The sequence below is a fragment of the Actinophytocola sp. genome (assembly GCF_036378875.1).
In the GTDB taxonomy this organism is placed as follows: Bacteria; Actinomycetota; Actinomycetes; order Mycobacteriales; family Pseudonocardiaceae; genus Actinophytocola.
Genome location: NZ_DASUVO010000093.1, coordinates 1 through 55,761, shown reverse-complemented (window position 1 = coordinate 55,761; position 55,761 = coordinate 1). Strand labels below are relative to the sequence as shown.

Here is a 55,761-nt window from a genome sequence, read left to right as displayed (position 1 = left end):
ACCGCGGCCTGTCCCGCAAGCACGTCATGGAGAGCTGCGCCGCGTCGCTGCGCCGATTGCGCACCGACCACCTGGACCTGTACCAGGCCCACCGGTTCGACGACGAGACGCCGCTCGAGGAGACGATGCTCGTCTTCGCGGACCTCGTGCGTGCCGGAAAGGTGTTGTACGTCGGGGTTTCCGAGTGGACCGCGGCGCAGATCCATGCCGCGGCGGCCATCGCGAAGGACCTGCACGTGCCCCTGATCTCGAACCAGTCGCAGTATTCGTTGCTGTGGCGGGTGATCGAGGCGGAGGTCGTGCCGGCGTGCGTGTCGCTCGGGATGGGGCAGCTCGTGTGGTCGCCGTTGGCGCAGGGCGTGCTGGCCGGCAAGTACCTACCCGGTGCGCCACTGCCGCCGGGCAGTCGCGCGGTGCGGGAACGCGGTGCGCGGTTTGTCAGCCGGTACATGGGAAAGCCCGTGCTCGAGGCGGTACAACGATTGGTGCCCATCGCGGCCGACCTCGGCACCACGCTGCCGCGCCTGGCGTTGGCGTGGGTACTGCACAATCCGGCGGTATCGAGTGCGATCATCGGCATATCGCGCCCGGAGCAGTTGGCGGACAACATTTCCGACACGCCCGTCGGCCTCGACGACGACGTGCTGAAGGCCATCGACGAGGCCCTGACCGACCCGGTCTACGGCGACATGGTGGAACGATCCCCGGCCAAGACGGCGAAACCGTTCGACGTCATGGAAGCGTGGCGCCTCTGACCACGTCCGCGGGGAGCGGTGGGGGGACGACGCTTCGGTCGGCTGACAGGATGCGGGCCATCGTCAGCCACTGTCCGATGTGGATCTCCGGTGCGGGTTTCTCTCCCAGCAGGCGGTGGGTGAGTCGTCGCGGGGCCAGGCCGTTCAGTGCCGTGCGGGCGCGGTCCCGCGGCCGGTCGTAGGCCGCCGACAGCAGTGCCCACAGCACCGCGGCGGTCCGACGGTCCACATCGGACCGAGGGCGGACGGCGAGGTGTGCCGCGTCCACGCGAGGTGCGGGTGAGAAACAGCGGGCCGGCACGCGGCGCCGGACGGTCAGCGTGAACCGGGACGACCACCACGCCGACTCGAGATCGCGGGCGTACGCGGCCGTGAGCCGTTTCGCCAGGCCCCACTCCACCACCAGCTCCGCGCGTGAGAAGCCACCGCCGACCGGGGTCAGCAGCCGGCGTAGCAACGGCGTGGAAACCGCGAACGGAATGCTTGCCACGACGGAAAAAGACCGTCTCGGCAGGCGGACGGTGCGCAGGTCCTCGTGCACGACGCGGACCGAGGGGCGGGTCGCGAACCGGCGGCGCAGTGCGTCGACGAACCGCGCGTCGCGTTCGACCGCCAGCACTCGGGCGCCCGTGTGGGCCAGCGGGGCGGTGATCGTGCCGGGACCCGCGCCGAAGTCGATCACGAGGTCGTCGTCGCCGAGATCGGCCGCGCGGACCAGGCCGTCGATCACGCGGTGGTCGGAAAGCAGGTGCACACCGGAAGAGGTCGCGGCGGGACGCCGCGAGTGAGAACGCATGGGAGGACTGACTCCAAGCCAGGAAGAACCGAGCAGAGGCTGCTTGGAGACAGCGGCGGAAACGCCGGAAGAAGGATCAGACCGCCGCTGTCAGCGACGGCGCAGCCTTAAGAACGCGCTCATACCGGACACGGTAATCACACCGGCAAACGAATTAAGCTCGTGAGCATGATCGTGGTCATCGGTGGCGGGATCGCCGGCGTCTCCATCGCGTACGAGCTGGCCGAGCACGTCAAGGTCGTCCTCTTCGAGGCCGAACCCGAGCTGGCACGGCACACCACCGGCCGCTCGGCCGCCATCTACGCACCCAGCTACGGCGACGGCGCCGTCCGCGAACACACGGTGGCCAGTGGACCACTGTTCGGCGACGGCATCCTCACCCCGCACCCCAGCCTGTGGATCGCGGTCGACGACGAGGGTGTCGACCACCTCCGTGCGCTCGACGCCGAACCCCTCACCCCGGCACAGGCCGTCGAGCTGTGCCCGATCCTGCGCACGCCACTGGCCGCCGCCATCGACCGGACGGCCATGGACATCGACGTCATGGCCCTGCATGCCCGGTACGTCCGCGGCGTGAAGCAGCGCGGCGGCGAGATCCGCACCGGCGAACCGGTGACCGAGGTGCGCAGGGCCGGCGACGGCTGGGTGGTGAACGGGCTCAGGGTCGACGCGGTGGTCGACGCGGCCGGCGCCTGGGCCGACCGGATCGCCGAACTGGCTGGCGTGCCGACCATCGGGCTCCAGCCCCTGCGTCGTACGATCGCCCTCGCCCGCGCGGACGTCGACCCCGGCTGGCCGCTGGTCGCCGACGCCGCCGACCGGTTCTACTTCCGCCCGGAGAGCGGCCACCTGCTCATCTCCCCGGCGGACGAGACCCCCACCGAGCCGGGCGACGCCAGGCCCGACGACCTCGACGTGGCCATCGCCATCGAACGGGTCAACGCCGCCACCACGCTCGGGCTGCGGTCCGTGCACACCGCGTGGGCCGGGCTGCGCTCGTTCGTGGCCGACCGGCAGCCTGTCGTCGGTGCGTGGCCCGACCATCCCGGGTTCGTGTTCTTCGCCGGACAGGGCGGTTACGGCATCCAGATGGCACCGTCGTTGGCCCGAACGGGTGCCGACGTCGTACTGGGCAGGACACCGGCGCCGCCACGGATGTCACCACGCTGATCAGCAGACTAATGTGGCCGTGACGTAGCTAGGAGGAGTCCAATGTCGGACATCGCGGCTCGGCTCGAGGAGATCGTCGGGCCTGCGCACGTGCTCACCGGTGAGGCGATCGGTGACGACTACACGCACGACGAGACGCTCGGCGCGACGCCGACGAAACCCGCGCACGTCGTGCGGCCCGGCAGCGCGGAGGAGGTGGCGGCGATCCTCGTGCTCGCCGCGGAGACCTCGACGCCGGTGACCGCCCGCGGCAGCGGCAGCGGTCTGTGCGGCTCCGCCATTCCGCGCTCGGACGGCATCCTCGTGTCCTTCGAACGGATGAACCAGATCCTGGAGATCGACACGGTCAACCACGTGGCCGTCGTCCAGCCGGGCGTCACGCTCACCGAGCTGGAGGAGGCGACCGCTGCGGTTGGCCTCGTCTACCCGGTCTACCCCGGTGAGCTGTCCGCGAGCCTCGGCGGCAACGTCAACACGAACGCCGGCGGCATGCGCGCGGTCAAGTACGGCGTCACCCGCAACCACGTGCTGGGCCTGCAGGCCGCGCTGCCCACCGGCGAGGTCATCCGCACCGGCGGCAAGTTCGTCAAGGCGTCCACCGGCTACGACCTCACCCAGCTCATCGTCGGCTCCGAGGGCACGCTCGCCCTGGTCACCGAGGCCGTGCTGAAGCTCCAGCCCCGGATGGCCGAGCAGGCCACGCTGCTCGCGCCGTTCCCCGACCTCGCCACCGTCATGGGCGCCGTGCCGAAGGTCGTGGGCTCCGGGCTCGGCCCGCTGATCCTCGAGTACATCGACGCGCTCACCATGGGCGCCATCACCTACACGCACGACCTGCAGCTCGGCATCCCGGACGAGATCAAGGAGAAGGCGCAGGCCTTCCTCGTGGTCATGCTGGAGAACAACTCCGCCGCGCGGCTGGCGGAGGACCTGGAGGCGGCCGGCGAGCTGGTCACCGAGCTGGGCGCGCTGGACATGTACGCGCTGCCGGGCGGCGCCGCCCGCAAGCTCATCGAGGCCCGCGAGAAGGCGTTCTTCACGGCCAAGGGCGCCGACGCCGACGACATCATCGACACCGTGCTGCCGAGGTCGTCCCTGCCGGAGTTCTTCACGAAGGTCCTCCAGGTCGCACAGAGCAACCAGACGCTGGTGGTCGGCTGCGGGCACGCCGGCGACGGCAACGTGCACCTCGCCGTGTTCCAGAAGGACCCCGAGGTGCGCCACCGCGTCCTGCACGAGCTGTTCGCCGCCGGCATGGCGCTGGGCGGCGCGATCTCCGGCGAGCACGGCATCGGCCGCGAGAAGAAGCGGCACTTCCTCGAGCTGGAGGACCCCGACAAGATCGAGCTGATGCGTCGGGTCAAGCACGCGTTCGACCCGCAGGGCATCCTCAATCCCGGCGTCCTCTTTGACTGAGCCCGCGAACGCCGAGCGGCAGCGAGGCAATTCAACAGAGGAGACAAACGACATGAACGGCGCCAAGGCGCTCCTGCGGACACTCGTCGACGGCGGCGTCGACGTCTGCTTCGCGAACCCCGGCACCTCCGAGATGCACTTCGTCGCCGCGCTCGACGCCGTGCCGGAGATGCGGGCCGTGCTGTCCCTGTTCGAGGGGGTGGTCACCGGCGCGGCCGACGGCTACGGCCGGATGGCCGACCGGCCCGCCGCCACGCTGCTGCACCTGGGCCCCGGGATGGCCAACGGCCTCGCGAACCTGCACAACGCACGCCGCGCGCACACCCCGATCGTCAACGTGATCGGCGACCACGCCCGCTACCACAAGGGTTTCGACGCGCCCCTCGAGTCCGACATCGACGCGCTCACCGGTTGGCTCGGCGGCTGGTCCAGGACCTCGCACCTGGCCAAGGAGGTGGGCGCGGACGCGGCCGCCGCGGTCGCCGCCGCCATGCAGCCGCCGGGCCAGATCGCCAACCTCGTGCTGCCCGCCGACGTGTCGTGGTCCGACGGCGGTGTGGTCGGTGACCAGGTCGAGCCGGTCGCCGCACAGCCCGTCGAGGACGACCGGGTGGCGGAGATCGCCAACGTGGTGCGGGGCGGTGAGCCGGTCGTGCTGCTGCTCGGCCACGGCACGACACGCGAACGTGGCCTGCGTGCCGCCAGCCGGATCGCCGCCGCGACCGGCGTGAAGCTGTTCGCCGAGACGTTCCCCGCCCGCATCGAGCGTGGCGCCGGCCTGCCGAACGTCGAGCGGCTCGGGTACCTGGCCGAGCAGGTGCAGTGGCAGCTCACCGACGTCAAGCACCTGGTCCTCGTGGGCGCCAAGTCGCCCGTGTCTTTCTTCGCCTACCCCGGCAAGGCCTCGGAGCTGGTGCCGGACGGCTGCACCGTGCACGTGCTCTCCGTCCTGGGCGAGGACGGCACCGGCGCGCTCGAGAACCTCGCGGACATGGTCGCCTCGGACACGGAGCCGGTGTTGCAGCCGGCCTCCCGCCCGGCGGTGCCGTCCGGTGCGCTGACGCCGCAGAACTGGACCGAGGTCATCGGCGCACTGCTGCCCGAGGGCGCGATCGTGTCCGACGAGGCCAACACGTCGGGGCTCATGATCCCCATGACGACGGCCGGCGCGCCCCGCCACGACGTGCTGACGCTGACCGGCGGCGCGATCGGGCAGGGCCTGCCCGTGGCGGTGGGTGCCGCGGTCGCGTGCCCCGACCGGCCCGTGGTCTGTCTGCAGGCGGACGGCAGCGCCATGTACACGGCGTCCGCGCTGTGGTCGATGGCCCGCGAAGGGCTCGACGTGACGACCGTGCTGCTGAACAACCGCGCGTACGCGATCCTGAGGATGGAGCTGTCGCGGGTCGGCGCGTCGGAGGCAGGCCCGAAGGCGCAGCAGTTGCTCGACCTGGCCGGGCCGGACCTGGACTTCGTGTCGATGTCACGGGGCATGGGCGTGCCGGCGTCGCGGGCCACCACGGCCGAGGAGCTGGCCGACCAGTTCGCGAAGGCCCTCGCCGAACCGGGGCCGCACCTGATCGAGGCCATGGTGCCGCCGCTGCTCTGATCTTTCTGAGCGGAGCTCGCGGAGCGATCAATCTCGTTGTCCTACAAGGGGGTAGGAATGCTGGTGCAGAACCTGGCGATCCTGGTGCTTGCCGGTTTCGTCGGCTTCGCCGTGATCTCCAAGGTGCCGAACACCCTGCACACGCCGTTGATGTCCGGCACCAACGCGATCCACGGGATCGTCGTGCTGGGCGGGTTCATCGTGCTGGGGCTCGGCGCCGAGGGCGTGCTGAACAAGATCCTGCTGGTGGTGGCCATCGCGTTCGGCACCATCAACGTGGTCGGCGGGTTCCTGGTGACCGACCGGATGCTCGGCATGTTCAAGGACAAGGACCGCAAGTGAACACGACGGTCATCCAGAGCCTGTACATCGTCGCGTTCGCTTTGTTCATCTACGGCTTGATGGGCCTGACCGGGCCGAGGACTGCGGTGCGCGGCAATATGATCGCGGCCGCCGGCATGGGGGTCGCGGTGATCGCGACCCTGATGACGCCCGGTCTCGGCAACTGGTGGCTGATCCTGCTGGGTGTCGCCATCGGCACGGCCGTGGGCGTCCCGGCGGCGCGGCGGGTGAAGATGACCGCGATGCCGCAGATGGTCGCGCTGTTCAACGGCGTCGGCGGCGGGGCGATCGCGTTGATCGCGTGGGTGGAGTTCCGCAGCAGTGCGGGGTTCGCCCACGAGGCCGCCTATGTCGCGGTGGCGTCGCTGTTCGCGGCGATCGTGGGGAGCGCGTCGTTCTGGGGCTCCAACATCGCGTTCGGGAAGCTCCAGGAGATTCTGCCCGGCCGGCCCATCTCCGTCGGCAGGTTGCAGCAGCCGCTGAACCTGTTGGTGCTACTGGCCGCCGTGGCGTGCGGTGTGTCCATTGTGGTCGGTGGCACGTCGGAGTGGCTGATGGTCGGCCTGCTGGTGACGTCGTCGGTCCTGGGGCTGCTGGTGGTGCTGCCCATCGGCGGCGCCGACATGCCGGTGGTGATCTCCCTGCTGAACGCGGCGACGGGGTTGTCGGCTGCGGCCATGGGGCTGGCGCTGGCCAACACCGCGCTGATCGTGGCCGGCATGATCGTCGGCGCGTCCGGCTCGATCCTCACCCGGTTGATGGCCAAGGCCATGAACCGTTCCATCCCGGCGATCGTGGCCGGTGGTTTCGGCGGCGGTGCGGTCGCCGGTGCGGTCGAGGCGGGTGACCGTGCGGTCCGGCAGACCTCGGCGGGGGACGCGGCGATCCAGATGGCGTTCGCCCGTCAGGTGATCATCGTGCCGGGCTACGGGCTCGCGGTCGCCCAGGCGCAGCACGCCGTTCGGCAGCTGTCGAGCCTGTTGGAGGAGAAGGGCGTGTCGGTGTACTACGCCATCCACCCAGTGGCCGGCCGCATGCCAGGGCACATGAACGTGCTGCTGGCGGAGGCGGACGTGCCGTACGACCGGCTTCGCGAGATGGACCAGATCAACGGCGAGTTCACCCGCACCGACGTGGCACTGGTGATCGGCGCCAACGACGTGACGAACCCGGCCGCGCGTACCGACCAGGCGTCACCCATCTACGGCATGCCGATCCTCGACGTCGACGAGAGCAAGTCGATCATCGTGCTGAAGCGCTCGATGCGGCCGGGCTTCGCGGGCGTGGACAACGAGCTGTACTACAACCCGAAGACGGCCATGCTGTTCGGCGACGCGAAGTCGTCGGTCACGGAGATCGCCGAGGAGCTGAAGGCGCTCTAGCTCCACTTCTCCATGAGCCACGCGTACAGCTCCGGCTCGGTCATCTCGGGGAACTCCTCGGCGAAGCTCGCGATCGCCCGCAATGCCTCGTCTCGCGTGAAGCCACGCGCCAACGCGTCTGCGAGGAACTCCTGCCGTGCCGCGGTGGGCCGCCCGCCACCCGCGCCGCGACCGGGCAGGCCGTCGCGCCACCGCGTCACCTCGTCGATCCGGGTAGGGCGCCAGCCGGGGTTCCCGTCGATCTCGACATCGGGGTGAGGGAAGGGATGGCTCGAGTTCGCGGGATAGCGCGAACGCCACTTGTGCACGGCGTGGCGGCTGACCCCCAAAGCGTCCGCAATACCGACAGCGCCGATGTACTTGACGGTCACACCGCTCTCCTCAACATTGTCCACGTTGCGGACGACGTTATCAGAGCTGTGTGAGCAGTTGTTCTGTGGTGACCACCCGGCCGAGCTTCGGGAAGACGTACGCGACCGTGAACTCGTGCGCGTGCTGTTCGAGCCCGGTCATGGCGTCGGTGACGAAGACCGTGTCGTAGCCGTGGTCGTCGGCGCCCCGGCCGGTGGACTCGACGCCGAAGTTCGTGGCGATCCCGGCGAGCACGAGCGTGCTGATGTCGTGCTTGCGGAGTTCTTCGTCGATGGTGCTGGAGCCGAACGCGCCCCAGGTCTTCTTGACCACCACCACGTCCTGCCCGTGCGGCTCGACCGCCAGCTCGCTGCCTTCCGGCTGGGCACCGGGCCGCTCGACACGGACCCACACCACGAGCGCACCCCGCGCCCGGAACTCGTCGGCGAGGCGGACGCAGCGTTCGAAGACCTGCTCCCCGCTGTGCGGCGCGGTCGGCAGCGCGATGATCCGTGGCATGAGATCAACGAGAACCAGTGCCGTGCGCGGCAGTTCGAGGTTCAATGGGTCCATGGCGGACAAGCCTAACGACGTCGGGTTGTTCGGCCCGTCCTCGGTGAGCTGGCAGCTGCACGCCGAGCCGGCCATGTGGCTGGCGGGGATCAGGAGCCTGTACCTGCAGGCACTGCACCCCCGCGCGGTCGCGGGAATCGTGCAGAACTCCGACTTCCGCTCCGACCCGCTGGGCCGCCTGATCCGCACGGCGAACTTCGTCGGCGCGGCGACGTACTGCCCACGCGACGAGGTCGACCGGCAGGCCGCCAAGGTCCGCACGGTGCACCGCTCGCTGCGCGCCACCTACGAGGGCAGGACGTTCCGCATCGACGAGCCGGAACTGCTGCTGTGGGTGCACTGCGCCGAGGTGTCGTCGTTCCTGACAGTGGTGCGACGGGCCGGCTTCCCGCTGACCGCGGCACACGCCGACCAGTACCTGGACGAGCAACGCGCGTCCGCGGCACTGGTCGGCCTCGACCCGGCGGAGGTCCCGGGCTCGGTGGCGGAGATGCGGTCATACCTGTGCGCCATGCGGCCACGCCTGCGCCGAACCGACGACACGGACCTCATCTACGCCTTCCTGCACAGGCCTCCGGTCGGCGGCCGGCTGGCACTGGGCCTGAAACTGTACGAGCCGATGGTCGGACATCTGGCCTATTCGCTGCTGCCCGCGTGGGCGGTGGAGCTGTACGGCCGCCGCGCCTACCCACCCACGGTCAGCACGGCGGCGATGCGCACACTGGCGGAAACCTTGCGAGCGGTGCAGAAAACCGTGCGAACCGTGGTCCGCGAGCCACGCCTCGGACCGCTCGTGCCGCACCCGGTACTCGCGACCCACCGCCTGGGCAAATGGGCAATGCCCTCGGCCCGAAAGCTACCGGCAGCAGCCTGACTCGGCGCGGAATGACGTCCTGGCGATTTGGCCAGAGGCCAGACCTGCCCGCTGGGTTCGGTGTCCTGAGATAACGGCCGCCCGGATTCAGCGGCGGCCTCCGGCGCGCTTTTGGGCAGCTGGTCTTCGGTCAGCGACCGGTGGCCTTCGGCGCGCGACTCGGCAGCGGCCGGCACTCTGGGCCCGGACGGCCGTGGCCTCCGGCCCCCGATATCCATTGTCCCACGTGGGGCGGACAGTTTCGCGAGCCGAAGATCGTTTGGTGGTCAGTTGTCCACAACCCGCCCGGTTGTCCACAATCCACAGCCGAACACCCCGGCATTGTCGGTGCCTTGCCGTAGGCTGGAAATCGGGGGCCGGAGGCCAAGCCGGCCATTGCTCAGTTCGAGTGGGCTTCCTGGAAACGCATCACCAGTGCCTGCGGCACGCGGCCACGCTCGGCGACGACCTCACCCTGACTGCGGGCCCACTCGCGCACGGCCTGCGTGTCCGGCTTGCCGTTGCTGGCCGGGGTGACGACCTTCGGCGTGCTCGCGCCGGTCTTCTTCCGGCCGCCGATCCGGCGTCCGTGGCCGACGAACTCGGCGAACGTGTCACGCAGCCGGGCCGCGTTGTCGGCTGACAGGTCGATCTCGAACTCGACCCCGTCAAGGGCGAAGCTCACGGTCTCGTCGGCCTTGCCGCCGTCCAGGTCGTCGACCAGTTCGAGAATCGTCCGCTGCGCCACAAGGTCCTCCGAATTGGATTGATCCGAACAGTGATGAGGATAGCGTGGGTGGCGGCCCGCCCCGCGCGGCGGCAGACTCGCCGTGTGGACCTGTCGACGTTTCCCCGCATCCCCCTCGGCACATGGCCCTCGCCGCTCGACGACTGTCCCCGCCTCAGTGCGACGCTCGGCGCCACCGTGCTGGTGAAGAGGGACGACGTCAACGGTCTCGGCCTCGGTGGCAACAAGCTCCGCAAGCTCGAGTTCACCCTCGCCGCCGCGCTCGCCGCCGGCGCCGACACGATCATCACTTTCGGTGGCGTGCAGACCAACCACGGCCGCCTCACCGCCGCCGCCTGCGCGCGGCTCGGCCTGCGCTGCGAACTCGTCCTCACCCGCGACGTCCCGCTCACGGGCTTCGCGTACGACCGGTCCGGCAACGTCGCCCTCGACCGGTTGTTCGGCGCCCGCGTCCACGTCTGCGACACCGACGAGGAAGCCGCCTACACCGCGGGCGCGCTCGCCACCGCGAGCTCCGTCACCCTCCCGGTCGGTGGCTCCAGCGGGCTCGGCGTGCTCGGCTATGTCGCCGCGGCACAGGAGTTACGGGAGCAGCTCGACGGGCGGCGCATCGACCGCATCGTGTGCGGCTCCGGCTCCGGCGGCACGGTCGCCGGGCTGGCGATCGGCGCCGACATCCCCATCACCGCGGTCAGCGTGTCCCGCGACGCCGAGGGCACGCTCGGGAAGATCGAGGCGGCGGCCGGGCTCGCCGCCGAGGAACTGGGCATCGACGAGCCGAAGCTCCACCACGTGGACGTCGACGACAGCGCTCTCGGCGACGGCTACGGCCTGCCTACCGACGAGGTGTGGTCGGCGCTGCGGCTTTTCGCCCGCACGGAGGGCATCGTGCTCGACCCGGTGTACACGGGCAAGGCGGCGGCCGCGCTGGTGACCGGCGTCCGTCCAGGTGAGACGGTCGTGTTCGTGCACACCGGTGGGGTGCCGGCCGTCTACGGCTACGCCCCCGACTTCGTCGTTGAGGCCGGCCGTTAGGCGGGTGAGGGGATTTCCAGCGCGCTCTTGGCCAGGGTCTGCAGCGTCTGGTCGTCCGGTGTGGACGGAGCGCCGATCCACACCGCCTGCACCAGCTTGAGGCTGTTGCCCTCGCGCCCACTCGCGAACGCGGCGGACTCGAAGAACGGCTTCGAGTCGCCAGGCCACGCCGTGCCCTCGGTCGACGCGTCGGCGATCGCGCCGCTGCCCGGCCGTTCCGCGATCGTGTCCAGCTCACCGGCGAGCACGCTTTCCGGGAACCGCAGCACGGCGACCAGTATCGCCGCCCGCTTGCCGTCCGTTGTGGACTCGTACCTGGCGCGCACCAGTTCCGAGCAGCGGTTTCGCTCCAGCCACACCTGGACGTCGCCGTAGGCGTGTGCCGCGCAGTCGGTGTCGGAGATTGCTCCCACCGGCTCGAACGTGACGCCGTCGATGGTGACCCCGCTTGACTCCGTGCGGGTCGTGGCGGTCGAGCCCCGCCTGTCGTCGGACGGCCCGGACGACGCGACCGCGTACACGATCCCGGTGAGCAGCAACAACGCCACGAGCATGGCGGCGCCCGCCGGCAGCCAGCGGATCGGGCCGCGCGACTTCCCAGTGGGTTGTGCCGGGACCGGGGGACGGTGGGTCGGTTCGATGCGGGGGATGAGCGTCGTGCTCGCCGCACCCATCTCGGGGACGGTGGAGTCGGTGAAGCCTTCGCCGGTCAGGTCGATGCGGCCGTGGTCGGCGGTGAGGGCCGCGAGGATCGCGCGGGCCTGGCCGACCGTGCAGGGACGCGGGTACACGGCCAGTTCGCGGGCCGCGGTCAGCAGCGTCTTCGGCTCAGGGTGCAGGATCCGCACGCCGCGTATCAGGTCGGAGGTCGGCTGGTGTACCTGCGAGACGTACGGCCCGACCGCGACGACCGTGCCGACGGGCAGCGGTTCGACCTTCGCCTGCTCGAGCGTGCGGCGGACCGCGGTCACCGTCGCCTCCGCGTCCGCGGCCGGGTTCACCGCGCCGTCCGGGCGCACGAGCGGCCACCCGTCGGTCTTCCACTGTCCCGATAACGGCGCGTCGAGCCGGACCGCGGGGTCGGGGAGGTCGACGCCGACGACCACCAGGACCCCGCGGGGTAACACCACCACCGCGTCGACCGGCTGGTCCCAGCCCTTCGGGCGGACACCCACCAGTGCGACGCCGCCGACGACCGACTCGCCGCGTCCCCACGATGTGAGCGCGGCCCGAACGTCGGCTCCGACTGTGGAAGGTTCGCCCCCGACCCGCACGACCCGCACCGCGCACCCCCTCTGAAACGCAAGGCGGACCCAGCGGGCCCGACGGGACAACGGTAGCCAAAGCCCGATAGTGTGGCGTAACTACCCGTGCACAGGGCACAATGGACCAGCGTGTGTCTCTGCAGCCGATGCCGATGACGAGGACGTAGGGGAAGACGAATCCTCGTCGAGCAGCGGAGGTCAGCAGTGAGCACTCGTGGCGTTGTGTACGTCCACTCGTCGCCGTCTGCGGTATGTCCGCACGTCGAGTGGGCTATTTCGGGCACCCTTGGGGTACGTGCGAGCCTCCAGTGGACCGCACAGCCCGAAGCCGCCGGCCAGCTGCGCGCCGAGTGCGCCTGGACCGGCGAGCCTGGCACGGGCGCGAAACTTGTTGCTGCCCTCAAAGCCTGGCCGATGCTGCGTTTCGAGGTCACCGAGGAGCCGAGCCATGGTGTGGATGGCGAGCGGTTCTGCTTCGCGCCCACCCTCGGCCTGTGGCGTGCCCGCACGAGCGCCAACGGCGACATCGTGGTCGGCGAGGACCAGCTGAGAGCCATGGCGATGTCCGCGCGGGCGGGGGAGGCCTTCGCGCACAAGGTCGACGAGCTGCTCGGCGCCTCGTGGGACGCCGCTCTGGAGCCGTACCGCCGGGCCGGCGACGGCGCGCCGGTGACCTGGCTGCACCGGGTGGGGTGAGCCTGCCATCCTGTAGTCCGTGTCCACGGGTTCTTCTCGGCAGCTGTGGTTGCTGCCGGTGCTGCTGATCACGGTGATCGCGACCGCGCTCGGCGCCCTGGTCGCGCGCAGCCTGTACAAGGAACCACCGCCTTCGCCGCCCGCCGCCGTCGAGCCGTCCCCGTCTGTGGTGCCGCTGAGCGAGCAACCGGGTTCGGCGGAGGTGCAGGGCACGGTCGACGCCACGACCCACCCGCTGTTCAACACGCTTCAGTCGTTGCTGCAGCGCTACTTCGACGCGATCAACGAGAAGGACTACGACGGCTGGTCCACGACGGTCACCAACGAGCGCCTGCGGACCACGCCGGAAAAGCAGTGGCGCATCGACTACCGCTCGACCCGGGACGGCAGCATCGTCATCTACCGCATCGAGGCGACCGGCGACGACACCGCCCGTGTCCTCCTGCGGTTCACGAGCATCCAGCACGAGGACGACGCCCCACCGGAGCTCCGAGCCCCGTGCATCAACTGGAACGTGGTGTGGCTCCTCGCCAAGGACCGAAACGAGTGGAAACTCGCAGGGGGCCCAACGAGCAAAAACCCCCAAACCGAACGCTGCCCCGGCACCTGACCCGCGCGTGTCCAACACTCGAGACCCGCGTGTCCAACACTCGAGACCGCTGAGTTCAACAACACAGACCCCCGAGTTCGACAAATCGTTGGGCTAGCGCTCAACCGGTTTGTTGAACTCGGGGGTCGAGTGTGTTGGACACGCGGGTCCTGGGTGTTGGACACGCGGGTTAGGCAGTGAAGACCAGGGCTACGTTGTGGCCGCCGAAGCCGAACGAGTCGTTCATCGCGGCGGTCAGCTCCAGCTTGCGTGGCTCGCCGGCCACGACGTCCAGCTCGATCTTCGGGTCCTGGTTCTCCAGGTTTCGCGTGGCCGGGATGATCCCGTGGTAGATCGACAGGATCGTCACGATGCTCTCGACCGCGCCAGCGCCGCCGACCAGATGACCGAACGCGCTCTTCGGCGCGGTGAGCACCACGTGATCTCCCACGGCCTTGCGGATCGCGGCCGCCTCGCCGATGTCGCCGACCACCGTGGAGGTGGCGTGCGCGTTGACGTGGGCGATGTCGGCCGGCGTGAGACCGGCTTGCCGGATCGCCTGCGTCATCGCGCCCATCTGGCCGATGCCCTCCGGGTGGTTGCCCGTGATGTGGTAGGCGTCGGACGTGATGCCGGTGCCGGCGAGCTTGCCGTATACCCGCGCGCCGCGGGCCCGCGCGTGCTCGGCTGACTCGAGGATCAGCACACCGGCGCCCTCACCGAGCACGAACCCGTCGCGGTCGACGTCGAACGGCCGCGAAGCGCGGTCCGGTTCGTCGTTGCGCAGCGACAACGTCCGGGACTGGGCGAAGCCCGCCACCGTGATCGGCATGATGCACGCCTCGGCGCCACCAGCGACCACGACGTCCGCGCGACCGGACTGGATCATCTGGTACGCCTGGGCCAGACCCTCGGCGCCCGAGGCACAGGCCGACGCCGGGGAGTGCACCCCGGCCCGTGCCCGCAACTCGATGCTGACGTGCGCCGCCGGACCGTTCGGCATGAGCATGGGCACGGTCAGCGGCGACACCTTGCGCAGACCGTGCTCCTCGAGCAGGTCGTCCTGCGCGAGGAGCGTGGCCGGACCGCCGATCCCGGTGCCGATGCTGACACCGAGCCGGTCCGGATCCACCGGCTCGTGCTCGTCGGACGGCAGCTCGAAGCCGGCGTCCGCCCATGCCTGCCGCGCCGCGATGAGCGCGACCTGCTCACAGCGGTCGAGCCTGCGCAACTGCACCCGTGGCAGGACCTCGGAAGGCTCCACGGCCAGCGGGGCGTGCAGTCGCGCCGGCAGGTCGAACCGCTCGGCCCAGTCCGCATCGTTGATCTTCACGCCGTTGCGACCGGCGATCAGACCGTCCCATGTGGACGCGACGTCGCCGCCGAGCGGTGTGGTCGCGCCCATTCCGGTGACGACGACTTCCGTCGTACTCATGGCCCCCTCCGTGGTCCTTCGTCGGGTGGTTTGTCAGACGTTCTTGGAGACGTAGGCCACCGCGTCGCCGACCGTCTTGAGGTTGGCGAGCTCCGCGTCCGGGATCTTGACCTCGAACCGGTCCTCGGCCTGGACGGCGATTTCCACCATCGACAGCGAGTCGATGTCGAGGTCGTCCACGAACGACTTCTCGGCGGTGACCTCGTTGGCCTCGACGCCGGCGACCTCTTCGACGATCTCGGCGAGGCCGGCCAGGATGTCCGCGTCGCTGAACTTCTCTGCCATTGGCGTTCGTTTCTCCTTTGTCAACCCGGACCGGACGGTCCGGAAGCGTGTCACGGGCAGACCACGACCTGACCGGCGTAGGAAAGGCCGGCGCCGAACCCGACGAGCAGGGCGACGTCGCCGGAGTGGATCTTGCCGGCGGCCCGCAGGTGGTCCATCGCCATCGGGATGGAGGCGGAGGAGGTGTTGCCGGAGTACACGATGTCGTCGGCGACGACCATGTCCTCCCGCGCGCCTTCTTTCCGCAGCTTCTTCGCGATCGCCTCGACGATCCGCAGGTTGGCCTGGTGCGGCACGAGCACGTCCACGTCCGCCGGCGTCAGCCCGGCCAGGTCCAACGCCTTGAGCGCGATCGGCGCGATCTTCGTGGTGGCCCAGCGGAACACCGACTGGCCCTCCTGGTAGATGTGCTGGCGCTCGGTCATGCCGATCATCTCGACGAGGTCGCCCGCGGTGCCCCACGCCACCGGCCCGATGCGCGGCTCGTCCGACGGTCCGACGACCGCGGCGCCCGCCGCGTCGGCGAAGATGATCGCCGTGGAACGGTCGGTCGGGTCCACGATGTCGGTGAGCTTCTCCGAACCGATCACCAGCGTCCGCTTCGAGGAGCCGGACAGCACCAGGTCGGAGGCGACGCCGAGGCCGTAGCAGAAGCCCGCGCACGCCGCGTTGAGGTCGAACCCGCCGGCCGCCTTGATCCCGAGGAGCTCCGCCACCTGCGCGGCGGCGTTCGGTATCGGCGACTTGGTGGTGCAGTTCGCGACGATCACGGTGTCAAGGTCGGACGGCGAGAGCCCGGCGTCCGCGATGGCCTTGGCGCCCGCCTCGACGGCCATGCTGACCACGGTGTCCTTCTCGCCGGCGAAGCGCCGCTCGACGATGCCGACCCGCTCGCGGATCCACGTGTCGTTGGTGTCCATGGTCTTGGACAGGTCGTCGTTGGTGACGACCTGCTCCGGCTGTGCGCTGCCGAGACCGAGTATGCGGGTCCCGGGGACACTGGCGGCCCGTCGCAGGGTGGTCATGCGAGTGCCTCCGTGACCTTCGCGAAGTTGTCGGGTGTCTTGAGGGCCGCGGTCGTGGCGCCGGTGAGCTCGCGCCTTGCCAGGCCGGTCAGCGCGCCGGCGGGCGGCAACTCGGCGGTGACGTGCACGCCGAGGTCCTTCATGGTGTTCATGCACAGGTCCCAGCGCACGGACAGCGTGACCTGGTCGACCAGCCGCTCGAGCATCTCGGCGCCGCTATCCACCCGCCGCCCGTCGGCGTTGGACAGCAGCGTGCGGGTCGGGTCGCTGACCTGGACGTCCTTGGCCTTCTCCCGCAGCTTCTCCTGCGCAGGAACCATGTAGTCGGTGTGGAACGCGCCGGCGACCTTGAGCTTGATGATCTTCTTCACGAAGTCGGGCTTCTCGTCGACGATCTTGTCGATGGCGTCGACCGGTCCCGCGGCGACGATCTGGCCCGCGCCGTTCATGTTGGCCGCGGTCAGGTCGTGGTCGGCGAGCCAGGCGACGACGTCGTTCGGCTCTCCCCCCATCACGGCGGCCATGCCGGTGGACACGACGTCGCAGGCGGCGGCCATCTCACGCCCACGAACGGCGGCGAGCGCGACGGCGTCGTCCGAGGAGAGCACCCCGGCGACGGCGGCCGCGGCGAGCTCGCCGACGGAGTGCCCCGCGACGACCAGGTCGTCCGGCAGCTCGTACCGCTGGGCGAGCACCTCGTAGGCCAGCAGGGAGGTGGCCACCACCAGCGGCTGCGTGACGGCGGTGTCCTTGATGGCGTCCGCGTCCGCCACGGTGCCGAGCTCGACCAGATCCAGGCCGGCGAGCTCGGACCAGGCCGTCAGCCGCTCACGGGTGCCCTCGAGCTCGAGCCAAGGGGTGAGCATGCCGGGAGTCTGGGAGCCCTGACCGGGGGCTAGTAGCGCGAGCACATCATCAAGGGAACACGGTGTTCGGCGATTGCGGTGATAGCGCCACTCACCAAGTCGGGCTGGCTGGGTTGTAGAAACCCTACAAAGGTTACCGCTGAATGAACGAGAAAGGCGGGTTTCTGTGGTTCCCTGGCTACCAGAGGCCACGGGAACGTGACAAACGTCCCACTGCGAGCGCGATGCGGAGCACGAGCGCGTCCCTTGGCAGGTTGGCGTTTTGTCCGGTGATCTCGGTGGCCTTGCGGAGGCGGTAGCGCACGGTGTTGGGGTGTACGAAAAGCAGCCGTGCGCAGGTCTCGAGCACTCCGCCGGCCTCCAGGTAGGTCTCGACGGTTTCGAGGAGCGCCCCACCGGCCTTCTCGAGGGGGCGCGCGATCTGGTCGATGAGCTGCCACTCCGCCTCGGGGTCCCCGGCGAGCGCCCGCTCGGGCAGCAGGTCGGTGGACCGCACCGGACGGGGCGCGGCGGGCCAGGCGACCACGGCTCGCAGCCCGGACAGCGCCTCGGCGGAGCTGCGGTGGGCGTCGGCGATGCTGGCGACCGTCGGCCCGGCGACCACAGGCCCTTCACCGAAGGAGGCGGATAACTTGGTGAGCACGGTCTCGTCGTCGGTCTCCCCGGCGAGTACGACGATGAGGCGGGACCCCTGCACCCCGAGCAGTACGGGTCGGTTGGCCCGCGCGGCCCGGCTGCGGACCTCGTAGAGAACGGTGGGCGGGTCGTCGGACGGCGAGTTGCCGACGAGCACGGTGGCTGGCTCGTCGAGATCCCAGCCAAGGGCCGCGGCCCGGCTGAGCAGGGACTCCTCGGCGTCGCCCCGGACGATGGCGTCCACGACGGAGGCCTCGAGCCGAGCGTCCCACGCACCGCGGGTCTCGGCGGCGGACGCGTAGGACATGGCGGAGGTGAAGGCGACCTCTCGCCCGTACCGGAGCACGGCCTCGGTGAGTACCCGCCGCTCTGCCTCGTCCGCGGCGAGCCGCGGCACCTCCCGTTCGATCACGTGAACGGCGACCCGCACCAGTTCGACGGTCTGCCGTAACGAGATCCACCGCGAGAGGTCCCGGGGCGCCTGTCGAAACGCGTCGGTGGTGAGCCGGATGGCTTCCCGCTGGTCCTGCAGGTAGGCGGTGAACCCGGCCGCCCCGGTCTGAGCGATGAGCTGAACGGACGCTCGCTGGTCAGCCGGCATCCGCCCAAACCAGGCAAACTGCTCATCCATGGAGGCGAGCGCGGCGGAAGCAAGCTTCCCGGACGCACGCTCGAGCGCCGCAAGAGTCTCCCGCGACACCTCAACCATGCCTCGACTGTATAGCCCCCAGCCCACACCCCCACCGTTAACACCCGCAAACGCGCGAGTCGCGCGTTGGGCCCCCGCGAGTCGCGCGTTCGGCCCCGGCGAGTTACGCATTCAGCCCCCACGAGTTGCGTTTTCGTGGCCGACCCCGAGGCAACGATTGTTGAACTCAGGGGTCGCTGGTGTTGAACTCACCGGTCCCGAATGTTGGACACGCGGGTCTCTGGCGTTGGACACGCGAGGAGCCCCGGGCCCGGCGTACACGAAAACGCAACTCGCAGGGGCCGAAAGCGCGACTCGCGAGGTTTGCACGCCCGCGAAGCGGGCGTTGCAAGCAAGGCGACCACGCTAGGTCAGGAACAGAACGGAACGTGGGGGGTTTCGGGGGGTTCGACCCCCCGGCCAGCACTGAGGGAGAGCCAAGAGGGAAGGCGGCCGCCAGGACGCCGAACGCCCCCGCCCAGCTCGACCGAGCCGGGCGGGGGCTCTCCCCGGTCCCCACCGGTAATTCCACTATGGAGGGTGCGGGGAGGGGGTGCCAGTGCTGTACCCCTATCGTGTCAGGGATTCATCAGCGCACGTCAGAGGCGCTACCCAGAGTCAGGCCACGCCGGGGTCGGAGGTTTGCGGGCCGGCCGCGCTGATGTCGTCGATCCGGTAGCGGCGGGCCGCCTCGACGACCTTCGACTGGTCGATCTCTCCGGTCCTGGCCAGCGCGGCGAGGACGCCCACCACGATCGACTCCGTGTCCACCAGGAAGTGGCGCCGGGCCGCCGGGCGGGTGTCGGAGAAGCCGAACCCGTCGGTGCCGAGGGTGAGCATCTCGCCGGGGACCCACGGACGGATTAGGTCGGGCACAGCACGCATCCAGTCCGAGACGGCCACGACCGGGCCGGGTGCGTCCTCCAGCACGGAGGTCACGTACGGCTTGCGTGGCTCGGCCTCCGGGTGCAGGAAGTTGTGCCGGTCGATCTCGACGGCCTCACGACGCAGCTCGGACCACGACGTGGCGGACCAGACGTCGACCAGCACGCCCCACTCGTCGTCGAGCTTCTGCTGCGCGGCCAGCGCCCACGGCATCGCCACGCCGGACACCAGGACGTTCGCCCGTGGCCCGTCGCCCTCCTCCGCGCGCTTGTACCGGTAGAGGCCACGCAGGAGCCCCTCGACGTCGAGCCCTTCCGGCTCCGGCGCCTGCACGTACGGCTCGTTGTAGACGGTCAGGTAGTAGTAGATGTCCTCCGCGTGCTCGCCGTACATCCGCCGTAGGCCGTCCCGCACGATGTGCGCGATCTCGAACGACCACGCCGCGTCGTACGCGATCACCGCCGGGTTCGTCGCCGCCAGCAGCAGGGAGTGCCCGTCGGCGTGCTGCAGGCCCTCACCGGTCAGCGTGGTCCGGCCGGCCGTGGCGCCCAGCACGAACCCGCGCGTCATCTGGTCGGCCGCCGCCCACAGACTGTCGCCGGTGCGCTGGAAGCCGAACATCGAGTAGAAGATGTAGATCGGGATCATCGGCTCGCCGTGCGTGGCGTACGAGGTCCCCGCGGCGGTGAACGACGCGGTCGACCCGGCCTCGTTGATGCCCTCGTGCAGGATCTGGCCCTGCTCGCTCTCCTTGTAGGACAGCATCAGCGAGGCGTCCACGGACGTGTACAGCTGCCCGTGCGGGTTGTAGATCTTCTGCGTCGGGAACATCGAGTCCATGCCGAACGTGCGGGCCTCGTCCGGGATGATCGGCACCAGCCGCGGCCCGATCTCCGGGTCCTTGGCGAGGTCGCGGACGAGCCGGACGAACGCCATCGTGGTGGCGACCTCCTGCTTGCCAGACCCGCGCCGGATCACGTCGTAGACCTTGTCGCCGGGCAGCACCAGGGCCTTGGACTTGGCGCGCCGCTCCGGCACGAACCCGCCCAGCTGGCGGCGCCGCTCCAGCAGGTACTGGATCTCCGGCGAGTCCTGGCCCGGGTGGAAGTACGGCGGCAGGTACGGGTCCTTCTCCAGCTCCGCGTCCGACAGCGGGATGCGCAGCGTGTCCCGGAACAGCTTGAGGTCGTCCAGGGTCATCTTCTTCATCTGGTGGGTCGCGTTGCGACCCTCGAAGTGCGGACCCAGGTTGTAGCCCTTGATCGTCTTGGCGAGGATCACGGTCGGCTGGCCGTGGTGCTCCACGGCGGCCTGGTAGGCGGCGTAGACCTTGCGGTAGTCGTGGCCACCGCGCTTGAGGTTCCAGATCTCCTGGTCCGTCATCGGCTGGACCAGGTCCTTCGTGCGGGGGTCCCTGCCGAAGAAGTGCTCACGGACGAACGCGCCGTCGTTGGCCTTGTACGTCTGGGAGTCGCCGTCGGGCGTGGTGTTCATCAGGTTGACGAGCGCGCCGTCGCGGTCGGCGTGCAGCAGCGTGTCCCACTCGCGGCCCCAGATGACCTTGATGACGTTCCAGCCCGCGCCGCGGAAGAACGCCTCCAGCTCCTGGATGATCTTGCCGTTGCCGCGGACCGGACCGTCGAGGCGCTGCAGGTTGCAGTTGACGACGAACGTGAGGTTGTCGAGGCCCTCGTTCGCGGCGACCTGCACCAGGCCGCGGGACTCGGGCTCGTCCATCTCGCCGTCGCCGAGGAACGCCCATACTCGCTGGTCAGAGGTGTCCTTGATGCCGCGTGCGTGCAGGTAGCGGTTGAACCGCGCCTGGTAGATCGCGTTCATCGGGCCGATGCCCATGGAGACCGTCGGGTACTCCCAGAAGTCCGGCATCAGCCGGGGGTGCGGGTACGACGGCAGGCCCTGGCCGGGGCCGCCGTGCGAGTACTCCTGCCGGAAGCCGTCGAGCTGGTCGGTGGACAGGCGGCCCTCGAGGAACGCGCGCGCGTACATGCCTGGGGAGGCGTGGCCCTGGAAGAAGACCTGGTCACCGCCGCCGGCGTGGTCCTTGCCGCGGAAGAACCAGTTGAAGCCGACCTCGTAGAGCGTCGCCGAGGACGCGTAGGTCGAGATGTGACCGCCGACGCCGACGCCGGGCCGCTGAGCGCGGTGCACGGTCATCGCGGCGTTCCACCGGATCCATGCCCGGTAGCGGCGTTCCACCTCCTCGTCACCGGGGAACCACGGCTCCAGCTCGGTGGGGATGGTGTTCACGTAGTCGGTGCTGGTCAGCGACGGAACGCCGACCCGCTTCTCCCGTGCCCGCTCGAGGAGCCGGAGCATCAGGTAACGCGCACGCTGCTGGCCGCCGGCGGAGAGCATCGAGTCGAACGACTCGAGCCACTCCGCGGTCTCGTCCGGATCGATGTCCGGCAGGTGTGCTGCGAGACCGTCGCGGATGACCCGGACCCGCTCGGGTTGGTTCTTGCTGTTTTCGCTGTTCTGCGTAGCCAAGGGGTCTCCAGTGCCTGCGCTCATGACGCTTACTCTGCCATCGTCGTCTCATCCGGCGCTCAGGTCATCCTTACCGGTGAGTAGCGCTGTGTTGACCGTTACGCTCCGCCGTTGACAGTCCACTTCCGAGCCCGGTTTGTGATGGTCCGTCCAGGGCAAACCCGGCGTGGGTGGTTGCGCGCCGGGGCAAGGTCAGTGTTCGCTGTCCCAATACCGATTCGTGGTGGTTGCCACGATGGCGATGAGGAGGAGTGAAAGCCGTGGTCGCCGCGGGAGACGCCGGCAAGGCCGGTGTCGCCGAGAGGCTCGGGATCGAGCCGGGGATGGTCGTCCAGGAACTCGGCTGGGACGAGGACGTCGACGACGGCGTCCGGGCCGCCATCGAGGAACAGATCGGCAGTGATCTGCTGGACGAGGATGCCGACGAGGTCGTCGACGTCGTGCTGATGTGGTGGCGCGAGGAGGACGGTGACCTGGTGGACGCCCTGATGGACGCTATGGGCCCCCTCGCGGACAACGGCGTCATCTGGGTGCTGACCCCGAAGACTGGTCGGGACGGGCACGTGGAGCCGAGTGAGATCGCCGAGGCGGTCCCGACGGCGGGGTTGGCGCAGACGTCGAACGTCAGCGTCGGCAACGACTGGTCGGCGACGAGACTCGTGTCTCCCAAGTCGGCGAAAACCAAGCGCTGACCTTCGTTAGGCTGTCACCCGACAGGGTGGTTGTCTGCCGTCGGAGGAGGCTGCTCGGTGGTCGACGTCGGGTCGAAGGCGCCGGAGTTCACGCTCAAGGACTACAACAAGGAGAAGGTGTCGCTTTCGTCCCTTTTGGGCACGAAACCGGTGCTGCTCGTGTTCTACCCGTTCGCGTTCAGCGGGATATGCACGGGCGAACTGTGCCAACTCCGCGACGACCTCTCGTCGTTCGAGGGCGTGCAGGTCCTGGGCGTGTCCGTGGACACCCCGTTCAGCCTTAAGGTCTGGGCAGAGCAGGAGGGATACCAGTTCCCGCTGCTGTCCGACTTCTGGCCGCATGGTGAGGTCGCCAAGGCCTACGGTGTCTTCAACGAGAAGGCCGGCATGGCGAACCGGGGCACCTTCCTCATCGACAAGGACGGTGTGGTGCGCTTCGCCGAGGTCAACCAACCCGGCGAGGCGCGCGACCAGGAGGCATGGAAGAAGGCGATCTCCAGCCTGTGAGTTTTCGTCCGGCGCCTCGGCGCCGGCCCAAGGGCGTGTAGCTCAGCGGAAGAGCACTCGGCTTACACCCGAGCGGTCGCAGGTTCGAATCCTGTCGCGCCCACCAGAATTTCTGCGCAGGCCAGAACCACCTGCAAAGGGTGAGGCTCCGCGTGATACCGTCCACATCGGCCGGAGCAGCTACCGTCGCTCTGGCGTTTGTCATTGACGTGATCCGGCAATGCGTAGTGGCGCGCCACCATCCAGTTGCATGATTTTAGGAGCGTTCTCATGATCGGTGGCGGAGAAGACGGCGACACGTAGCCGTATGTTGCGGGGGAGCCGGCTACTTCAGCTCTAGCCTGATTCCGATCTCGGTCAAAATGGGCATTTTGTCTGCTCGCCAGGTAAATATTCTGCCACTTTCGGTATCGGTGGTCAGTTGAACATCCGGCTCCTCGGTACCGATTTCCTCATACACGGCATCGCAGCCAAGCGGTAGCACAATGGTGTACTCGACGTGCTGAATCTCGAGCAGTGAAGTGGTTTGGAGGGTGAAGTCCTCCGCCTGATCGTTGCGCATCAAAGGGCGACATTTCGCCGGCCACGTTCTGGTCACCTCGAACGTGATCACCTCGCCTCGCTTGATGGGCACGTGCAGGTGCAGGACGGACGTCAGCTTCTGAATGGTCTTCCACGAACTCGTGACGTGCCATCTCGTGCCTGGCACTCCGTTGATCGTCACGCTTCTCGCGATGACCTTGACACGCCTCCGAAACCTGTCTGGCTGGTCCCATCTGCACCCGGCCGTCAGCCGGATAAAGGGCACCTGCTCTCTGAGTGCGACCGCTCTGAGAGTCAACGTCTCCGTGACGTCGCCGTTCAGCGCCACATCCACCCGCTGCCGCCAGTTCTCGACCCGGACGAGCGGCTCGGCGCTGTTGGCGGCGATCGTGTCGCAGTAGCGGGAGAGTAGGACTCGGTTCGAGTCGTTCTCGCGGGACAGGCGTCGCCGGTCCGCGAGCAGGATCAACATCGTTGACACCGCGCAGAGGATGCCAACGACAAATGCCCCCACGCGAATTGCTTGGTCTCCCGATATTGTCCCCAGCAAGCCGGCAAATGTCATCAGGCCGATCGTTGCCCGCACAATGGCTGACGGTTGCTCGCGGGCGATGTAGGAGTCAAGCCAGGCGATGAAGCTGTCGAGCATCTGTCTCGCCTCCCCCTGCGCTGCCAATACGAGGTGGAGCGGCTCACCTGGGCAGCTAGCTTCAGGATAGGTCGCGTGAGGACGACAGCTATAGGACATTCGAGTGTATTCTGTCTCGAATTCGGTCGCGACGAGGCATTTGGGACCGCCGCTATTCGGGAATTTCCCTAAAAGCCGGGGTTCTCGCCCCGGCGAACACCTGTGGAAGGGCTTCGAACGGCGAGGGTTGCGCCGGTCAGTTGGTCCCAATGCCCTGGTCGGAGAGCGTCGTCAATTGTCACGGCGCTGACCTTGCATATGTAGACTCGCTACGTGAAGTCGGACGTGTTGCGTGGGCATCTTGACGGGATGATCTTGTCTGTCCTTGAGGGTGAGCCGTTGCACGGGTATGCGGTTATGGAGGCCCTGCAGCAGCGCAGCGGTGGTGCGTTGGATCTGCCTACCGGGACGCTCTACCCCGCGCTTCGCCGTCTGGAGCGCGCTGGTTATCTGCACAGTGACTGGAGCACGGTCGGCGGTCGGAAGCGGCGTACCTACGAGCTCACCGCTGCCGGTAAACGCATGTTGGCCGACGAGCGGACCGAATGGCGCGCGTTCGCCGCGCTTGTCGACGGGGTGCTGGGGCCCGCTACCTGACGGCGGTGGCGAGGCAGCGCCAGGCGGACAGCGCGGTCCAGCTCATCGGCGCCAGGATGAACGTGATCATCCACAGTAGAACCAGGCCATCGGGTGACAGGGCCGTCAACAGCGCGCCGAATGCGATGAACAGGACGCATACGACGATCGTGGCCAGGCCTGTGATGCGGGTGATCCGTTGCCGCACAGCCGGGTGTCGCATGCCGATCCGGTAGGCGAGCACCATGAGCAGTGCGAGCAGAATCGTGAGACCGCCCAGGTTCTCCACCACTTCGTCGGCGGGGGAATCGATCGTTGTGACGGCGACCCGCGGGTAGGCGATGCCCCAGATGAACGGCTGCACGGCGAACACGAACAGGACCATCAGCGCGGTGCGGCGGCCCTGCGTCCAGCCCAGCTCTGCCTGGTAGCCGGGCACGATGTCTTCCAGTGCGCCGAAATCCCTCGTCGCGGCGGTTTCGGCTTCCTGGCGGGAAAAGCCGCTGTGCTCGTAGGACTCGGTGGCCTCCACTAGGTGGTCGCGGGCCTCGGCGAGCAGGTCGGTCTTGGCTCGCCGAGGCCCGCGCAGAGCGGCGTCCAGTTCGGCAAGGTACGCCTCGATCACGGCTCCCAGGTTAGGGGATCGGCCGGATCCTGGTGTTCTGGAACGATGTCTGCGCCCACTGGCCGTGCCGTTTGATCAGCACGTTCGTGTTCACCGACAACGCCTCGTCGGTGCAGGTGGTCTCCTGGTTCCACAGCACGCAACCGGTGCGCACGATGATGGCGGTGTCCGGTTCGGTGTACCGGACCTGCTCGGTCAGCATGAGCAGCCGGGTGCCGCTCAGGTAGGTGTCGAAGTAGTGCTGCATGCGCGTGGTGATGTGCTGGCGGCCGCTCAGGTGGTCGCCGTTGAACGTGACCATGTCCCCGTCGCGCGTGAACGTCGCGGCCCACGCTGCTGCGTCGCCGCGTTGCCACGCGTCCTCCTGCTGGCCGCGTAACCGGTCGAAGGCTGCTTGATCGCTCGCCGGCTCCGGTGTCGCGGCGACAGCCGCCGTGGACGTGATCAGCCCGGCCATGGCCACGAGCACGCCGGCGAGGGCGCGTCGAACTCCCTGTCGTGTCCCCATCGAGAATCCTCCTATAAGTAGACTCTCTACATATAGCACAGCTACATATCGAGCGGGTGATGCTGGAGCGAACAGCGGGCGTGCACGCATAGTGTCTGATTGACTACCGCGCGTCGACTACGAAAGGGGAACGCGGTGATCTGGCTGGGCGTGGTGGCGATGATGCTGCTGGCGGGCTGTTCCGGGAATGACGGTGGTGCCGGCGTCAGGTTGGGAGGAGTCACCACGTCGACGACGTCATCGACCGAGCATCAGAACGCCGCACCGAGGGTGGCGGAACCCCTGGACGTGGAAGGGATTCTCGACGACCCGTCCGACGCGCTAGCGACGGATCAGCTGAGCGAGCTCGGCCTCATGGGACCGGGTGAGACAAACAACTTTGGCGCCGACGACGGATGTGACTGGACGGTCAAGGGCACCATTCTGAGCACGGTCACCGTCCAGCACGATTACTTCGAGGAGACCACGATTGGCGGTTACCCGGCGGTGTTCGCGAGTGCGCTGGACGAGCGGGACTCCGGTGGCTGCCTGCTGACGGTCGGGCTGACCGACGAGCTGGCGGTCAGCGTCGACACCACGTTCCTCGACATCGATCCGTGCCCGGTTGCCGAACGCACCGCCGAGGCGATGGTCGAGCACCTGGCAGCACAATCCCGTTAGTTGGCCGGCTCCAGCTCCGCGTCCGGGTCGTCGCGGTTGACCACGGAGGGGATGTTTTCCACCGGGACCACGTGTGCGGCTGCCCTTGCCTTGGCCTTCTTGCGGCGCTTGCGCACGAGGACGGTCACGACCAGACCCAGAATCAGGACGCCCACCAGGATGCCGCCGCCAGTGGTGATCATGCCTTCGATGCGCTTCGCGGCCTCGCCAAGTGCGGCGCCGATGGCGATGTGCATGGCTGACCAGCAGGCCGCGCCGGCGACGACCGCCGGCAGGAACTTGCGGTACGGCAGGCCAGACGTGCCCGCCGCCGCCGGGGTCAGGGTGCGGACCACCGGCAGGAACCTGGCGAAGAACACCGCCCAGGCCCCGCGTTTGCGCAGGATGCCCGTCGCCTTGTCCCAGCCTTCCGTGCCGTACTTCTGGATCAGCTTCGTCTCGCGTAGCGACGGGCCGAAGCGGCGGCCTATCGCGTACCCGATGGAGTCACCAAGGCCGGCGCACACCGTGACCACCGCCCACAGGATCAGGAAGCGCGAGACCGAGTCGACCGTGGTCGCGGCGATCAGCAGGCCGCCTTCGCCCGGCGCGATGAAGCCGAGGCCGATCGTGCACTCCGCGAAGACCAGCGCCCCCGTGGCCCCCACCAGCGCAGGCTGCGGCAGGGCCTGCAACCACTCCAACACATCAGTCAAGATCGCCACGATCTGCTCCCCTCAGATGAAATCCGCGGCAAGTTTGGCATTACGACCGAGGAAAACACATCGGGGTTCCCCCTGGCGTCAAACTCAGGTCTGAATCAGGGGGTGCGACTGAGGACGGAGGTGATCTCCTGGTGTGCCGGGCCTTCCGTGGCCAGATGAGCCATCGCCGCTGGTAGTTCCTCGCCGCGATGGGTCATGGCCTGCGCGTACAGGCGACCGGCCCGGTAGGACGATCGGACCAGTGGGCCCGCCATGACGCCGGCGAAACCGAGCTGCTCCGCGGTCTCCTTGTGCGCCAGGAACTCCTCCGGCTTCACCCACCGGTCCACCGGGTGGTGGCGCAGCGACGGGCGCAGGTACTGGGTGATCGTGATGATGTCGCAGCCCGCCTCGTGCAGGTCCCGCAGCGCGGCGGTGACCTCCTCCGGCGTCTCGCCCATGCCCAGGATCAGGTTCGACTTCGTGACCAGGCCGAACTCGCGTGCGCGGGTGATCACCGCCAGCGAGCGTTCGTACCGGAAGGCGGGGCGGATGCGTTTGAAGATCCGCGGCACGGTCTCCAGGTTGTGCGCCAGCACCTCGGGGCGGGCGCCGAAGACCTCGGCCAGCTGGTCGGGATCGGCGTTGAAGTCCGGGATCAGCAGCTCGACACCCGTGCCGGGGTTCATGTCGTGGATCTGCCGCACGGTCTCCGCGTACAGCCATGCACCGCCGTCCGGCAGGTCGTCGCGGGCCACGCCGGTGACCGTGGCGTAGCGCAGGCCCATGGCCTGGACCGACTCGGCGACCTTGCGCGGCTCCGACCGGTCCAGCTCGGCCGGACGACCCGTGTCGATCTGGCAGAAGTCACACCGTCGGGTGCACTGCTCGCCGCCGATCAGGAACGTGGCCTCGCGGTCCTCCCAGCACTCGTAGATGTTGGGACAGCCGGCCTCCTCGCACACGGTGTGCAGGCCCTCGCGTCGCACCAGGCCCTTGAGCTCGGTGTACTCGGGTCCCATCTTCGCGCGGGTCTTGATCCACGACGGTTTCTTCTCGATCGGCGTCTGGCTGTTGCGTACCTCGAGACGCAGCAGCTTTCGCCCCTCCGGAGCGATCGTCACGCCATTCAGGTTACGCCCCTTGACCGGGCCGAATCCCGCCCGTTAGACACGGCCGACCCTGCACACACTGGGAGGAAGTTCGTGCACGTCAAGCGAAGAATTCTGGTCGCGCTCGCGGCCGCCGGGCTGGCCGTGACGTCGATCACCTCGACGCCGGCCGTCGCGGCGCCGGACAGCTCGCGCGACTTCGGCAACGGTCCGGACCGCAACGAGGTCGCCGCCACCGACGTCCTGTCCGCCCGCCGCGCCGGGCCGGTCGGTGAGAACAAGATCGGCGACCGGCAGGGCTACCCGCGCCAGACCGATCTGCGGGTGTACCCCGAGGACCCGACGGACAAGTCCATCAAGCTGGGCCTGACGCCCTACCACGCGATCGCGCCGAAGCTCAACGACCTGCAGTCGCGCAGCGACCGGATCTCCGTCGAGGTCGTCGGCGAGTCCGGGCTCGGCCGCGACCTGTACCTGGTCACGCTCACCGCGCCGGAGAGGCCGTGGGAGACCCGCCAGCAGGACGCCTGGCGCGAGCTGATCGAGAACGACCCGGCCAGGGCCGCTCGCGACCGGCGGCTCGAGCGTGACTACAAGGCACCGGTCTGGATCAACAACAACATCCACGGCAACGAGTGGGAGGGCACCGACGCGGCGCTCCGCCATATCGAATACCTCGCCACCACGTCCGACCCGGCCGCGAAGAAGCTGCTCCGGCACAGCCGCGTGTACTTCAACGTCACCGCGAACCCGGACGGTCGCGTCGCCGGCACCCGGGTGAACGCCAACGGTTTCGACCTCAACCGCGACTTCGTCACCAACTCCCAGCCGGAGGACCTGGCGATGCGCGACATGATCATCGACACCCAGCCGGTGCTGTCGCTCGACGAGCACGGCTACGTCGACGGCACGCTGATCGAGCCGACCGGGCCACCGCACGGCCAGAACTACGACTTCGACCTGTACATCAAGCACGGCTACGCCAACGGCCTGGAGATGGAGCAGGCGGTCAAGGCCCTTGGCTACCCGGAGGCGCAGGACGTCATCGTGCCGTTCCGCGACCTGCCGCCGGGCGAGTGGGACGGCTGGCCGCCGATCTTCACCGCGCAGTACGCCATGTACCACGGCGCCGTGTCCTACACCATCGAGATTCCCTTGGCGGTCAACAACAGCGCATACGACGCGCTGCCGGTCGAGGAGCTGCGGCGCCGGTCGGCCATCAACACGGCCGTGTCCGAGGCCACCATGAGGACCACGTTGTCCTACGTGGACACACACCGGGTCGAGCTGGTCGACAACCAGATCGAGATCTTCCGGCGGGGTGCGGCGGGCGAGGCTCAGCGGTTCATTCCGGACGGCTTCGTGCCCGGCTTCGGGCCGGAGGACCGGTTCACCACGAACTTCCCGCGCGCGTACGTCATCCCGGCCGGGTCGGCGCAACGCTCCGCGACCGCCGCGGCGCGGCTGGTGGACCAGCTCGTGACCCACGACGTGCGGGTTCGGCAGGCCACACGGCCCTTCACCCTGGGCGGCAAGTCCTACCCGGCGGGGTCGTACGTGGTGGACATGCACCAGCCGAAGCGTGGGCTCGCCAACGCCATGCTGGAGGCCGGCAAGGACCTGTCCGCCGACGCGCCGCAGATGTACGACATCGCGGGCTGGAGCCACCGTCTGCTGTGGGGCGCCTCGGTCGACATCGTGCAGCGCGGTCAGCTGCGGGTGCCGAGCATGGACGTGGTCGCCGCGGCGCCGACCGGTGGGGTGGACGCCGCACCCGGCCGTGACCTGGCCATCCGGGTGATCGACGGCAAGGACGCGAGCGCGGTCAACGATCTGCTCGGCCGTGGCCTCGAGCTGCGGCGGCGGGCGGACGGCACGATCGTCGTGCCGGCAGCCGCTCGACAGGCCGCGAGGGAGGTCGCGAACCGGTACGGCGTTCGGTTCACCCAGGCGTCGGCGGGTCCGTCGGGAAGTCCGCTCGACCGGGTCACGGTGGCGGCCGCGGTGGCCGCCGACGAGCTGTTCTCCTTGCGGAGCATGGGCTTCGACGTCCGCCCGGTGTCGACCGCGACGCTCAACGCCGGCTACGACCTGTCAGGCGTCGACGTGCTCGTGGTGTCGTCCGGGCTGCGGTACGACCAGCTGCGGCCGGCCGCGAAGGCCCAGGTCGACGCGTTGTTCGCGCGGGGCGGGGTGGTGACTCGCGGAGCGACCGGGTCCCGGTTCAACGCCGACGCCGGCTTGCTGCCGGCGACCGCGGTGCCCGGGCGGGGCGACGCCAACGGGGTCGTCACGGTCGACAACGCGGGCGCCGACGTGCTGGCCGGGTCGACCCCGACCTCGTTCGTGTTCTCGCCGCAGTGGTTCGTGAACCTCGGCGCGGGAGTACGGGTCGAGCAGCGGTTCAGCGGCGGGAATCCGCTGGTCGCCGGGCACTGGCTGCCGGTCGGTGACGGCTCGGGTGGGCCGACCTCGGCCGCGGGCCAGGCAGCCGTGGTGTCCGGCACGTCGGCGAAGGGCGCCAGGGTGCTGATGTTCGGCACCGAGCCGATGTTCCGTGCCCACCCGAAGGGCCTGTTCGCCCAGGTGGCGGCGGCGATCTACTGGGGCGCGACCCGGTAGCGGCGGGGTGGCGTCGAGCCTGGGCCGCCGGGCTCGGCGCCACGGAGCCGGACGTGGGCCGGGTGGCCGAGGCGCAGCATCATCTGCACGTCGTCGAAGCGGTCGTCGCCAACCACGATGCGGTTCGGCAGCCGGCCCCACTCGCGGAAGCCCAGTTCCTCGTACAGCTGGATCGTGCCGTGGTTGTTGCCCCGCACGCCCAGCGTCAGCAGTTCGAGATCGGTCCGCCGCGCGTGCTCGACCAGCGCGGCGACCACCCGGCGGCCCAGCCCGAGGCCGCGGGCGGACGGGTGCGCCATCACCTTGCCGATCGTGGCGGAGTGCCGGAACACCGGCGGTTTCTCGCGCAGCCAGGTGCCCATCGCCTGGACCACGCCGTCCACCCTGGCGAGCACGAGCGCGCCGTCGCCGGCCCGGACGTCGGTGAGCACGTCGTCCAGCCACCCGTCCACCTCGGCGCGGGACGGCGGGGCCACGTAGCCAACCGCGCCGCCGTCCGCGACCACGTCATGCAGGACGCGGTGTACGGCTTCGCGCAGGTCGTCGGGTGCTTCGGTAGGCCAGTGAAGATCGATCACGCCGGCATTGTCGAACGGCGCATGCCCGTCATGACCGTGGTGATGGTCTTCGTCACGTCGGCGGCGGTCTTCTTCGGCTCGGCGGAGCTGGCAATGGTCTCGGCGCCGGCGGACAGCGCGCCGAACAGGATCCGTGCCGTGACCTCGACCGGCAGCGGTTCGATCTCACCAGCCTCGACCAGCGACTCGACGGTCCCGCGCACCAGGCCGTAGCTGAAGTGCTCCTCGGCCTCCCGCCAGCGCTCCCACCCCATCACGACGGGCGCCTCGTGGATGACGATCCGCTGGTAGGACGGGTCGAGGCAGACGCTGACGTAGGCGTTGATGCCGGCCATGGCCCGATCCCACGCGGAGCCGTCGCCCTCCATCGCGACCGCGAGCCGTGCGATGGCAGCCGTCTCAATGGCGTCGAAAGCGGCCTCGAAAAGCGCCTGTTTGCCGCTGAAATGGTGGTACAGCGCACCTTTTGTGACCCGGGCCCGCTTCACGATCGCATCGAGCGAAGTGGCCGCATAACCCCGTTTCGTGAACAGATCCAGCGCCGAGTCGACCAGCGCCTGCCGGGTGGACTCCGTGTAGTCGACGCGTCTCGACCGCATTGTCACCACGCTCACAACCGTACGACACATACCAAACACATACCGGTGGTACGTTGACGTTGTTCGACCATACCGATGGTATGTCGAAGACCAACGGTATGACCGCGATCATGGCAGGGGAGAAGACCATGGGGTGGCAAGACTTCTACCGCCGCAGGGACGCGCTGAACGCCGCGGTCGAGCAGGGGGAACTACGGGCGAGCGACGCCTTCCCGGACGAGCGTGAGCTGCTGCTGGCGCTGCGGCACCGGTGGCTCCAGCGGCTGACCGCACGCGTCGAGCTGGCCGAGCTGTCGGCCGGCGACCCGGTGGACGCGGTCGGCGAGGCATGGCGCCGCACCGCCACGGACAACGCCGACCTGCGGGCACTGCTGGACCAGTACGCGGACGACCCCGCTGTGTGGCCACTGGTGGAGGCGGAGTACCGCCTGCTCGCACGGGCCGCTGGGCTCACCGAGGCGGACGACTCGGCGGCGGAGGAGGCGTCGATCGGCGCCGCCTTCGTGGCGCTGCAGAAGTCCGCGCCCAACCGGTGCCGCAGCAACCCGGTGGAACGCCTGCTGCGCCGGCTAGTGCCCTCGGCCTAGCGACCCGGACGGCTGAAGCGAGTTTCGGAAGTGTGCTGAGGTCGCCAGTCTTTGGCGAGGGCTGCCGCCGCACGATGCCAAGGGCAGGGGTGAGGAACGAGCCCCTGGCCGCGGGCATCGTCACGCGACCACCTACGGCAGACGACCACTTACACCAGCCCGCAACCACCTAAGCAAACCGACCCGAGGCCGCCGCCGAAGGCGTAGGCGGCCGTCTAATACTGCGCGAGCTCGAAGTTCACGCCTGGGCTCGTGGGGGTCCAGCGGGGGAGCCAGCGGTCCTCTACCGGCAGTTCGCCTTCCAGGGCCGCGAGTACGTACTTCTCCGCGAGTGGTGACACCTCGGCGACGGTCACCGGGCGGCCCAGTTCGGCGGACAGGGACGTCACGCCAGCGTCGCGGATGCCGCACGGGACGATGCGCTCGAACGCGGTCAGGTCGGCGTCGCAGTTGATTTCGAAGCCGTGCATGGTCACGCCGCGTTGGACGCGGATGCCGATGGCCGCGATCTTGCGTTCCTGGCGGTGGTCGTCGGCCGGTAGCCAGACGCCGCTGCGGCCCTCGACGCGGCCCGTGCGCACGCCCAGCTCGTCGCACACCGTGATCAAAGCCTGTTCCACGCGTCGGACGTAGTGCACCACGTCGATCGGGTCGGCGAGCTTCACGATGGGGTAGCCGACCAGCTGTCCGGGGCCGTGCCAGGTGATCTTGCCGCCGCGGTCGACGTCCACGACCGGGGTGCCGTCGTCGGGGCGTTCGTCGGCCTCCGTGCGCTTGCCAGCCGTGTACACGGACGGGTGTTCCAGCAGCAGCAGCGTGTCGGGCCCGGTGTCCTCGGCGCGCGCGGTCGCCAACTCACGTTGGAGATTCCACGCGTCGAGGTAGTCGATCGTGCCGAGCTCGCGGACATGCACGGGAGCGCCAGACGCGCGACAGGAACTCACCCACCTGACCCTACGCTGTCCACAAGCGACAGAGTAGATGGGCTACGTGAGCAGGGACGACAGCGTTTCGTCCAGGTTGGGGTGGCGGAAGGTGAAGCCGTTCGCCGTCAGCACGGTCGGGATCATCCGCTGGCTGTAAAGGGTTTCGCCGTCCCCGTCGCCGATCGCCAGCTTGATCGCCGGCGCCGGGGCGAACCACGGTGCCGGGCGGTGGACCGCGCGGCCGAGCGCCGCCGTGAACTCCGCGTTGGTGACCGGGTTGGGGGAGCAGACGTTCACCGCGCCAGACACCGTGTCCTGCTCGATCAGGTGCCGCATGGCCGCCACCTGGTCGTCGACGTGGATCCACGGCATGTACTGGCGACCGTTGCCGAGGCGACCGCCGAGCGCGACCTTGAACAATGGCTTGAGCATGCCCATGAGCCCGCCGCGGCGCGCGAGCACGTGGCCGGTCCGCAGCAGCACCACTCGGGCGCCTGCCTCCGAGGCCCGCTGTGTGGCCGCCTCCCAGCCATGTACCAGGTCGGCGAGGAAACCGGTGCCCCTCGGCGCGGACTCCTCGACGACCTGGTCACCCTTGTCGCCGTAGTAGCCGGCCGCGGACGCGTTCACGAGCAGCGGGATGTCCTGCTCGGCGACGGCCGCGGCCAGCACCTCGGTCGGCTCGACCCGGCTGTTCACCAGCACCTGCCGGCGCGCGTGGCTCCACCTGCGGTTCGCCACCGGCGCGCCGCACAGGTTCACCACGGCGTCCGCGCCGGCCAGCGCACCGTCGTCGATGCGGCCGGCCGGCGGGTCCCAGCGACGTTCGTCCGCCGCGGTCGGGACACGCCGGACCAGTCGGAGCACCTCGTGACCGGCTGTCCGCAGCTCCTTGACGAGCGCGGATCCGATCATGCCGGACGCACCGGCCACCATGATTCTCACAAGCCGAGTTCGCCCTCGAAGTTGCCTTCCTGCAAGCGGTTCTTGATGGTGGTCAGGAACCGGCCCGCGTCCGCGCCGTCGACGAGACGGTGGTCGTAGGTCAGCGCCAGGTACATCATCGACCGGATCGCGATGGTGTCGTTGCCGTCCTGGTCGGTGACCACCACCGGCCGCTTGACGACCAGGCCGACGCCCAGGATGCCGACCTGCGGCAGCTGGAGGATCGGGGTGTCCCACAGCGCGCCCTGGCTGCCCAGGTTGGTGAGGTTGAACGTGGCGCCGAACAGCTCGTCCGGCGTGATCTTGTTCGACCTGGTGCGCTCGGCGATGTCGGCGATCTTGTGGGCGAGACCGGCCACGCTCAGGTCACCCGCGTTGTGGATGGCCGGGGTCAGCAGGCCGCGGTCGGTGTCCACCGCGATGCCGAGGTGCTCGGCGCCGTGGTAGGTCACCTCCTTGGTCTCGTCGTTGATCGACGCGTTCAGCTTCGGGTGCTGCTTGAGCGCCTCGACCGTGGCCTTGGCGAAGAACGGCAGGAACGTGAGCTTCACGCCCTCACGTGCCTCGAACGCGGTCTTCGCGCGGGACCGCAGCTTGGCGATCTTGGTGACGTCGACCTCGACGACCTGGGTGAGCTGCGCGGCGGTCTGCAGCGACTCGACCATGCGGCGGGACACCGTCTGCCGCAGGCGGCTCATCTTCTCGGTCTTGCCACGCAGGTCGGCGGCAGGCGCCGCGGGTGCGCTCGGCCTGGCGGCCGGTGCGGCAGCGGCGGGAGCCGGCTGCTTCGCGGCCTCGGCCGCGGCCAGCACGTCCTGCTTGCGGATGCGGCCACCGACGCCGCTGCCCCGCAGCGCGGACAGGTCCACGTCGTGCTCGGCGGCGAGCTTGCGCACCAGCGGCGTGACGTACGGACCGTCGCCACGTGCCGCGCCGTTCTCCTCGGCCGCGGGCCGTGGCGCCGGCTTCGGCGCGGGCTCCGGCTTCGGTGCCGGCTTGGGTGCCTCCTGCTTGGGAGCTTCCTGCTTCGGGGCGGGCGTCGGCTCGGGCTCGGGCTCGGGTTCCGGCTTCGGCTCGGGCTTCGGGGCCTCCTGCGCTGGCGCCGGGCTGCCGGAACCCACGACCGCGAGCTGGCCGCCGACCTCGACGGTCTCGTCCTCGCCCGCGGTGATCTCCAGCAGGGTGCCGGCGACCGGGGACGGGATCTCGGTGTCGACCTTGTCGGTGGACACCTCCAGCAACGGCTCGTCGACCTCGACGGTGTCGCCCACTTGCTTGAGCCACCGGGTGACAGTGCCCTCGGTCACGCTCTCGCCGAGCGCGGGCATGGTCACCGGCGTGCCGTCACCCGACGACGCGGGGGCGGCCGCCGGCTCGGGCTCGGCCTCTGCTTCGGCTTCTGCCTGGGGCTCCGGCTGCGGGTCGTCGGCCACGGGCTCGGCGGCGGGCGCCGAGTCACCCGAGTCGTCCGAACCGCCCGTGTCCTCGGCGGAGTCGCCGATCACCGCGAGCTCGGCGCCGACCTCGACCGTCTCGTCCTCCTCGGCGACGATCTTCTGCAGGACACCGGCCGCCGGGGACGGGATCTCGGTGTCGACCTTGTCGGTGGACACCTCCAGCAACGGCTCGTCGACCTCGACGGTGTCGCCCACCTGCTTGAGCCACCGGGTGACAGTGCCCTCGGTGACACTCTCGCCGAGCGCCGGCATCTGGACGGAGAACGCCATGGTTTTGCTGACTCCTTGAACTTATGTGGCTATGTGGGCTCAGCCGTGCACGTGCAGTGGCTTGCCTGCCAGAGCGAGGAATGCCTCGCCCAGCGCCTCGGTCTGGGTGGGGTGGGCGTGGATGAGCGGCGCGACGTCCTCCGGGTAGGCCTCCCAGTTGTAGATCAACTGTGCTTCCCCGACGAGCTCGCCAACGCGCTCGCCGACCATCGTGATGCCCACCACGGGGCCGTCCGGCGCCTTGACGAGCTTGACGCCGCCCGCGGTCTTCAGGATCTGACTCTTCCCGTTGCCGCTCAACGCGTACGTGTAGGTGTCCGCGCCGCCGAACTTCTCCTTGGCCTGCGCCTCGGTGAGACCGACGGACGCGACCTCCGGCTTGCAGTAGGTGACCCGCGGGATGCCGGCCTCCTCGACCGGCCGGGGCGACTGCCCGGCGATCTCCTCGGCGACGAAGATGCCGTGCTGGAACCCGCGGTGCGCGAGCTGCAGGCCCGGCACCAGGTCGCCGACGGCGTAGACGTTGTCCAGGTTGGTGCGCAGCCGGTCGTCGGTGAGCACGAACCCGCGCTCCATCGTGACGCCGGCCTCCTCGTAGCCGTGGCCCGCGCTGTTGGGGCCCCGGCCGACCGCGACGAGCAGGGTCCCGGCCTCGATCGTCTCGCCGGACTCCAGCGACACCGTAACGCCGGTCTCATTCTGAGACGCACCGGTGAACCGGACCCCGGTCTTGTACTTGATGCCCCGCTTGCGGAAGGCCCGTTCCAGCTGCTTGGAGGCCCACTCGTCCTCGAGCGGCACCAGCCGGGGAAGCGCCTCCACGATGGTCACGTCCGCGCCGAACGACGCCCACACGCTCGCGAACTCGACGCCGATCACGCCACCGCCGAGCACCACGACGCTCTGCGGGACGTAGTCGAGGTGGACCGCCTGGTCGCTGGTGATGATCCGGCCGCCGAGCTCGAGGCCGGGCAGCGTCTTGGCGTACGAGCCGGTGGCGAGGACCACGTCGCGGCCCGTGTACCGCTGCCCGTCCACCTCGACGGCGTTGGGCGCCACGAACCTGCCCGCGCCCTCGACGACCGTGACCTTGTTCGCCTTCGCCAGGCCCTGCAGGCCCTTGTACAGGCCGGCGACGACGCCGTCCTTGTACGAGTTGACCCCGGCGATGTCGATGCCCTCCAGCGAGGACTTCACGCCGAACTGGTCGCCCTCGCGCGCCAGGTCCGCCACCTCGGCCGCGTGGAGCAGGGCCTTGGTCGGGATGCAGCCGCGGTGCAGGCACGTGCCGCCCAGCTTGTCCTTCTCGACCAGGACCACGGACAGTCCGAGCCCAGCGGCGCGGAACGCGCACGCGTAGCCACCGGAACCGCCGCCCAGGATCACGAGGTCAGCGGAGGTATCGCTCACGGGATCTCCCTCGACATGGACGGGCCGCCGCGGTGTTTCCGGGCAACCACACATCATCTTGTCACTTCGTGCGGCAGGCTTGCGAGGAGGCCGCACAGGCACAATGAGTTGGGACAGTTCTCACACTGGAGGTAGGTCGTGGGCTTGTTCCGCCGGAAGAGCGGGCAGGGACAGATGCGTTCCGCCACGAAGGCCGACACCGCGCACCTGGAGGAGTGGGCCGCCGCGCGTCGCGGCGTGGAGGCGTACCTGGAGCCCCGCACCCACGTGACCGACACCACCGTCGTGCTGGTCGCTCACGACGGTGAGTGGACGAGGCGGCGCATCGCGAACTTCGACGCCGCCCGCGAGTTCGCGAGGAAACGCGGAATGCCGTTCTACGAAGTCGAGCGCGTCGGTTATCCGAAGCGCATGCGGGAATACCAGGAACGGCAGAAGCGCGAGGGGCGCGGCTGACACCCCCGTTACGGGCCGTGGTCAGGGCCCGTAAAATCTTCACCCGTATGGACTAGTCGGCCAATGGTATAGACGTGTCCATGCCTCCACGTCAGGGTTGTACCAACGGATTACCCCAGGTGGGGGTATGTGCGATGGCGGATGCAGGAGAGTTACTCATACGAGTAGTTATCTGCTACACCGTTCTATTCAGAGACTGTGACGGGTCGGGTTCGGTTACCGGCTCGACATTCGCTCTCCACAACTCTCCATTGGTCTGACAAGCTGTCGCCGGATCCCCTTCGTACAGGTGAGGAATATGTGAGCGTTACTGCTGTAGTCGACTTCGGCAGTTCGCACACCGTCACCGTGGTGCACACGCCCGGTGGGCCGCCCAGGGTGGTCAATGTGGACGGTGAGCCGTTTCTGCCGTCCGCGGTGTTCCTCACTGGCGACGACTCGCTCGTCGTCGGTCACGACGCCCTGCAGATGGCCGCCGTCGACCTGTCCCGGCTCGAGAGCCGGGCCAAGGCGCGCATCGCCGAGCGTGAGGTGCTGCTCGGCAACACGGTGGTGCCGATCCCGACCGTGGTGCTCGCCATCCTGGCTCGGGCCGTGCGGGCGGCGGCGTCCGTCGCCGGTGCGCCCGTCGACCACCTGGTGCTGACCCACCCCGCGAGCTGGGGATCGCGTGAGCGCGGTGCTCTGCTGGCCGCGGCCGAGGACCTGGCGCCCCAGATCAGCACGATCGCCGAACCCGTCGGCGCCGGCGTGTGGTTCGCCACCCGCGGCCAGGTCGGCGTGGACGGCGCGGACCGGTTCCCGCTCGGGGCCGTGCTCGGCGTGCTCGACGTCGGCGGCGGCACCTGTGACGTCGCCGTGGTGCGGCGGGAGACGACCGGGATCGTCCTGATCGGGTACGCGTCCATCCCGGACCTCGGTGGCGACGACCTCGACCAGCGGATCATCGACCACCTGCGGCGCACGGTGCCCGGTCTCGCGGACCGGCTCGTCGACACGAGCGCGCCGGGCCGGGTCAGCCTCGTGCAGCTGCGGGAGCTCGTCGCGTTCCGGCGGGAGGTGCAGCGGGCCAAGGAGCTGTTGTCCCGCCACGAGCAGGTGGAGCTGCGCCTGCCGGGCGGGCTGCCCGGGATCATGCTCACCCGCGAGGACATGGAGCGCGTGCTGCACGCCGACCTCGACCGGGTCGCCGCGTTCACGCTGCGCACGATCGTCCGGTCCGGGGTCGAGGCCTACGAGTTGACCGCACTGCAGCTCGCCGGCGGGTCGGCGCGGATTCCCCTCCTGCGACGCAAGCTCGCCGAGGTCCTCCCGACGCACATCCAGCTGGACGAGCAGCCGGAGGCCATCGTGGCGCTCGGCGCCTGCGCGGTCGCGGTGTCGCATGAGGACACCCCGGGCCCGGCGCCCGAGCCGGCGCCCCAACCGGCCGCACGGGCCAACGCGCGCCCCCGCCGCCGCAGACGGCACGCCGAGCCGCCGCCGGGCGCGCGTTCCATGGTCGCGCTCGTCGTCGCGGTGGCGTTCGCCGCCATCGCGGTCGGCTACGGCATCGTCCTGCGGCCCGCCGACGCGGTCACCGGCGACGCGCTCGCGGCCACCGAGCGGTTCGCGCTGAACTCACCCGCGGTGGGCGAAGAGCTGGTCCGGGACGGCAGGCCCGGCGACGGGCTGCTCACCGGCAAGCTCGGTGCGCCGGTGCGGGTGTTCGACGGCGCCATCGACGTCGACTGGACCGTGCGCGAGGTGATCGACCCGGCCACCGACGACCTCGTCGACGCCGGGGCGGGACGACCGCCACAGGGCATGCGGTGGGTGCTCGTCGACTCGTCGATCCGGGCACGGGCGGAGACCGCGGCCCCGTACTACCTCCGGGACACCTTCGTGGTCGACGACCGCGGGCTGCTGATCGCCCCGGTCCGTGACGTGCCGCTGCCGTGTCCCACCGAGACCCCAGCCACCCTCGAGGCGGGGGACCAGTTGCGCCAGTGCCTCGCCTTCGCGGTGTCGGCGCGCACCCCGGTCCGCGCGGTCGTGATCTCCAGGGTCTCCGGCGACGAGCAGGTCGGCGCGATGGTGCCGTTCGACGGGGACGGCGCCACCGAGGCGGGCGGCCCCGTGGTCGGCCCGGCCCTGCCCCCGGGCGTCGTGCGGCCGCTGTGGGTCGGCGAGAACGTGGTGAACGCGGCGATCATCGACGTGGTCGCCAAGCCGAGCGCGTACGTCGACGCCGAGGTCGTGGATCGACCGGGACACCGGGCCGTGTTGGTGCGGGCGGTCGTCGAGTCGTCGGCCGGGGTGTCCGTGCCGGACCTGGCCGGCCGCCTGCTGCTGCGCGACGACCGGTCGCAGCCGGTGTCCGCGCGGCTGGTGTCGGACCGCAACGGATGCGCGGTCGGCACGGCCTCCGGACGGTTCACGGTCTGCGCCGTGTTCGTCGTGCCCGCACGCGTGCCGCTCGGCTCGGTCGCCTGGTCGGGCACCGACGAGCGACCGTTCCTGTGGCAGGTGCCCTGAGAGACCTTTCCCGGCCGTTGATCAACGATAGCGAATCTCCAGCATCGTGCAGCCGGTTTCGGTGCGGTAGGGACCGTGGGGCATGCCCGGTGGCCGGGAGGCGTAGTGGCCGGCGGTGAACGTGCGCCCCAGCGTCAGGTCGTGCAGCTCACCGTCGAGGAGGTAGACCTCCTCGAAATAGTCGTGCCGGATCACGCCGGCGGCGGACGTGTCCGTGCCCGGCGCCCAGCGGGCGATCCTGGTGAGACTGCCGTCGTCCTCACCACGGCTCAGCACACGCTCATCCACCGTCGACGCGTTGGCATCGACCCGCCACGGCACCTGGTCGACCGCGAAGAACTCGTGCTCGGCTTTCATGGTGGCCAGTGTCGCAGCGGTGGCCGACGTCCCGACGGTGCCCTTCAGGATGCTGAACCCAGATCCACCGATGATCATGCTGCCCGCGCGGTTCTGTGGATCCGGCGGGCCACGGCGCTGTCTTGAAAGACGCTTTCGGGTCGTTGAACGTCATCAGCGGGTCTTTGGAGAGATAGGCGGTGTCCCGAACGCGTCTTTCGGGACACCGCGGGTGCGCGCGCAGTGCCCGACGCCCGCGAAGCGCCTGACCAGGCCCACAACTCTCGCAAGGTGCGACACCCGACAAGATCATCGGTGGATCGAGGCCGAAAGTCCTGAAGTTGCCTTCAGGACATCCAGGAGCGCCCGTCAGCCGTTGTCGGCGATGTCCGCCAGCAGTGCGGCGATCGTGCGTACCGGGACTCCCGTGCCGCCCTTCGCGGTGTAGCCCCATGGGCCGCCGGCGTTGAAGGCCGGGCCGGCGATGTCGAAGTGCACCCACGGCACGCCCTCGGCGACGAACTCCCGCAGGAAGATGCCCGCGGCGAGCATGCCGCCCCACCGGTGGCCGGTGACGTTCGCGAGGTCGGCGAGCTTCGATTCGAGGTCGCCGCGCAGCTCCTCCGGCATCGGCATCGGCCAGCCGCCCTCGCCGGTGGCCTTGGCGTGCGCCGCGGCCCGGTCGCGGAGGTCGTCGGAGCCCAGGAGGCCCGCGGTGCGGCGGCCGAGCGCGACCATCTGCGCGCCGGTCAGCGTCGCCACGTTGATCAGATAGTCCGGCCCGTCCTCGCATGCCCGCACGAACGCGTCGGCGAGGATCAGCCGGCCCTCCGCGTCGGTGTTCAGCACCTCGACCGTCTTGCCGCCGTAGATGGTCAGCACGTCACCCGGCCGGTACGCCGAGCCGCCCGGCATGTTCTCCGCCATCGGCACGGTCGCGACGATCTCCAGCGGGTACTTGAGCTTCGCGGCGAGCACCATCAGCGCCACGACCGCCGCGGCGCCGGACATGTCCGAGGACATCTCGTCCATGGAGGCCGCCGGCTTGATCGAGATACCGCCGGTGTCGAACGTGATGCCCTTGCCGACGAGCGCGATCTTCTTGCGTGCCTTCGGGCCCTGGTAGGAGATCCGCACGAGGCGCGGCGGCCGCGCCGAGCCGGAACCGACACCGAGCAGGCCTCCGTAGCCGCCCTTGCGCAGCGCCTTCTCGTCGAGGATCTCGACCGACAGTCCGGCGTCCTTCACGAGCGCGGCCGCGCGGTCCGCGAAGGTCGCCGGGTACAGGTCGTTGGGCGGCGTGTTGATGAAGTCACGGGCGGTGCGCACGGCCTCCGCGATGGCGGTCGCTGCCTTGAGCGTGGCGCGGTGCTCCTTGGCGGCCCCGGCCTCCGGTGCCACGACGTCCACCCGCTCGACCGGCGCGTCACCCTTGTCCGAGCGGTACTCGGTGAACCGGTACGCGCCGAGCAGCGTGCCCTCCACGGCGGCGTGCAGGTCCACAGTGGACAGGGTGGTGACGGCGCGCCTGGTGCCGGTGAGCGCGCGGGCCGCGGCACCCGAGGCGCGGCGCACCTGTTCCGCGGTCGGCCCGTCGCCATTGGACCTGCCGAGTCCTGCGGCGACCACGAGCCCGGCCGGGATCCGCCCCATGCCCGGGAGCTTCACGATCTCGTCCTGTTTGCCGGTGGCTCCGACGGTGCGCAGGATCTCGGCGAGGTCGCCGCCGAACGCGGCGTCGACCCGCTCGCTCCCCGGCGCCAGCGCGACGCCCGCACTGTCCTGCACGGTTCCGATGATCACCGCGTCCGCGGTGGCCTCGTCAGCCGTGGTGGTGGTCAGTGACAGCTTGGGCGCGGTCAACGAAAGCTCCTGTCGGTTCGAGTTGTTGACGCATGCTAACTACTTGTTTCTGGGCTGCCCACCGTCAGGTGGGTCCGCTCGGTCTGACACCGTGTGCGTCGTGACCCAACCGATATCTACCGCCGACCGCGTCGCACGTGGGGTCGTGTCGAGGTTGGGCGCCGGACTTTTCCTTGGTCTGACGCCTGCCGCCGCGCTCGCGGGCTGGTGGCTGGTGGCCGGGATGGCGCTCGCCGCGGCCCTCTCGATCCTCTTCGCACTGTCTACTCAGGACGCTTCGGTGGACGGGTCGGCGGTGGTAGTGGGAATACTGGGAAGGATTGCCGCCGCCGCCGCGGCCGCTTCCGCCTTCAGCCGGTACGTGCTCGGCGGCTCGGAGGTCGGCGCCGTCGCGTTCGTCGTCGTGGTCGCGGCCGTCGTGCTGCTGGCGCCGCCGCTGCCCGGAGTGGTGGACCGGGTCGCCGCTGTGGTCGTGGTCGGCGTGCTCGTCGTGGTCGTGGTGGCGTGCTTCGCGATCACGCCGGTCGAGCTGGCCGTGGCCCCACCGGTGGACGCGCCAGGCACCGACGAGCCGCTCGGGCTGCTGCCGGCGGCGGTACTGCTGTACGTGTGCTTCGCCGGGTCGCCGGTCGTGGGCCGGCGCGAGGGGGTCGCGGTCGCCGGGGTCGTGCTCGTGATGACCATGACGACGACCGTCGCGGTGCTGTGGCAGCTCGGCGGGGAGCGGCTCGCGCTGTCGCCGGCGCCGCTGCGGGACGCGCTCGCGGCGGCGGACGCGGCCGGGATCGAGGGGCTGCTCGCCATCGGGGTGACCGTGGCGTGCGTGTTCGCGCTTCGCGGCGTGCTCGGCGACATCCGTGACCTCGCGCCCGTCCGGCCGGCGCGCGTCGTCGCGTTCGCGGCCGGGGTCGCCGCGCTCGGCGCGTTGTTGCTCGACCCCGAGTACACACTGGCCGTCGCGGCCGTGCTTCTACTGGGTGAAGCGGTAATCCGCGTGCTGGTCGCGCGAAGGAATCGGGCATAGTAGGACGTCAAACAGTCGAACTGCCGATTCTCTGAACGGCCCGAGGAGAGTTACGGTGCTCACATGACCCAGTCATTCACCAGGACTCCCCATCCGGCGCCGGCGACCCCGGAACGGATCGCGGAAGTGTTGGCCAACCCGGGTTTCGGGGTGCATTTCACCGACCACATGGTGACCGCACGCTGGACCCGAGCTGACGGTTGGCACGGGGCGACGGTCGAACCGTACCGCCCGATCGCGTTGGACCCCGCGGCCATGGTGCTGCACTACGGCCAGGCGATCTTCGAAGGACTCAAGGCGTACCGCCATGCCGACGGCTCCATCCAGGCGTTCCGCCCCGAGGCGAACGCGGCACGGTTCCGCAAGTCCGCGCACCGGCTCGCGATGCCGGCCGTCCCGGACGAGCTGTTCCTCGGCTCGCTGCGCGAACTGATCGCCGTTGACGGCCGGTGGGTGCCGACCGAGGACGAGGAGTCGCTGTACCTGCGGCCCTACATGATCGCGACCGAGGTGGGTCTGGGGGTGCGGCCCTCCGCCGAGTACCTGTACCTGCTGATCGCCTCGCCGGCCGGCTCGTACTTCGCGAGCGGGATCAAGCCGGTGAGCGTCTGGCTGTCGACCGAGTACGTGCGTGCCGCACCCGGCGGCACCGGCGCCGCCAAGTTCAGCGGCAACTACGCGGCGTCACTGATCGCGCAGGCGCAGGCGGCCGAGCAGGGCTGCGACCAGGTGGTGTGGCTGGACGCGATCGAGCGCCGGTGGGTCGAGGAGATGGGCGGGATGAACCTGTTCTTCGTCTTCGGCTCGGGCGCCGACGCCAGAGTGGTCACCCCGGAGCTGACCGGGACGCTGCTGGCCGGCATCACCCGGAGCTCGATCCTTTCGCTGGCCAGCGAACTGGGCTACGCGGTCGAGGAGCGCCGGATCTCCACCGAGGAGTGGGAGAAGAAGGTCGAGTCCGGTGAGCTGACCGAGGTCTTCGCGTGCGGCACGGCGGCGGTGATCACGCCCGTCGGGTCGGTGAAGCACGCGGGTGGCTCGTTCACCATCAACGGCGGCCGCTCCGGCGAGGTGTCGATGCGGCTGCGGGACGCGCTGACCGCCATCCAGCGCGGCACCGCACCGGACAGACACGGGTGGTTGACCAGGCTCTCCTGAGCGGAGCTTGCGGAGCGATCCATTCTCCTGAGCCGAGCTTGCGGAGCGATCCGGTCAACTGATCACCAGGACGGCCGTCGTGGCGATCTCGCAGGCGGCGCCCAGCACATCACCGGTGATGCCGCCCAGGCGTCGCCCCGTGTGCTGGCTCAGTAGTAGGACAAGCCCGGTGGCGACGACGATCGCCACCGGGCCCCGGTATGGATGGCCGAGGTCCGCGAGCGGCGAGATGAGTAGCAGCGCGACCAGCCACAGGATCGGCGTGGCGAGGGGCTGGCTGCCCGCGACGAGCGCGCCCAGCCCTTCGCTTCGCGCTGCCTTCGTGCCGTGCCGGCAGCACAGGACGAACGCGACCCGCCCTGTGGTGACGGCGAGAACGAGTGAGAACCAGCCGTCGATCGCGGCGGCCTGCGTCCCGAGCACGAGCACGAGGGCGACGACCCCGAACGGCCCGACCGGCCCGTCGCGCATGATGGCGAGCGCCCGGTCGGCATCCTTGTAGGAGCCGAGCCCGTCCGCGGTGTCGGCGAGCCCGTCGAGGTGCATCCCCCGCGTGACGAGCGCGAGAAACCCGACGACGAGGAAACCGGCGAGCAGCCCGCCGATCCCGAGCAGATCGAGCAGGAGCAGCAGCCCGGCTGCGGCCGCCCCGAGAACGAACCCGACGACCGGCGCGGCCGAGATGGCCGCCCCCGCGAGAGCGCGATCCACCCGGCCAACCCCCACCGGAAGCACGGTGAGCCAGGAGAAGGCGAGCCGCACCCCGGCGAACATCAGTCGCGGTCGGTGACGTCAGAAGCTGGTGGGGAGGCGCTGCCTGGTTCGGTGCTCGCCGGTGGGGCGGGGGTGGCGGCCGGGTGGTTGGGAGATTTGGTGGCCCCGGGGTCGCCCGGTTCGTCGCCGGTCGCTGGCGTTGTGTCAGCGGGCGGTGAGGAAGACGTGCCTGGCTCAGTGTGGGGTTGCGAGGCGCTTTCGGGGCTTTCGGTGTCCGTCGTGGCCGGGTTGGTGGTTAGTGAGGAGGTGGTGGCGGGGTTGCCCGGTTCGTCGTTGGCTCGCGGTGCGGTTTCCGTGAAGCCTTCGGTGCCGGTCGCGGTTGGTGCGTTGGCAGGCAGCCCTGCGTCCAGGTTGCCGTTTGGCTGCGCGCTCGTCGGCGTCGCGTCGGAGGCTGGGACGGGGGTCGTGTCCGGTTCGGTGGTGGGTCGCGCGTCGGTTGTCAACGGCGCCGTCTCCTGGGTGGGGTCCGCGCTGTTCTCCGGACTCGGCGCGGCGTCCGCTTCGGCGGGTGTCGCGGCGTCCTCTGCTGGGCCGCTCACTCCCGCGTCCTCGAACGTGGCCATGTCGGTCAGTACCCGGACGGCCATCGTCAGGAGGGGGATCGCGGCCGTGGCGCCCGAGCCTTCGCCAAGGCGCATGTTCATTTCCAGCAGTGGTTTCAGGTCCAGTTGTTCCAGCACCAGGGTGTGTGACGGCTCGGTGGAGCGGTGGCCCGCCACCCACCACGCTCGTGCGCCCGGGGCCAGTTCCTCCGCCAGGAGTGCGGCCGCGCCCGAGACGACGCCGTCCAGCACCACCGGGGTACGGCGGATCGCTGCCTGTGCCAGGAAGGCCGCCATGGCCGCGATGTCGGCGCCCGCGGCGGTGCGGAGCAGCGCCACCGGGTCCGCGGTCACCGGCTTGGCACGCCGCAGCGCGTCGCGGATCGCGGCGGTTTTGCGCATCCACGTCTGGTCGTCGATGCCGGTGCCGCGGCCGACCACCGCCACCGGTTCCGTGCCGGTGATCGCGGCGACCAGGACCGCAGCGGGGGTGGTGTTGCCGATGCCCATGTCGCCGGCCACCAGCAGGTCCGCGCCCGCGTCGACCTCCTCGTCGGCGATCGCGCGGCCCGCGGCCAGTGCCGCTTCGACCTCCTCTTCGGACAGTGCGTCCTCGTGGTCGATCGCGCCGCTCGACCGGCGGACCTTGTGGGTGCCGGCCGCCGTGTCCACGGCCACCGACATGTCCACCACGCGGACCGTCGCGCCAGCGACCCCCGCCAGCACGTTGATGGCCGCGCCGCCCGCCTGGAAGTTCGCCACCATCTGCGCGGTGACCTCGCTCGGGTACGCCGACACGCCCTTCGCGGCGACCCCGTGGTCACCCGCGAACACGATCACCCTCGGGCGGCTCAGCGGGCGGGGCGGGCACTGGCCCTGGCACGCGGCGAGCCACGTGCCCAGCTCCTCCAGCCGGCCGAGCGACCCGCGTGGCTTCGTCAGTCGCGCGTGCCGTTCTTCTGCGGCCTGCCGCACGGCCTCGTCGGGCGGGCTGACGACACCGAACTCCATGGCATGTCCCTCCAGGTCGCACCACATCACCGCAGGCGCAGGGGGATGCCTGCCACCAGCAGCACCACCGAAGCGCACCGTTCCGCGAGGCCCGCGTTGAGCGCGCCAAGCTGGTCGCGGAAGAGCCTGCCAGAACGCGTCGAGGGCACCACGCCGAGGCCGACCTCAGCGGACACCAGCACCAATTCCGCCCGGCACTCAGCCACCGCCGTGACCAGCCGGTCGCACTCCCGTCGCACCCCGTCGAGCGTGCCGTCCCACGCGCCCTCGTCGTCCATCACGCCGGTCAGCCACGTCGCGACGTCGTCGACGATGACCGGGCCCGCCGCCGTGGCCAGGTAGGCCGGCAGGTCCGGTGGCTCCACCGTGCGCCAACCAGGTGGTCGGCGGGCGACGTGGACGGCGATCCGTTCCTGCCACTCCTCGTCGGCCGGGTCGACCCGGGCGGTCGCCACGTACGTCGCCTCCGCGGGCATGAGCCCTTCCGCGTGCGCCGACTTGCCGGAACGCGCACCGCCGAGCACCAGTGTTGCCACGGCCGCACGCTATCTTGCGATGTCGTGGAGTACCGCTGGAGCCATGACTCGTCGCTCGTGTTCGCCGATCAACCCGCCGCGGAGGAGTGGTTGAGCGAGCACTGGCGGGACCTCGTCGACGAAGGCGTCGACGAGGTGACCCTCCTGTGTGACGGCGAGGTCGTGTACGGACCTATGAGCCTGCACCCCCGGGAGAACTAGCGTGCGTGAGCGACGGGTCGCGCTCCACGTGCCCGTCGAGAACGTCGTCGATCTTCTTCAGCACGTCGGCGTCGAGCGTCTTGCCGGCCGCCGCCACGTTCTCAACGACCTGCTCTGGCCGGGTGGCGCCGATGATCGCCGAGGCCACGTTCTGGTTCTGCAGCACCCAGGCGATCGCGAGCTGCGCCAGTGACAGACCCGCCTCCTCGGCGATCGGCTTGAGCTGCTGGACGGCCTCCAGCAGGCCGTCCCGTGACAGGAAGCGGCTGACGAACTTGCCGCCGCTCTCGTCGGTCGCGCGGGAGCCCGCCGGCGGCGCCTGGCCGGGCAGGTACTTGCCGGTGAGCACGCCCTGCGCGATCGGCGACCACACGATCTGGCTGATCCCGGCCGCCTCGCTCGCCGGCACAACCTCGCCCTCGATGACCCGCCACAGCATCGAGTACTGCGGCTGGTTCGAGATGAACGGGACCTTCAGCTCACGGGCGAGCTCGGCACCCGCGGTGATCTGGTCGGCGGTCCACTCCGAGACCCCGATGTAGAGCACCTTGCCGGCCCGCACGAGGTCGGCGAACGCGAGCATGGTCTCTTCCAGCGGCACGCTGTGGTCGTAGCGGTGCGCCTGGTACAGGTCGAGGTAGTCGGTCTGCAGCCGCTGAAGGGAGGCGTTGGCCGACTCCATGATGTGCTTGCGCCCCAGCCCCTTGTCGTTCGGGCCGCCGGGCCCGGTCGGCCAGAACACCTTCGTGAAGATCTCCAGGCTCTCCCGGCGCTGTCCCGCCAGCGCCCGGCCGAGCACCGACTCGGCACGCGTGTTCGCGTACACGTCGGCTGTGTCGAAGGTCGTGATGCCGGCGTCGAGCGCGGCCTTCACACACGCGTGTGCCTGCTCCTCCTCCACCTGCGACCCGTGCGTGATCCAGTTGCCGTACGAGATCTCACTGACGTTGAGGCCGCTGCGGCCAAGACGACGAAACTCCATGCCCCAAACCTAACGCTGGACCTACTCCAGGTCCGGCGCCGAGTGTCGACCTGTGGACAACCGCGTCGCCTGTGGACAACTTCACCGCTGACGATCTTCGCGGACCACGACTGTCGGTATGCCGTGGGAGGATGGAACCGGGGGCCGGAGGCCAGCCCCAGCCCGCTCACCAGCGGCGGAAGCCGCCCTCGGTGTTGATCACCTGTCCGGTGATCCAGCGGGCCTCGTCCGTCGCCAGCCAGGCGATCAGGCGTGCCGGGTCGTCCGGGGTGCCCCAGTCGCCGCCGGGAAAACGGGCCGCCACCGCCGCCCGCGCGTCCGGCGGGGCGTAGCCGGTGTCGACAGGGCCCGGGTTCACCGCGTTCACCGTGACGCCCTGGTCCGCCAGTCCGTCCGCCAGGGTCGCCGTGATCGACCACAGCGCGCCCTTGCTCGCCGCGTACGCCACCTCGTCCGGCATCGGGCCCTCGTTCTGCCCGGAGGTCAGGAAGATCAGCCGTCCCGGCCGGCCGAGGTCGGCGAAGGCGCGGGCCAGCAGGATCGACGCCCGCGCGTTGACCGTCCAGTGCGCGTCCAGCCTCGCGGCGGTCATGGTCGACAGTGGACCGTCCGAACCGGACAGTGCCTGGTTGCACACCAGGATGTCCAGCCCGCCAAGCTCGGCCACCGCTGAGGACACCAGGTGAGCTGGCATCGCGGGGTCGGCCAGGTCCGCCGACATGTCCGCGACACGCGCGGCCGGGTCGGCGAGTGCGGACCGCACCCCGTCGACGACCGAGGTGACCTCGTCCGCGCCCCATGGCTGCGTCGCGTCGTGCGGGCTGAAGTGGTGTACGAACACGCTCGCCCCGTACGCGGCCAGCCGCCGGCACACGGCGTACCCGATGCCGGCACGACGGGACGCACCCGTCACCAGCGCCACCCGTCCCCGCAGGGGAAGCGGGTCGCGCCCCAGGTCAGTCAATCTTCTCGCCCGGCGACACCCGCGGCTTCGGCACCCGCAGCTTGCGGATCTGCGAGGCACGGATGAACGCATACCAGCCGATCGACAGGCCCCGGATCGGCTCCTTGGGGAACTTCTGCCGCACTCGCCGGGTGATCCGGTTGCCGGACAACACGCCCTCGAAGATCATCGCGACCAGCATCAGCAGGCACAGGAGCGTGGTGAAGCTCTGGATCCGGGCATCGGGCACCAGCAGCGCGACGAAGATCAGGACCGCGAGCGGCATGAACAGCCCGAGCAGGTTGCGGCGCGAGTCGACCAGGTCGCGGACGTAGGCCTTGACCGGGCCGCGGTCGCGCGGCATCAGGTACCGCTCGTCGCCCTCCATCATGCGTTCACGCTGGGTCTGGCGGATCTCCTTGCGCTTGGCGGCGAGCTCCTTGCGGTCCTCCTTGCTGCCACGTGCCCGCTTGATGGCCTCACGGGTGGTGCGTGGCGGCGGCGCGACCGGTCCGCGCTTGCGCTGCTCCGCTTCGCGGCGCTTGGGCGTCGGGCGACCCTTGCCCGGCGTGTGGGCCTTGCTTCTGGCGTCGTCCTCCTCCGTGAGCGCTGCCTCACCGGCGTCGTCGACGGCGTCGGTGCTCTCTGCATCTTTACGGCGAAGGAACCTCACAGGCCAAAGCGTAAAGGAGGCCCGACTACGCTTTGTCCATGCGGGTCCTGATCGCTCCTGACTGCTTCGGTGGGACGTTGACCGCGCCGGAGGCCGCCGAGGCCATCGCCGCCGGGTGGCGCAGCGGTGCGCCGGACGACGAGCTCACCCTCTGTCCCCTCGCAGACGGCGGCCCGGGGTTCGTCGAGGTGCTCCACTCGGCGCTCAGCGGGCACCTGCATCACCGGACGGTCGCGGGACCGCTCGGCACCCCGGTCGACGCCGTGTGGCTCGAGCACGACGGCACCGCGTACATCGAGTGCGCGCAGGCGTGCGGCCTGACGCTCGTGCCTCGGGAGGAACGGGACGCGCTCGCCGCGAGCACGGTCGGGGTCGGTGAGCTCATCGCACACGCGTTGGACCGCAAGGTGCACACGATCGTGGTTGGCCTGGGTGGCTCCGGCAGTACTGACGGTGGCGCTGGGATGTTCCGCGCGCTCGGGGCCACACCTGTGGGTGACGACGGCGAGCCGCTGCGATCCGGCGGTGGCCCGCTGATCGACACGGTGCGGCTCGACGGCCAGGTCGACCTCGGTGACGTCCGGCTCGTCGCGGCCTCCGACGTGGAGAACCCACTGCTCGGCAAGGACGGGGCGGCCAGGGTGTTCGGCCCGCAGAAGGGCGCGGACGACCTGGCGGTCCGCCGCCTCGAGCGCGCGCTCGCCCGCTGGGCGGACATCCTCGCCAAGGTCGCCGGCCGTGACATCCGCGACGAGCCGGGCGCGGGCGCCGCCGGCGGGCTCGGGGCCGGACTCATCGCGCTCGGCGCCACGGTCGAGTCCGGCGCCGGGGTGGTCCGCAGGCTGACCGGCCTCGACGACGCGCTCGGCCACGCCGAGCTGGTGGTGACCGGCGAGGGCAGCTTCGACTTCCAGTCACTCCGCGGCAAGCTCGTGACCAGGGTGTCCGCAGCGTCGTCAGAACGTGGCGTACCGTGCCTGGTGCTGGCCGGGCAGGTCAGCGTCGGCCGCCGCCGCGCCGCGTCGGCCGGGGTGACGCAGGCCTACGCGGTCGCCGAGCACGTCGGCTCGGCCGAGGCCTCGCTCGCCGACCCGGCGGGCACGCTGAGCGATCTGGCCAAGCACGTCTCGACGCAGTGGCGGCTGTAACAGCGGGGCTCCAGCGAGATGTGTCACCATGGATACAGAGGACGGGGAATAACGGCGGCTCGGCCGGGATTGACCCCGGTAGTGACGTCGGAGAGGTCGAGGGAGAACCATGACGACCGCCCAGGAGAACACCACCGAGACGGAGACGCACGGCGTGCTCCTGTCGGAGGCCGCCGCCAGCAAGGCCAAGGCTCTGCTGGACCAGGAGGGCCGTGACGACATGCACCTGCGCATCGCCGTTCAGCCGGGTGGCTGTGCCGGCCTGCGCTACCAGCTGTTCTTCGACGAGCGCACGCTCGACGGTGACCTGTTCCGGGACTTCAACGGCCTGAAGGTGGCCGTGGACCGGATGAGTGCCCCGTACGTCCAGGGCGCGACGATCGACTTCGTCGACACCATCGAGAAGCAGGGCTTCACCATCGACAACCCCAACGCCGGTGGTTCCTGCGCCTGCGGCGACTCGTTCCACTGAGTCAACGAACGACGGGCCGTGACCTCGCTGGAGGTCACGGCCCGTCGTCGTTTGTCACACGTATTCTTCCAGGCTGCTGACCTGCGCGAACGTCGCCTCGTCGACTTCCCATGGGGCGGGTTCGCGAGGGTCGGGCAGGTCGCGCCCGCTGGTGGTGATAGCCGCCGGGATGTCCGCGCAGTCCGCGATCAGCTCGGCGTAGGACTCGGGTTCTGGTGTGGTCACGACTCGAACTTAGATAGAACGGTATTTCGTTGACAGCCTTACCAACCGGTAGTGTCAACGGCGTCCCCGGGTGGGGCGGAGTCGTCAGGGCGTACTACGGTTGACGACCGCTGTTCAACCCCACATGACGACCATCAATCAGGGGGAATCCCTCGTGCCTGTCGCCGTCTCCGGAAGCATCGCGACCGACCATCTCATGCATTTCCCGGGCAGGTTCGCCGAGCAGCTCGTCGCGGAGCAGCTGCACCGGATCTCGCTGAGCTTCCTCGTCGACGACCTGGTCGTCCGGCGTGGCGGGATCGGTGCCAACATCGCGTTCGGCATGGGTGTGCTCGGCGGCTCGCCCATCCTGGTCGGCGCGGTGGGCGAGGACTTCGGGGACTACCGCTCGTGGTTGGAGCGGCACGGTGTGGACTGCTCGGGCGTGCACGTGTCGGAGACCGCGCACACCGCCCGTTTCGTGTGCACCACCGACGACGACATGTGCCAGATCGCGTCGTTCTACGCCGGCGCGATGGCCGAGGCACGCAACATCGAGCTGCTGCCGGTCGCGGAGCAGGTCGGCGGGTTCGACCTGGTGCTGATCAGCCCGGACGACCCGGACGCCATGCTCCGGCACGCCGACGAGTGCCGCGCGCGCGGGTACGCGTTCGCCGCCGACCCGTCGCAGCAGCTCGCGCGGATGTCTGGCGAGCAGATCCGGTCGTTCGTCGACGGCGCCAAGTACCTGTTCAGCAACGACTACGAGTGGGAGCTGCTGCGGCAGAAGACCGGCTGGTCGGAGCAGGACGTGCTGTCGCGCGTCGGCATGCGGATCACCACGCTCGGTGAGAAGGGTGTCGAGCTGGTCGACGCCTCCGGCACCTCGATCCACGTCTCCGCCGTGCCGGAGACCGTGAAGGCGGACCCGACCGGCGTCGGTGACGCGTTCCGCGCCGGCCTGCTCGCCGGGCTGGAGAAGGGCCTCGGCCTGGAGCGTGCCGCGCAGCTCGGGTCGTACATCGCCGTGCTGGTGCTCGAGACCGTCGGGCCGCAGGAGTGGGTGCTCGACAAGGAGCTCGCGCTGTCCCGGATCGGTGCGGCGTACGGGCCGGAGGCGGCCGAGGAGATCGCTCCGATTCTGCCGTAGGCAGGTACCGCTTTCCGGTGACACCTGGTACTTCTGGTGACCATGCGTGTTCTCGCGGTCACCGCAGTGCTCATGCTCGCGTTCGCCGGACTGGCGTCGGCCGACGTCGGTCCCTGGCGGACCATCGGCTCTGACGTGGCGCGGCCCCTGGACGAAAGCCAGGGGCTCGCTGTTGTCGAACGGCCGTCCGGGACGGTGGTCCGCTACACGGGGATCGGCACCATCCCGGCGTCGGTGTCCAGCCGCGGTTGGAACCATGTGGGTGACCCGGGTGCCGGACGCGGTTACTACGTGGAGCCGTACCAGCGCGACGACCGAGGGGCGAAACTGTTCCGCGTCGAGGCGCCGGACGGGACGTGGACGGAGTACCAGCACGCCCTCGAGTCGTGGGAGGCGAACAACAACTCGTTCGCCGCGGTCTCGCCGGACGGCCGGTGGCTGGTGGCGGGCGAGTGGGGGACGATGTCCCGCCTGCTCGTGCACCCCATGCCGGGGATCGCGCACACGAACCCGTCGGCGAACCTGCCCTACGCGTCCGCGATCCGGCTCGACCGACCGGTCCGGGACGTGCAGGGCTGCGACTTCGTGACCGCGACGCAGCTGCTGTGCTCCTCGGACGACCCCGCCGGGACGCTGTTCGGCACCACCAAACCGCTGCTCCAGGTCGACCTCGCGGCACCGGTCGGCGCGGCCGACGTCACCGGTCGGGTCACCTCGCTGGGTCAACTCCCGCTGCAGAGCGGCTGCTCCGGCAACTTCGAGGTCGAGGGCATCGACTACGACGAACGCGACGGCACGCTGCGCGTGGTCGTGCTGTCACCGAGCATCTGCCTGCTCTTCGACAGCAAGACGTGGCGGTTCCGGCGCTAGGGCTGCCTTGACCCCGGATGTTTCCCTCCGGGCCACCGGTGTAGCAGGTCACCCACCCGGGCGCCGAGGCCATCCGCGTTCTTGAGGGAAGAGCGCGCGTACACGTCAACGACGAGACCGTCGAGGGAGGACCGGGAGCCTTCTTCTACTTCCCGGCAGGCAGGCTGGAGACCTTCGAGCCCGCGACGGACACCGTACGGCTCCTGGCCACCTACCTGCCGGGCGGTATAGACAGGTTCTTCGCCGAGATCGGCGAACCGGCGCTGACGAGAGAGGTTCCACCGCCGCCGGACTCCCCGCCGGACCTGGAACGGCTCATGGCGGTCGGCGAACGCTACGGCTTGCAGTTCCAGACCTCACCCCCGCGCTGAGGACCAACCGTCGACTGCGGCGACCAGTGCATCCGGCGCCGGCCACAGCCCACCCGCGACCCCGCGGAGGCGGTCCGGATCGCACCGCCCTACCGCGCCGTCTCCGCCAACAAGCAGCGCAAACCACTCCAGGTCACTGGCTAGAGCTTCACCGGGTAGTGCGGTTCCGGGATGCGGGGCTGGATGGTCTTCTCGACGAAGATGCCGTGCCACAGCATGTAGACCAGCAGAGCCCAGATGCGCCTGCTGTGGTCCAGGGCGCCCGCGCGATGGTCCTCCAGCAGCCGCATGACCGCCGTCTTGTCGATCTCCTCGTCCGTCTCCGAACTGAGGATGATCTGGCGGGCCCAGTCGTACATCTCGTCCTTGAGCCACAGGCGGATGGGGACCGGGAAACCCAGCTTGCGGCGGTTGAGCACGTGTTCCGGCACGATGCGCCGCATCGCCTGCCGCAGCGCGTACTTCGTGGTCTCCTTGGTGATCTTCTCCTCGGACGGGATCTTCGCCGCCACCTTGAAGACCTCCGCGTCCAGGAACGGGACCCGCAGCTCCAGTGAGTTGGCCATCGTGACCTTGTCGGCCTTGACCAGGATGTCGCCGCGCAGCCAGGTGAACAGGTCCACGTGCTGCATGCGGG

At 69.6% G+C, this 55,761-nt stretch carries 55 protein-coding genes, 1 tRNA gene and 3 pseudogenes (1 of these 59 only partly in view); 27 read left to right on the top strand and 32 right to left on the bottom strand.

The window, feature by feature from the left end:
- Window positions 1-755, top strand: a pseudogene (locus VF106_RS26785) (aldo/keto reductase) (it extends 182 nt beyond the left edge of the window).
- Here the strand turns inward: VF106_RS26785 and VF106_RS26780 are convergent.
- Complete coding sequence (locus VF106_RS26780) at window positions 733-1,551, bottom strand: 23S rRNA (adenine(2058)-N(6))-methyltransferase Erm(C) (protein ID WP_330842610.1); 819 nt, start codon at window positions 1,549-1,551, stop codon at window positions 733-735. The pseudogene VF106_RS26785 and the gene VF106_RS26780 sit on opposite strands and share 23 nt — an antisense overlap.
- 168 nt (window positions 1,552-1,719) lie before the next feature.
- Here VF106_RS26780 and VF106_RS26775 point away from each other — a divergent pair, with 168 nt between their 5' ends.
- The 5 genes from VF106_RS26775 to VF106_RS26755 are packed head-to-tail and all read left to right on the top strand — an operon-like array spanning window position 1,720 to window position 7,467.
- The gene (locus VF106_RS26775) at window positions 1,720-2,721 is read left to right on the top strand and encodes an NAD(P)/FAD-dependent oxidoreductase (RefSeq protein WP_330842609.1); all 1,002 of its coding nucleotides are present in this window, start codon (window positions 1,720-1,722) and stop codon (window positions 2,719-2,721) included.
- 42 nt (window positions 2,722-2,763) lie between these two features.
- On the top strand, window positions 2,764-4,137 hold the full coding sequence (locus VF106_RS26770; protein WP_330842608.1) for an FAD-binding oxidoreductase: 1,374 nt from the start codon (window positions 2,764-2,766) through the stop codon (window positions 4,135-4,137).
- 52 nt (window positions 4,138-4,189) lie between these two features.
- On the top strand, window positions 4,190-5,743 hold the full coding sequence (locus VF106_RS26765; protein WP_330842607.1) for an acetolactate synthase large subunit: 1,554 nt from the start codon (window positions 4,190-4,192) through the stop codon (window positions 5,741-5,743).
- 57 nt (window positions 5,744-5,800) lie between these two features.
- Window positions 5,801-6,085, top strand: a complete 285-nt coding sequence (locus tag VF106_RS26760; protein WP_330842606.1) for an NAD(P) transhydrogenase subunit alpha part 2 — start codon at window positions 5,801-5,803, stop codon at window positions 6,083-6,085.
- The gene (locus VF106_RS26755; RefSeq protein WP_330842605.1) at window positions 6,082-7,467 is read left to right on the top strand and encodes an NAD(P)(+) transhydrogenase (Re/Si-specific) subunit beta; all 1,386 of its coding nucleotides are present in this window, start codon (window positions 6,082-6,084) and stop codon (window positions 7,465-7,467) included. Before VF106_RS26760 ends, VF106_RS26755 begins: the two co-directional genes overlap by 4 nt.
- On the opposite strand, the gene VF106_RS26750 is transcribed toward VF106_RS26755, so the two are convergent.
- A complete protein-coding gene (locus tag VF106_RS26750) occupies window positions 7,464-7,838 on the bottom strand; it encodes a hypothetical protein (RefSeq protein ID WP_330842604.1) in 375 nt (124 codons plus the stop codon). The two genes, VF106_RS26755 and VF106_RS26750, sit on opposite strands and share 4 nt — an antisense overlap.
- A 40-nt stretch (window positions 7,839-7,878) precedes the next feature.
- On the bottom strand, window positions 7,879-8,391 hold the full coding sequence (locus VF106_RS26745; RefSeq protein WP_330842603.1) for an isochorismatase family protein: 513 nt from the start codon (window positions 8,389-8,391) through the stop codon (window positions 7,879-7,881).
- On the opposite strand from VF106_RS26745, the gene VF106_RS26740 reads away from it, so the two are divergent.
- Entirely contained in the window at window positions 8,390-9,265 is an 876-nt protein-coding gene (locus VF106_RS26740) for an oxygenase MpaB family protein (protein WP_330842602.1), read from the top strand. The two genes, VF106_RS26745 and VF106_RS26740, sit on opposite strands and share 2 nt — an antisense overlap.
- Window positions 9,266-9,644: 379 nt before the next feature.
- Here the strand turns inward: VF106_RS26740 and VF106_RS26735 are convergent, their stop codons facing one another.
- Window positions 9,645-9,992 carry a histone-like nucleoid-structuring protein Lsr2 gene (locus tag VF106_RS26735; protein WP_330842601.1) on the bottom strand — a complete coding sequence of 116 codons (348 nt, stop codon included), beginning with the start codon at window positions 9,990-9,992 and terminating at the stop codon, window positions 9,645-9,647.
- Between the two features lie 84 nt (window positions 9,993-10,076).
- Between VF106_RS26735 and VF106_RS26730 the strand changes: the two genes are divergently transcribed.
- Window positions 10,077-11,027: a pyridoxal-phosphate dependent enzyme gene (locus VF106_RS26730; protein ID WP_330842600.1), complete on the top strand. Its 951-nt coding sequence runs from the start codon at window positions 10,077-10,079 to the stop codon at window positions 11,025-11,027.
- On the opposite strand, the gene VF106_RS26725 is transcribed toward VF106_RS26730, so the two are convergent.
- The gene (locus VF106_RS26725; RefSeq protein WP_330842599.1) at window positions 11,024-12,301 is read right to left on the bottom strand and encodes a hypothetical protein; all 1,278 of its coding nucleotides are present in this window, start codon (window positions 12,299-12,301) and stop codon (window positions 11,024-11,026) included. The genes VF106_RS26730 and VF106_RS26725 overlap by 4 nt on opposite strands.
- Before the next feature lie 195 nt (window positions 12,302-12,496).
- Between VF106_RS26725 and VF106_RS26720 the strand changes: the two genes are divergently transcribed.
- Window positions 12,497-12,988, top strand: a complete 492-nt coding sequence (locus tag VF106_RS26720) for a DUF3145 domain-containing protein (protein ID WP_330842598.1) — start codon at window positions 12,497-12,499, stop codon at window positions 12,986-12,988.
- Window positions 12,989-13,007: 19 nt separating this feature from the next.
- Window positions 13,008-13,598, top strand: a complete 591-nt coding sequence (locus VF106_RS26715; protein ID WP_330842597.1) for a hypothetical protein — start codon at window positions 13,008-13,010, stop codon at window positions 13,596-13,598.
- A gap of 169 nt (window positions 13,599-13,767) precedes the next feature.
- Here the strand turns inward: VF106_RS26715 and VF106_RS26710 are convergent, their stop codons facing one another.
- The 6 genes from VF106_RS26710 to aceE form a co-directional block, all read right to left on the bottom strand.
- Window positions 13,768-15,012 (bottom strand): beta-ketoacyl-[acyl-carrier-protein] synthase family protein, encoded by a 1,245-nt coding sequence (locus VF106_RS26710; protein ID WP_330842596.1) that lies wholly within the window; start codon window positions 15,010-15,012, stop codon window positions 13,768-13,770.
- A gap of 33 nt (window positions 15,013-15,045) precedes the next feature.
- Window positions 15,046-15,297, bottom strand: coding sequence for an acyl carrier protein (locus VF106_RS26705; RefSeq protein WP_330842595.1), 252 nt, complete (start codon window positions 15,295-15,297; stop codon window positions 15,046-15,048).
- 50 nt (window positions 15,298-15,347) lie between these two features.
- Complete coding sequence (locus VF106_RS26700; RefSeq protein WP_330842594.1) at window positions 15,348-16,322, bottom strand: beta-ketoacyl-ACP synthase III; 975 nt, start codon at window positions 16,320-16,322, stop codon at window positions 15,348-15,350.
- On the bottom strand, window positions 16,319-17,233 hold the full coding sequence (locus tag VF106_RS26695; protein WP_330842593.1) for an ACP S-malonyltransferase: 915 nt from the start codon (window positions 17,231-17,233) through the stop codon (window positions 16,319-16,321). Before VF106_RS26695 ends, VF106_RS26700 begins: the two co-directional genes overlap by 4 nt.
- Window positions 17,234-17,366: 133 nt before the next feature.
- Window positions 17,367-18,533 (bottom strand): PucR family transcriptional regulator, encoded by a 1,167-nt coding sequence (locus VF106_RS26690; protein ID WP_330842592.1) that lies wholly within the window; start codon window positions 18,531-18,533, stop codon window positions 17,367-17,369.
- 597 nt (window positions 18,534-19,130) lie between these two features.
- Window positions 19,131-21,929, bottom strand: a complete 2,799-nt coding sequence (aceE, locus tag VF106_RS26685) for a pyruvate dehydrogenase (acetyl-transferring), homodimeric type (protein WP_330842591.1) — start codon at window positions 21,927-21,929, stop codon at window positions 19,131-19,133.
- Between the two features lie 236 nt (window positions 21,930-22,165).
- Between aceE and VF106_RS26680 the strand changes: the two genes are divergently transcribed.
- The 3 genes from VF106_RS26680 (at window position 22,166) to VF106_RS26670 (ending at window position 23,210) form a co-directional block, all read left to right on the top strand.
- Entirely contained in the window at window positions 22,166-22,597 is a 432-nt protein-coding gene (locus tag VF106_RS26680; RefSeq protein ID WP_330842650.1) for a DUF3052 domain-containing protein, read from the top strand.
- Window positions 22,598-22,654: 57 nt separating this feature from the next.
- On the top strand, window positions 22,655-23,104 hold the full coding sequence (locus VF106_RS26675) for a peroxiredoxin (RefSeq protein ID WP_330842590.1): 450 nt from the start codon (window positions 22,655-22,657) through the stop codon (window positions 23,102-23,104).
- Window positions 23,105-23,135: 31 nt separating this feature from the next.
- Window positions 23,136-23,210: transfer RNA gene (locus VF106_RS26670), tRNA-Val, on the top strand.
- 219 nt (window positions 23,211-23,429) lie between these two features.
- Here the strand turns inward: VF106_RS26670 and VF106_RS26665 are convergent.
- Window positions 23,430-24,296 carry a hypothetical protein gene (locus VF106_RS26665; protein ID WP_330842589.1) on the bottom strand — a complete coding sequence of 289 codons (867 nt, stop codon included), beginning with the start codon at window positions 24,294-24,296 and terminating at the stop codon, window positions 23,430-23,432.
- A gap of 312 nt (window positions 24,297-24,608) precedes the next feature.
- Between VF106_RS26665 and VF106_RS26660 the strand changes: the two genes are divergently transcribed.
- A complete protein-coding gene (locus tag VF106_RS26660; RefSeq protein ID WP_330842588.1) occupies window positions 24,609-24,932 on the top strand; it encodes a PadR family transcriptional regulator in 324 nt (107 codons plus the stop codon).
- Here VF106_RS26660 and VF106_RS26655 read toward each other — a convergent pair.
- On the bottom strand, window positions 24,925-25,536 hold the full coding sequence (locus tag VF106_RS26655) for a permease prefix domain 1-containing protein (RefSeq protein ID WP_330842587.1): 612 nt from the start codon (window positions 25,534-25,536) through the stop codon (window positions 24,925-24,927). The two genes, VF106_RS26660 and VF106_RS26655, sit on opposite strands and share 8 nt — an antisense overlap.
- 10 nt (window positions 25,537-25,546) lie before the next feature.
- Window positions 25,547-26,044 carry an SgcJ/EcaC family oxidoreductase gene (locus VF106_RS26650; protein ID WP_330842586.1) on the bottom strand — a complete coding sequence of 166 codons (498 nt, stop codon included), beginning with the start codon at window positions 26,042-26,044 and terminating at the stop codon, window positions 25,547-25,549.
- A gap of 99 nt (window positions 26,045-26,143) precedes the next feature.
- Between VF106_RS26650 and VF106_RS26645 the strand changes: the two genes are divergently transcribed.
- Window positions 26,144-26,704 carry a DUF3558 domain-containing protein gene (locus VF106_RS26645; RefSeq protein ID WP_330842585.1) on the top strand — a complete coding sequence of 187 codons (561 nt, stop codon included), beginning with the start codon at window positions 26,144-26,146 and terminating at the stop codon, window positions 26,702-26,704.
- Here VF106_RS26645 and VF106_RS26640 read toward each other — a convergent pair.
- Both VF106_RS26640 and lipA read right to left on the bottom strand, forming a co-directional pair.
- Window positions 26,701-27,408: a DedA family protein gene (locus VF106_RS26640; RefSeq protein WP_330842584.1), complete on the bottom strand. Its 708-nt coding sequence runs from the start codon at window positions 27,406-27,408 to the stop codon at window positions 26,701-26,703. The genes VF106_RS26645 and VF106_RS26640 overlap by 4 nt on opposite strands.
- Window positions 27,409-27,503: 95 nt before the next feature.
- Window positions 27,504-28,511: a lipoyl synthase gene (lipA, locus tag VF106_RS26635; RefSeq protein WP_330842583.1), complete on the bottom strand. Its 1,008-nt coding sequence runs from the start codon at window positions 28,509-28,511 to the stop codon at window positions 27,504-27,506.
- A gap of 81 nt (window positions 28,512-28,592) precedes the next feature.
- Between lipA and VF106_RS26630 the strand changes: the two genes are divergently transcribed.
- The gene (locus VF106_RS26630; protein ID WP_330842582.1) at window positions 28,593-31,121 is read left to right on the top strand and encodes a M14 family zinc carboxypeptidase; all 2,529 of its coding nucleotides are present in this window, start codon (window positions 28,593-28,595) and stop codon (window positions 31,119-31,121) included.
- Here VF106_RS26630 and VF106_RS26625 read toward each other — a convergent pair.
- Window positions 31,100-31,699, bottom strand: coding sequence for a GNAT family N-acetyltransferase (locus tag VF106_RS26625; RefSeq protein ID WP_330842581.1), 600 nt, complete (start codon window positions 31,697-31,699; stop codon window positions 31,100-31,102). The genes VF106_RS26630 and VF106_RS26625 overlap by 22 nt on opposite strands.
- Window positions 31,696-32,298 (bottom strand): TetR/AcrR family transcriptional regulator, encoded by a 603-nt coding sequence (locus tag VF106_RS26620; protein WP_330842580.1) that lies wholly within the window; start codon window positions 32,296-32,298, stop codon window positions 31,696-31,698. Before VF106_RS26620 ends, VF106_RS26625 begins: the two co-directional genes overlap by 4 nt.
- Before the next feature lie 80 nt (window positions 32,299-32,378).
- On the opposite strand from VF106_RS26620, the gene VF106_RS26615 reads away from it, so the two are divergent.
- Window positions 32,379-32,885 carry a hypothetical protein gene (locus VF106_RS26615; protein WP_330842579.1) on the top strand — a complete coding sequence of 169 codons (507 nt, stop codon included), beginning with the start codon at window positions 32,379-32,381 and terminating at the stop codon, window positions 32,883-32,885.
- A 215-nt stretch (window positions 32,886-33,100) separates the two neighbouring features.
- On the opposite strand, the gene lipB is transcribed toward VF106_RS26615, so the two are convergent.
- Genes lipB through lpdA form a run of 4 tightly spaced genes read right to left on the bottom strand, consistent with a single transcriptional unit; the run spans window position 33,101 to window position 37,893 of the window.
- Window positions 33,101-33,829 carry a lipoyl(octanoyl) transferase LipB gene (gene lipB / locus VF106_RS26610; protein WP_330842578.1) on the bottom strand — a complete coding sequence of 243 codons (729 nt, stop codon included), beginning with the start codon at window positions 33,827-33,829 and terminating at the stop codon, window positions 33,101-33,103.
- 42 nt (window positions 33,830-33,871) lie between these two features.
- Entirely contained in the window at window positions 33,872-34,756 is an 885-nt protein-coding gene (locus tag VF106_RS26605) for a TIGR01777 family oxidoreductase (protein WP_330842577.1), read from the bottom strand.
- A complete protein-coding gene (sucB, locus tag VF106_RS26600) occupies window positions 34,753-36,483 on the bottom strand; it encodes a 2-oxoglutarate dehydrogenase, E2 component, dihydrolipoamide succinyltransferase (protein ID WP_330842576.1) in 1,731 nt (576 codons plus the stop codon). The genes VF106_RS26605 and sucB overlap by 4 nt, the downstream gene beginning before the upstream one ends.
- 39 nt (window positions 36,484-36,522) lie before the next feature.
- Entirely contained in the window at window positions 36,523-37,893 is a 1,371-nt protein-coding gene (gene lpdA / locus VF106_RS26595) for a dihydrolipoyl dehydrogenase (protein WP_330842575.1), read from the bottom strand.
- 174 nt (window positions 37,894-38,067) lie between these two features.
- On the opposite strand from lpdA, the gene VF106_RS26590 reads away from it, so the two are divergent.
- Together VF106_RS26590 and VF106_RS26585 are read left to right on the top strand one after the other, a co-directional pair.
- Window positions 38,068-38,349 (top strand): oxidoreductase, encoded by a 282-nt coding sequence (locus VF106_RS26590; protein WP_330842574.1) that lies wholly within the window; start codon window positions 38,068-38,070, stop codon window positions 38,347-38,349.
- A 300-nt stretch (window positions 38,350-38,649) separates the two neighbouring features.
- Complete coding sequence (locus VF106_RS26585) at window positions 38,650-40,866, top strand: Hsp70 family protein (protein WP_330842573.1); 2,217 nt, start codon at window positions 38,650-38,652, stop codon at window positions 40,864-40,866.
- Between the two features lie 21 nt (window positions 40,867-40,887).
- Here VF106_RS26585 and VF106_RS26580 read toward each other — a convergent pair whose 3' ends face one another.
- The gene (locus tag VF106_RS26580; protein WP_330842572.1) at window positions 40,888-41,223 is read right to left on the bottom strand and encodes a cupin domain-containing protein; all 336 of its coding nucleotides are present in this window, start codon (window positions 41,221-41,223) and stop codon (window positions 40,888-40,890) included.
- A gap of 348 nt (window positions 41,224-41,571) precedes the next feature.
- A complete protein-coding gene (locus VF106_RS26575; protein WP_330842571.1) occupies window positions 41,572-43,065 on the bottom strand; it encodes a leucyl aminopeptidase in 1,494 nt (497 codons plus the stop codon).
- A 100-nt stretch (window positions 43,066-43,165) separates the two neighbouring features.
- On the opposite strand from VF106_RS26575, the gene VF106_RS26570 reads away from it, so the two are divergent.
- Both VF106_RS26570 and VF106_RS26565 read left to right on the top strand, forming a co-directional pair.
- A complete protein-coding gene (locus tag VF106_RS26570) occupies window positions 43,166-44,089 on the top strand; it encodes a hypothetical protein (RefSeq protein WP_330842570.1) in 924 nt (307 codons plus the stop codon).
- Window positions 44,090-44,152: 63 nt separating this feature from the next.
- Window positions 44,153-45,247, top strand: coding sequence for a branched-chain amino acid aminotransferase (locus VF106_RS26565; RefSeq protein ID WP_330842569.1), 1,095 nt, complete (start codon window positions 44,153-44,155; stop codon window positions 45,245-45,247).
- Between the two features lie 54 nt (window positions 45,248-45,301).
- On the opposite strand, the gene VF106_RS26560 is transcribed toward VF106_RS26565, so the two are convergent.
- The 3 genes and pseudogenes from VF106_RS26560 to VF106_RS26550 all read right to left on the bottom strand — a co-directional run bounded on the left by VF106_RS26560 (window position 45,302) and on the right by VF106_RS26550 (window position 48,110).
- A complete protein-coding gene (locus VF106_RS26560) occupies window positions 45,302-46,021 on the bottom strand; it encodes an adenosylcobinamide-GDP ribazoletransferase (protein WP_330842568.1) in 720 nt (239 codons plus the stop codon).
- Window positions 46,022-46,527: 506 nt separating this feature from the next.
- Window positions 46,528-47,574, bottom strand: a pseudogene (cobT, locus tag VF106_RS26555) (nicotinate-nucleotide--dimethylbenzimidazole phosphoribosyltransferase); the annotation flags it as partial.
- A 26-nt stretch (window positions 47,575-47,600) separates the two neighbouring features.
- Window positions 47,601-48,110 carry a bifunctional adenosylcobinamide kinase/adenosylcobinamide-phosphate guanylyltransferase gene (locus VF106_RS26550; RefSeq protein ID WP_330842567.1) on the bottom strand — a complete coding sequence of 170 codons (510 nt, stop codon included), beginning with the start codon at window positions 48,108-48,110 and terminating at the stop codon, window positions 47,601-47,603.
- A 24-nt stretch (window positions 48,111-48,134) separates the two neighbouring features.
- On the opposite strand from VF106_RS26550, the gene VF106_RS26545 reads away from it, so the two are divergent.
- On the top strand, window positions 48,135-48,311 hold the full coding sequence (locus VF106_RS26545) for a hypothetical protein (protein ID WP_330842566.1): 177 nt from the start codon (window positions 48,135-48,137) through the stop codon (window positions 48,309-48,311).
- Here the strand turns inward: VF106_RS26545 and VF106_RS26540 are convergent.
- The 3 genes from VF106_RS26540 to VF106_RS26530 all read right to left on the bottom strand — a co-directional run bounded on the left by VF106_RS26540 (window position 48,283) and on the right by VF106_RS26530 (window position 50,909).
- Window positions 48,283-49,293: an aldo/keto reductase family protein gene (locus tag VF106_RS26540; RefSeq protein WP_330842565.1), complete on the bottom strand. Its 1,011-nt coding sequence runs from the start codon at window positions 49,291-49,293 to the stop codon at window positions 48,283-48,285. The genes VF106_RS26545 and VF106_RS26540 overlap by 29 nt on opposite strands.
- A gap of 166 nt (window positions 49,294-49,459) precedes the next feature.
- The gene (locus VF106_RS26535) at window positions 49,460-50,257 is read right to left on the bottom strand and encodes an SDR family oxidoreductase (protein ID WP_330842564.1); all 798 of its coding nucleotides are present in this window, start codon (window positions 50,255-50,257) and stop codon (window positions 49,460-49,462) included.
- Window positions 50,250-50,909, bottom strand: coding sequence for a DUF3043 domain-containing protein (locus tag VF106_RS26530; RefSeq protein WP_330842563.1), 660 nt, complete (start codon window positions 50,907-50,909; stop codon window positions 50,250-50,252). Before VF106_RS26530 ends, VF106_RS26535 begins: the two co-directional genes overlap by 8 nt.
- A 38-nt stretch (window positions 50,910-50,947) precedes the next feature.
- Between VF106_RS26530 and VF106_RS26525 the strand changes: the two genes are divergently transcribed.
- Together VF106_RS26525 and VF106_RS26520 are read left to right on the top strand one after the other, a co-directional pair.
- Entirely contained in the window at window positions 50,948-52,057 is a 1,110-nt protein-coding gene (locus VF106_RS26525; RefSeq protein WP_330842562.1) for a glycerate kinase family protein, read from the top strand.
- 109 nt (window positions 52,058-52,166) lie between these two features.
- A complete protein-coding gene (locus VF106_RS26520; protein WP_330842561.1) occupies window positions 52,167-52,529 on the top strand; it encodes a HesB/IscA family protein in 363 nt (120 codons plus the stop codon).
- Window positions 52,530-52,583: 54 nt separating this feature from the next.
- Here the strand turns inward: VF106_RS26520 and VF106_RS26515 are convergent, their stop codons facing one another.
- On the bottom strand, window positions 52,584-52,754 hold the full coding sequence (locus VF106_RS26515; RefSeq protein ID WP_330842560.1) for a hypothetical protein: 171 nt from the start codon (window positions 52,752-52,754) through the stop codon (window positions 52,584-52,586).
- A 196-nt stretch (window positions 52,755-52,950) separates the two neighbouring features.
- Here VF106_RS26515 and VF106_RS26510 point away from each other — a divergent pair, with 196 nt between their 5' ends.
- The 3 genes and pseudogenes from VF106_RS26510 to VF106_RS50985 form a co-directional block, all read left to right on the top strand.
- Entirely contained in the window at window positions 52,951-53,883 is a 933-nt protein-coding gene (locus VF106_RS26510; RefSeq protein WP_414639066.1) for a carbohydrate kinase family protein, read from the top strand.
- Window positions 53,884-53,925: 42 nt separating this feature from the next.
- Window positions 53,926-54,753 (top strand): hypothetical protein, encoded by an 828-nt coding sequence (locus tag VF106_RS26505; protein WP_414639065.1) that lies wholly within the window; start codon window positions 53,926-53,928, stop codon window positions 54,751-54,753.
- 62 nt (window positions 54,754-54,815) lie between these two features.
- A pseudogene (locus VF106_RS50985) lies at window positions 54,816-55,124 on the top strand (cupin domain-containing protein); the annotation flags it as partial.
- Between the two features lie 140 nt (window positions 55,125-55,264).
- On the opposite strand, the gene VF106_RS26500 reads toward VF106_RS50985, so the two are convergent.
- The coding region (locus VF106_RS26500) for an asparagine synthase-related protein (RefSeq protein ID WP_330842558.1) at window positions 55,265-55,761 on the bottom strand (497 nt) is incomplete at its 5' end.

What these genes read in the sequence shown, in the direction of transcription:
- sucB (WP_330842576.1), bottom strand. Translation starts at nt 36,483, where the DNA reads ATGGCGTTCTCCGTCCAGATGCCGGCGCTCGGCGAGAGTGTCACCGAG.
- VF106_RS26560 (WP_330842568.1), bottom strand. Translation starts at nt 46,021, where the DNA reads ATGTTCGCCGGGGTGCGGCTCGCCTTCTCCTGGCTCACCGTGCTTCCG.
- VF106_RS26520 (WP_330842561.1), top strand. Translation starts at nt 52,167, where the DNA reads ATGACGACCGCCCAGGAGAACACCACCGAGACGGAGACGCACGGCGTG.
- VF106_RS26760 (WP_330842606.1), top strand. Translation starts at nt 5,801, where the DNA reads ATGCTGGTGCAGAACCTGGCGATCCTGGTGCTTGCCGGTTTCGTCGGC.
- VF106_RS26665 (WP_330842589.1), bottom strand. Translation starts at nt 24,296, where the DNA reads ATGCTCGACAGCTTCATCGCCTGGCTTGACTCCTACATCGCCCGCGAG.
- VF106_RS26580 (WP_330842572.1), bottom strand. Translation starts at nt 41,223, where the DNA reads ATGAAAGCCGAGCACGAGTTCTTCGCGGTCGACCAGGTGCCGTGGCGG.
- VF106_RS26690 (WP_330842592.1), bottom strand. Translation starts at nt 18,533, where the DNA reads ATGGTTGAGGTGTCGCGGGAGACTCTTGCGGCGCTCGAGCGTGCGTCC.
- aceE (WP_330842591.1), bottom strand. Translation starts at nt 21,929, where the DNA reads ATGAGCGCAGGCACTGGAGACCCCTTGGCTACGCAGAACAGCGAAAAC.
- VF106_RS26705 (WP_330842595.1), bottom strand. Translation starts at nt 15,297, where the DNA reads ATGGCAGAGAAGTTCAGCGACGCGGACATCCTGGCCGGCCTCGCCGAG.
- VF106_RS26700 (WP_330842594.1), bottom strand. Translation starts at nt 16,322, where the DNA reads ATGACCACCCTGCGACGGGCCGCCAGTGTCCCCGGGACCCGCATACTC.
- VF106_RS26525 (WP_330842562.1), top strand. Translation starts at nt 50,948, where the DNA reads ATGCGGGTCCTGATCGCTCCTGACTGCTTCGGTGGGACGTTGACCGCG.
- VF106_RS26710 (WP_330842596.1), bottom strand. Translation starts at nt 15,012, where the DNA reads ATGAGTACGACGGAAGTCGTCGTCACCGGAATGGGCGCGACCACACCG.
- VF106_RS26780 (WP_330842610.1), bottom strand. Translation starts at nt 1,551, where the DNA reads ATGCGTTCTCACTCGCGGCGTCCCGCCGCGACCTCTTCCGGTGTGCAC.
- VF106_RS26770 (WP_330842608.1), top strand. Translation starts at nt 2,764, where the DNA reads ATGTCGGACATCGCGGCTCGGCTCGAGGAGATCGTCGGGCCTGCGCAC.
- VF106_RS26620 (WP_330842580.1), bottom strand. Translation starts at nt 32,298, where the DNA reads ATGCGGTCGAGACGCGTCGACTACACGGAGTCCACCCGGCAGGCGCTG.
- VF106_RS26740 (WP_330842602.1), top strand. Translation starts at nt 8,390, where the DNA reads ATGGCGGACAAGCCTAACGACGTCGGGTTGTTCGGCCCGTCCTCGGTG.
- VF106_RS26565 (WP_330842569.1), top strand. Translation starts at nt 44,153, where the DNA reads ATGACCCAGTCATTCACCAGGACTCCCCATCCGGCGCCGGCGACCCCG.
- VF106_RS26510 (WP_414639066.1), top strand. Translation starts at nt 52,951, where the DNA reads ATGCATTTCCCGGGCAGGTTCGCCGAGCAGCTCGTCGCGGAGCAGCTG.
- VF106_RS26505 (WP_414639065.1), top strand. Translation starts at nt 53,926, where the DNA reads ATGCGTGTTCTCGCGGTCACCGCAGTGCTCATGCTCGCGTTCGCCGGA.
- VF106_RS26615 (WP_330842579.1), top strand. Translation starts at nt 32,379, where the DNA reads ATGTCGAAGACCAACGGTATGACCGCGATCATGGCAGGGGAGAAGACC.
- VF106_RS26765 (WP_330842607.1), top strand. Translation starts at nt 4,190, where the DNA reads ATGAACGGCGCCAAGGCGCTCCTGCGGACACTCGTCGACGGCGGCGTC.
- VF106_RS26650 (WP_330842586.1), bottom strand. Translation starts at nt 26,044, where the DNA reads ATGGGGACACGACAGGGAGTTCGACGCGCCCTCGCCGGCGTGCTCGTG.
- VF106_RS26590 (WP_330842574.1), top strand. Translation starts at nt 38,068, where the DNA reads ATGCGTTCCGCCACGAAGGCCGACACCGCGCACCTGGAGGAGTGGGCC.
- VF106_RS26745 (WP_330842603.1), bottom strand. Translation starts at nt 8,391, where the DNA reads ATGGACCCATTGAACCTCGAACTGCCGCGCACGGCACTGGTTCTCGTT.
- VF106_RS26775 (WP_330842609.1), top strand. Translation starts at nt 1,720, where the DNA reads ATGATCGTGGTCATCGGTGGCGGGATCGCCGGCGTCTCCATCGCGTAC.
- VF106_RS26540 (WP_330842565.1), bottom strand. Translation starts at nt 49,293, where the DNA reads ATGGAGTTTCGTCGTCTTGGCCGCAGCGGCCTCAACGTCAGTGAGATC.